This window comes from Streptomyces sp. AA4 (assembly GCF_000158875.1).
GTDB lineage: Bacteria > Actinomycetota > Actinomycetes > Mycobacteriales > Pseudonocardiaceae > Amycolatopsis.
This window is the reverse complement of sequence record NZ_GG657746.1, coordinates 7006695-7062291: the sequence shown is the minus strand read 5'-3', so window position 1 is coordinate 7062291 and position 55597 is coordinate 7006695. Positions and strand designations below refer to the sequence as shown.

Genomic DNA, 55597 nt, shown 5'->3' with positions numbered 1-55597 from the left:
GGTCACCCAGGTGAGGCAGGCGCGTCCGGGGGCGAGGCATTGGGTCGCGACGAGGTCCAGGACCGCCGCCGCGACCTGGCTGACCAGCAGCATGGTGAGCAGCACCGCGGCGATCCGCAGCAGGCCGCGGCACAGGCCGCCGAGCCAGCGGCCGCGGTGGACCGGCGGCAGCATCCAGAACGCGACGTTCGCCAGCGAGAACGGGAACAGCAGCGCCCAGGCGGCCTTCGCGACGCCGCCGGACGTCATGCCGCTCCACAGGTAGCCTTCGACGGTGCGCGGGATCGACCGGCCGAGCGCGGGCACCACCGGACCGGGAGCCGGACGCCGCAGCCGGTCGGCCGGGCGCACCACGCGGCCGAGTTCGTCGCCGGCGACGTCGACGGTCTGGACCGTGTCGAGGAGCGTCTCGCCGCTCGTGCCCACGAGTCCGGACACCCTCATTTCGACGATGCGGGTGTCAGGGCCGGGGAGCGGGGCGGGCACGGTGATTCTCTCCTCATCCGTCCGAGTCAGGGTCGAGCCGACAACGGTACTGTTCAGGTGCCATCAAACCTTGGAGGAACCGCACTATGACCCCCGAAAGCGTTGTCAAGCGGCACGACACCCGGGGCGGCATCGAATTCGCCGTCGCCGATCTCGACGCCGCCGAGTTCGGCCGGAAGGAGATCCGGCTCGCCGAGCACGAGATGCCCGGCCTGATGGCGCTGCGTCGCGAATACGCTGAGGTCTACCCGCTGCGCGGGGCGCGGATCGCCGGGTCGCTGCACATGACCGTGCAGACCGCGGTGCTGATCGAGACGCTGGTGGCGCTCGGCGCGGAGGTGCGCTGGGCCTCGTGCAACATTTTCTCCACGCAGGACCACGCCGCGGCCGCGGTCGTCGTCGGACCGCACGGCACGCCCGAGGAGCCCAAGGGCGTCCCGGTGTTCGCGTGGAAGGGCGAAACGCTCGAGGAATACTGGTGGTGCACTGAGCGGATGCTCACGTGGGAGGGCGAAGGCCCGAACATGATCCTCGACGACGGCGGCGACGCCACCATGCTGGTGCACAAGGGCACCGAGTACGAGAAGGCCGGCGTGGTTCCGCCGGCCGACGACGAGGACCCCGAGGAGTGGAAGGTCTTCCTGGAGCTGCTGCGCGCCTCCGTCGCGGCGGACAAGGGCAAGTGGACCGCCATCGGGCAGAGCGTGAAGGGCGTCACCGAGGAGACCACCACCGGCGTGCTGCGGCTGTACCAGCTGGCGGCCGCGGGCGAGCTGCTGTTCCCGGCGATCAACGTCAACGACTCGGTGACGAAGTCGAAGTTCGACAACCGCTACGGCATCCGCCACTCGCTGATCGACGGCATCAACCGCGGCACCGACGTCCTGATCGGCGGCAAGGTCGCGGTGGTCTGCGGCTACGGCGACGTCGGCAAGGGCGCGGCGGAATCGCTGCGCGGCCAGGGCGCCCGGGTGATCATCACCGAGATCGACCCGATCTGCGCGCTGCAGGCGATGATGGACGGCTACGAGGTCAAGCGCCTGGAGTCGGTGCTGGACGAGGGCGACATCTACGTCACCACCACGGGCAACAAGAACGTGGTGATGGTCGAGCACATGGCGCGGATGAAGCACCAGGCCATCGTCGGCAACATCGGCCACTTCGACAACGAACTCGACATGGCCGGCCTCGCCCGCTACCCCGGCGTGCGGCGCGTGAACATCAAGCCGCAGGTCGACGAGTGGGTGTTCCCGGACGGCAAGAGCATCCTCGTGCTGTCCGAGGGCCGCCTGCTGAACCTCGGCAACGCGACCGGGCACCCGAGCTTCGTGATGTCGAACAGCTTCGCGAACCAGGTCATCGCCCAGGTCGAACTCTTCACGAAGACCGAGGAGTACGACAAGGAGGTCTACCGGCTTCCGAAGAAACTGGACGAAAAGGTCGCCCGGATCCACCTCGAAGCCCTTGGCGGCGAGCTGACGAAGCTGTCGAAGGAACAGGCGGAATACATCGACGTGGACGTGGAGGGCCCGTTCAAGTCGGAGCACTACCGTTACTGATCGCTGACACTGAAGCCGCCCCGGAATGCGTTTCGGGGCGGCTTTTGTCTGCACTTGAAAACACGTGATAGCTCTAATGGGTGACGTGTTATCATGGTGGGGTGAAGCAATTGATCACTCGCGTCGACGACGAGCTGCATGCTCGGCTGAAGGCCAGGGCCGAGGCTGAGGGGCGCAGCATGAACGATCTGGTCACCGAGGCTCTGCGAGGGGTCGTCCAGCAGGGCGAGTCTCGAGCCGAGTGGAAACGCCGGTTGATCGCCGAGGGCAAGGTCGCCTATGTCGAACCTCCCGCCCGGGCGGCCTCGCTGGACGACATCGAGGAGTTCTCCAGTGGCTGGGGAGCCACTGTCGGAGAGTATCTCGACTGGACTCGGGGTGAATGGTGACTGATTGTTACTATGCCGATACAAGTGCGCTGGCTACTGCGTTCCTCAAGGATGAGCCGGGGCATCGCGAAATGCGCGAGCTATTGCTCGAGGGGCCGGATCTGGTGCTCAGCAGCGAACTCACCCGCCTCGAGTTCACCAGCGCGCTCACGGCGGCGAAGCGCGACGGCCGGATCCCTGACGCCCGGATCGTCCTCGAGCACTTCGACCTGCTCGCTTCCCCGGAAGGTTCCCTTGTGCTGATCCCTTTCCGCCCGGAGCGCGTTTTTCCGGCGGCGCAGCGACTGGTTGCCGAGAACTACCCGATTCGCACCCTGGATGCTCTTCATCTGGCCGTCGTAATGAGGGAAACTTCCGAGCTGACCGGTGGGCAACCGGTTACTGTCGTCACGCGTGACGCGCGTCAGGCGGATGCGGCAAAAGCCAACGGACTCCTCGTCCGCTAACGCGGATACCGCATCGTCAACACCGCAGTAGCCACCCCGCCGATTCCGCGATAAACATGCTCCGTTTCCGCGATAAACGTATGCGTCCCGGCCGCGGAAACCGTCACTGGCGCGGAAACCGGCCCCACCTCCGCCGTCCCGGTCAGCACCGTCAAAACCTCCCGCACCCCGGGGCTGTGCGGATGCGACACCTGAACCCGCTCGTGGATCGTCAGCCGGTACACCTCCGTCACGCCCTCCGGGTCCTCCCAGCGGCCCAGCAAGGTCGCCGTCACGCTGTCGCCGTGCGCTTCGGCTACGCCGTCGTCTCCGAAGAGCAAGTCGCTCAACGGGATCGACAGCGCGGTGGCGATGGCGAACAGCGTGTCCAGCGTCGGGTTGCGGCGGCCGTTCTCCAGTTCCGACAGCGTTCCCTTGCCGAGACCGCTGTCGGCGGCGAGCGTGGTCAGGCCGACGCCCGCGCGGGTGCGCAAGGTGCGGATGCGGGTACCGACCACCGCGGCGAGGGCGCGGCCGTCCGGGGCGGGTGACGTCGACACCCGGCCTAGTCTAGTGTTCTGTTTACAGAACGGCTGGAGGTGTGCCGATGTCGGCAGTGCAAAACGTGCAGGACGCGCTCGACGAGGCGGGCGTCGAAGGACGGGCGCGGACTCTCCCGCAGTCCACGCGGACGGCGGCCGAGGCGGCGGAAGCGCTCGGCTGCCCGGTCGGCGCGATCGCGAACAGCCTGGTCTTCATGGCCGACGACGCCCCGCTGCTGGTCTTGACCAGCGGCGCGCACCGGGTGGACGTCGAGGCGCTCGCCGCGCGGCTCGGGCGCGGCCGGATCCGCCGGGCCAAGCCGGACGAGGTGCGCGCGGCCACCGGGCAGGTGATCGGCGGCGTGTCGCCGGTCGGGCATCCGGCTCCGCTGGAGACGGTGGTCGACGAGGCGTTGCGGCAGTACGACCAGGTGTGGGCCGCGGCCGGGACGCCGAACGCCGTCTTCCCGACGACGTTCGACGAACTGGTCCGGATCACCAAGGGCGCGCCGCAGCGGGTGGACGGGTAAAGCTCAGTTCCATTCCACCGCGATGCCGGCCAGCCCCGGGCCGGTGTCGCGGAAATACCCGCTCGTCACGCCGCCGGTGTCGCACGGCAATTCCTCCGCCTCGACCGGCAGCGCGTCGTCGCGGGCGCGGACCTCGCGGGTGATCCGGGCGGGCATCGCGGTGGGCGCGAACTGCAATTGCAGCAGATAGCTCGCGCACTGGTCGCGCAGCATCCGGTAGTACCCGGGGAACGTCACGGCGGAATTGTCGTGGATTTCGAAGCAGAAAACGTGGATCTCGCCCTCGGCGAGCTTCCGGTCGAAAAGCAGTTCCGTCGCCATCGTCTCGCGCGCCGGATGCCTGCGGATGCGGCCGACGCGGCAGCCTTCCGCGGTGATCAGCTCGACGTCGTCGATCCGGCAGCCGGGGTCGCCGTTGTAGACCGCGACGTACCGGTCCGGTCCGTGCCGCCGCGCGCGGGTGACCAGCCGGGTCCGGAATTTCACCTGGTGTTTCTGCTCGTCGATGGTGATCTGGTCGTGCACCGACAGCATTTCCAGGTCGGAGTTCGACTGCCGGGACGCCGGCGCCGCGCCGAGGTCGCTCATCAGCTGTTCGACGATCGCGCCCATCTCGCCCGAGCGCAGGTCGTGGAACGACGCCGCGGCCTGGTGCCCGCGCGGACGCGCCGTGCGCGGGCCGATCAGCACCACGAGCGAGTCGGAGGGCAATTGCAGCACCGACTCCAGCGCGCGGACCGCCGGAAGCGCCTTGGGCACCTCCGGCTGGCGGAGCCCGCGCTGCCAGTAGCTGAGCGTCGACTGTCCGATGTGGACGCCGCGGAGCGCGAGGTGCGCCCGCAGCCGGGCGAGCGACAGGCCGCGATGCGCGATCGCGAGCCGCAGCGCCTGGTGGAATTCTCCGGATCGCAGTGCTTCGCCGAGCTCGGGCGGCAGTTCACCCGCGCCGCGCCGGCCAGGTTCCATGATCAGTGGGCCATCCCCGTCTCGTGCCACCGCTGTCCCTTCAACGCCGCCCGTGCGCTGGGCGTGAATGCCGCGGAACGTTCACGTTAGCAGCGCGCGGTTACGGGTCCGGCCCCCGTTTGGTGTGCTTGGCCACGGAAGGGTAACCGTTCCGTGTTCCACGGCGGACCCGGAACACCCTCCTTGCCGGACGGGCATCTTGCTCGGAGTGATCGGCCGGTTCACCGTTGTGACCACCACTGGCCACGTCTAGGCGGGAGGTGCGTCGTGGGTCTGGGGAAACCGAATCACGGGGAGAGCACTGCCGGGCGGGACCGGCGGTCCTCGACCAGTTGCCGAAGGCACGTCGGACGCCTGCTGCTCCTCGTGGCGTTCACGGGCCTGGCGTTGCCGGTGTCGGCTCCGGGCGCGGGCGCGGCGCAGCCTGCCGACACCGGCAACGCCCACCTCACGGCCGTGCCGCGCAGCGAGGTGGTGCCGCGCGACGGCCAGAGCACGCCCGCGGAGCCGCACGGCGACGACTGGATTCCGCTGCTCTGCCTCGCCGGCCTGCTGGTCGCGGTGCCGGTGGGCTACTTCGGCTACGTGCGCGCCCGCCGCGAGGCGGCCTGAGCACGCCGCCAAGTATCTTTGACGGCGTGGGGCGACTGGTCGTAATCGAAGGTCTGGACGGCGCGGGCAAGCGCACGCTGTCCGAGGGGCTGACTGCTGCGCTGGAAGACGCCGGCGCGAGCGTCGGCAGTCTCGCCTTCCCTCGTTACGGCCGCAGCGTGCACGCGGATCTGGTGCGGGAAGCGCTGCATCGCGGGCACGGCGACCTCGCCGATTCGGTGTACGGAATGGCGATGCTCTACGCCCTCGACCGCAGCGGTGCGGCCGACGAGATCCGCGCGCTGCTCGCGGCCAACGACGTGGTCCTGCTGGACCGCTACGTCGCCTCGAACGCCGCGTACGCCGCCGCGCGCCTGCGCGAGCACGCGGATGGCGCTGTGGTGCAGTGGGTTTGGGACCTCGAGGTGACGCGGTTCGGCCTGCCCCGTCCGGACGCGCATCTGCTGCTGCGGGTGAGCCCGGAGGTGGCTGCCGAGCGGGCGGTCCGCCGAGCGGAGTCGGACGCGGCACGCACGCGGGACGCTTTCGAATCGGACGATTCGCTGCAGCAGCGGTGTGCCGCGGTGTACGACGAGCTGGCCGCGGCTTCGTGGCTCGCGCCGTGGCATGTGCTGGACGGCGTGGCTGGGGTGGATCTGCCGACGCTGGCGAAGTCGCTGCTCGCTTAACCGAGGGCGGCGGTGGCGGTGCGCAGTTCGCCGAGCGCTTCGTCCGCGAGTGCGCCGAACTCGCGCTGGTTGCCTGCTTCGACCCAGCGGTGGAACGCCGTCCCGAAGGCGAGGCAGCCCAGTTCCGCGGCGACCCGCGCGGTCGGTTCGCTGACTCCGCGCGCGGCGAGGGCGTCGTGCATGGCCTGGACCATCGTGGTGCGCTTGAGCAATTCGCGTTCGAGCAGCTCGCTGTTCGCGGCCACGATCGGCTGTCGCACCCGGGCCTCAGCCAGCCGCTCGCCGGTGAAAACCTCCGCGGCGGCATCCAATGCCCTGCCGACCGCTTCGAACGGCGTCGCGCCCGCTGGCGCCCCGGCAATGCCCTCGGAGAGCCGCCGGGTCAGTTCCTCCTGCCCGCCGAACAGCACTTCCCGCTTGTCGGCGAAATAGCGGAAGAAGGTCCGTTTCGTGAGCCCGGCGCGTTCGGCGATTTCGGCGACCGTGGTCTCGTCGTAGCCGCGTTCGGTGAACAGGTCGAGCGCGGCCCGCGCCAAGCGGTGGCGTGCGTTCGGTTCCCAGCGGCCCATGCCGTCCAGTCTAGGTGATGACACTGGATGACATCGGGCGTACTGTGATGGCACCAGGTGTCATCAACTGTGGAAGGACACATCATGCGGGTTTTCGTCACCGGGGCCAGCGGCCACGTCGGCTCGGCCCTCGTTCCCGAACTGCTCTCCGCCGGACACGAGGTGGTCGGCCTCGCCCGGTCGGACGCCTCCGCCGCGGTGCTCGCCGAACGCGGTGCGCGCGTGCGGCGCGGCGACCTCGACGATCTCGACGGCCTGCGCGCGGCGGCGGCCGAGGCGGACGGCGTCGTGCACTTGGCGTTCAAGCACGACCTGATGGCCAGCGGCGAGTTCGCCGGCGCGGTCGAAGCGGACCTCGTCGCGCTGAAGGCGCTCGGCGAAGCTCTCGCCGGCACCGGCAAACCACTGGTCTCGACCTCCGGAACCCTGATGTTCGCCGGGCTCGGCCGGACCGCGACCGAGGACGACCGTCTTCCTGGCGGCTCGCGGGTCGATGCGGAGAACTACGTGCTCGGGCTCGCCGAAAACGGCGTCCGATCGTCAGTCGTGCGGCTGCCGCCGTCGGTGCACAGTTCGCTCGACAAGCACGGTTTCGTGCCGACTATGATCCGTTTCGCCCGGGCGGCCGGGGTCTCGCCGTACGTCGGCGACGGGGCCAACCGCTGGTCCGCCGGGCACACGCTCGACGCGGCCCGGCTCTACCGGCTGGCCTTGGAGAAGGCTCCGGGCGGAACCGTGCTGCACGCGGTCGGCGACGAAGCCGTCTCGCTCCGGCAGATCGCCGAGACGATCGGCGCGCGGCTCGGTGTCCCGGTGAAGTCCATCGCGCCGGAGGAGGCCGCGGCGCACTTCGCGTTCCTGGCCCCGATGGTCCAGGCAGACGCCCCGACGTCCGCCGCGCGCACGCGTGAACTCCTCGACTGGAAGCCGGAACACCCTGGCCTGCTTGAAGATCTGGCCGAAGAGCACTACTTCGCTACTGCGTGAACCTCGCCGGATCGAACAGCGAGATCGGGTGCCGCGTCGAACCGTCGACCACCAGGTCGGCGAGGATTTCCCCGACCACCGGCACGAACTTGAAGCCGTGCCCGGAAAATCCGCACGCCACCACCGCGCGCGGATGCTTCGGATGCGGCGCGATCACGAAATGTTCGTCCGGGGTGTTCGTGTAGAGGCAGGTCGCCGCGCGGCGGAAGGTCGCCGGGAGCGTCGGCAGCCGGGAGCCGACGACGGCCGCGACCGCGCGCACCTCGTCGTCGCGGACCTGCCGGTCGATCGTGTCGGCGGTGCACGAGACGCCGCCGAGGTGGGCGCCGACTTTGACACCTTGCGCTGAATGCGCGGGGAATCCGTAGAACTGGCCGCCTTCAGCGGTTTCCCAGATGAAGACCGGATGATCGGCGAACGGCCGCACGTCGGCCGGTTCGAACCAATACTGGACCTGGCGTCGCACGTCGAAATCGACGCCGAGGTCCGCGAGCAGCACCGGTGCCCACGCGCCGGGGCACAGCACGAGCCGCTCGGCGGTGTAGTAGCTCGAAGCGGTGCCGACGCGCACCCCGGTTTCCGAGGCGGTCCAGGTGAATACCTGTTCTTCGTGGTGCAGTTCGGCGCCGTGGCGCGCGGCGAGCTGCAGATGCGCGGCGACGCTTCCTTCCGGCGACACGAATCCGGCGCCCGGTTCCCACAACGCCACCTCGTTTTCGGCGGGGGCGATGGTGGGGAACCGGCGCCGGATCTCGGCCGCGTCCAGGATTTCGTGCGGGATGTCGAACTTCTCCGCGGAAAGCGTGCTGCCCGCTATCGTGCGCGACTCCGGCGGTCCGCCCATCACCGCGCCGCAGCGGGTGAACAGCGACCGGCCGGAATCGCGTTCGAGTTCGTCCCACATCTCGTGCGCGCGAAGCAGCAGCGGTACGTAATCCGGACCTTCGAGATACGCCTGCCGCGTGATCCGCGAACCGCCGTGGCTCGAACCGAGGTGGTGCACCGGCGCGAACTGGTCGATCCCGAGCACCTTCTGGCCCCGGCGTGCCAGCCGGCAGGCCGCCGCGCTGCCCATTCCGCCGAGACCGAGCACGATCACGTCGTAATGCGTCATTCGCTGCTCCTCAACGGCTCCGCGGCCACCTTCGCCGCCCACCGTTTCCCGAGGTGCTCGATTTCCACTGGGGTGCGCGGCCGGGCGTCCTCGACGGGAAGCCAGGCGTAGGCGAGGTTTTTGTCGATCGTGTAGCCGTACGCGCCGCTCGTGACGTAGCCCGCCGGACGGCCGTCGACGTACACCGGCTCCCGGCCTCGCAGCACGGAATCCGTGCTGTCGATCGTCAAGCACACCAGTTTCCGGCGCACCGTCGAAGGAGAACGGTGAAGAAGCGTGTCGCGGCCGAGGAAGTAGCCCTTGTCCATCCGCACCGCGAAGCCGAGACCGGCCTCGTACGGATCGTGCTCGGTGGTCACGTCAACGCCGCAGTTTCGGTGGCCTTCCTCCATCCGGAGGCTGCGCAGCGCGTCTTCCCCGGCCGCGACGATCCCGTGCGGCTGCCCGGCCGCCCAGAGGGTGTCCCACAGCGACCGGCCGAGGTCCGCGCCGGTGTGCAGCTCCCAGCCGGGTTCGCCCGCGTCCGACCCGCGCAGCACGGTCACCGGCACGTCGCCGACGTACGTCCGCCACACCCGGGAGTCCGATGTGGACAGTTCGGGCAGCACCCGCTCGGCGAGCGGTCCCCACAGGCCGAGACAACAGGTGCCGCCGGTGGTTTCGCGCAGCCGGACCGAGCCGTCGCCAGGCAGATGACGGCGCAGCCAGGCGACGTCCCGATGGTGGTGCGCGGAGACGTGGAACTGCTCGACGCCGAGCCGGGCGACGGTCAGTTCGCTGCGCACCCCGCCGTCCTCGCCGAGCAGCAACGTCGTGGTGACCGAGCCGGGCGGACGGTCGAGCTGGTTCGTGGTCATCGTCTGCAGGAACGGCAGCGCGCCGCGGCCGGTGATCTCCAGCCGGCGCCGAGGGGTCAGGTCGAACAACGCCACCCGGCTCCGGGCCGCGACTGCTTCCGCGCGTCCGCCCGAGGCGTACCGCTGCGGCCGCGCCCAGCCGTCTTCCTCGCGAAACTCCGCGCCCAGCGCGACTTCACGCTCGTAGCAGGGCGTGGTCCGCGGCGATTCCACGGCCGGTCGCCGATGCCCCGCCGCCGCCAGGCTCCGCTCCCGCACGCGGCCGGGCGCGAGCTGCAGCCGGTCGAACCGGGCGAGGTCGACGGAGTGCAGATCGAGATGCGCTTGCCCCTCGATGAGCCAGCGCGCCAGTTCCCGCGCGACCCCGGCGGACCACGCGCAGTCCACGGCTTCGGCGACCCAGAACCCGTCGAGATCCGGATGTTCGCCCAGCAGCGGCAAACCGTCCGGCGTACCCGGGACCAGCTGCCGGAAGCCTTCCTCGACCTTCGCGTCGGCGAGCGCGGGCACCAGCCCGAGCGCGGCCGTCCACGATTCCTCGAAGCCCGCCGGAGTGAACGCGGCGTCCGTTTCGACCGGGCCCAGCGCGCTGATGCCCAGCCGGTCGACGTGCTCGCGCAGCGAGAGCCCGGCACCGCGCAGGATCGGTTTGTCCGCTTCGGTGAAGGCGTCGTTGTCTCCGGCGAGCTGGGCCAACGGCGTGGTGCGGGCATGGTCGACGGCGATCGGCACCACCGGCACGGCGAGATCGACCAGCCGGCCGAACTGCGGTCCGCGGACTCCGGCGCACGAGATGACGACGTCGGCGCGGAAGCGGTCGGTCGCCGTCACCACCGCGGTCACCCGGCCCGCGGTGCGCACGATCTCGGCAATCTCTTGTCCGGCAAGGAATTTCGCGCCCCGTCCCTGCGCACGGCGAGCTTGGGCGAGCGCCGCGCGGACCGGTTTGACGAGCCCGTCGCCGGGAAGGTGCAGGCCGCCGGACACCTTCGCGGGGTCGAGCAGCGGATGCAGCTGGGCGCATTCGCCCGGTTCGCGCAGGTAGCCGCGCACACCGGACGACGTCGCCCAGCCAAGCCGTTGCCGCAGCCGGGAAAGCTGCTCCGGCGCGGTCGCGAGTTCCAGGCTCCCGACCGGCTGGAAACACCAGCCGCCGTCGACGGTCAGCCCGCTGTACTTCTCCGCGGTGTACTTGGCGAACTCCGACGCCGTGCGGTCCGCGTGCGTGCGGAAGAGCAGCCCGGGCCCGACCGGCGCGCCCGCCGGTTCCGGTTCCAGGACCGTGACGTCCGTCCAGCCTCGTTCGGTCAGCTCGTCCGCGACCGCGCAGCCGAGGAGCCCGCCGCCGAGCACAACCACCCGCGGTCGCACTGCCATCGCGAGGTACCTCCTGCCTGCCGGCCGTCGCGGACGGCCCGGCTCGGGACGAGACAGGCATGCCGGAACGCCCCCGCCGGGGTACGGACGCGTTGCGGATGGAGATCGATGTTCCGTCTGCTGCAACTCACAAATTGCGGGATCGCGGGCGCGCTGTCAAGAGAGCCGCCGCGACCGGGGAGTTCACGCGGAAAAGTAGCCGAGCTGAGCGGAAAGCTCCCGTGCCGCTTCGGACATCGGCGCGACGATCTGCCGGATCCGCTGTTTGGACAGCCGGTAGGACGGACCGGACGCGCTCATCGCCGCGACGACGTCGCCGCCGGGGCCGCGCACCGGCACCGCGACCGCGTGCATGCCCAGTTCCAGCTCTTCGAAGGAAGCCGCGTACCCGTCCTCGGCGACGCGCTCCAGTTCGGCCGCCAGCTCGTCCCGGTCGACCGTGGTGCGCGGCGTGTACTGCTCCAGCTCGTGCGCGAGCATCCGCTTGCGTTCGGCCTCGTCCATCGCGGCCAGCAGCACCTTGCCGCTGGACGTCGCGTGCAGCGGCGTGCGCTGCCCGGTCCAGTTCTGTGTGGTGATCGCCGCCGACCCGCGGGCCTGGCTGATGTTGATCGCGACTCCGTCGTCCGCGATCGCGATGTTGACCGTCTCGCCCAGCTCCTCGGCGAGCGCCTGGCAGGTCTGCCTGCCGAGCTTCGCCAGGTCCATCCGGCCGGTCGCGGCCCCGGCCAGCCGGACCACGCCGAAGCCGATCGCGTACTTGCCGCGTTCGCCCAGCTGCTCGACCAGCCCGTGCGCCTCCAGCACGCTCAGCAGCCGGGACGCGGTGGACTTGTGCACGCCCAGCTCGCCGGCGATCTCGGTGATGCCCGTTTCCCCGTTGCGGGCCAGCAGCTCCAGGACCGTGATCGCCCGGTCGACGGACTGCACCGCGCTTCCCGTTGCGTTTCCCGAGTCCTGGTTCCGCATAGCGCAACAGTAACCGTTCGGCTGCGATCTGTTCGGCTGAGCGGGCGAATCCGGCCGCCGCCGGACGCCGGATGGGTCCGGATGGCCCAACCGGGCCGGTGATCTTGATCTTTCCGGTGGTCAAACGCGCGGGTCGTGCGCACCGGTGCGGGCGTTAGTGCGAACATGTGGTCATGAAGGCACGTGTCTTGGTGGTCGACGACGACCCGGCGCTGGCGGAGATGCTCACCATCGTCCTCCGCGGCGAAGGGTTCGACACCGCGGTGGTCGCGGACGGTTCGCGGGCGCTTCCCGCGCTGCGGGAACTGAAACCGGACCTGGTCCTGCTCGACCTCATGCTGCCCGGCATGAACGGCATCGACGTGTGCAAGGCGATCCGCGCCGAGTCCGGCGTGCCGATCGTCATGCTCACCGCCAAGAGCGACACCGTGGACATCGTGCTCGGGCTCGAATCCGGGGCCGACGACTACGTGGTCAAGCCGTTCAAGCCGAAGGAACTCGTCGCCCGCGTGCGCGCCCGGATGCGCCGCACCGAGGCCGAGCCCGCCGAATCGCTGACCATCGGCGATCTCGCGATCGACGTTCCCGGGCACGAGGTCACCCGCGACGGCAAGGCGATCCCGCTGACGCCGCTCGAGTTCGACCTGCTCGTGGCGCTGGCCCGCAAGCCGCGCCAGGTGTTCACCCGCGAGGTGCTGCTCGAGCAGGTGTGGGGCTACCGGCACGCGGCCGACACCCGGTTGGTGAACGTGCACGTCCAGCGCCTTCGCTCGAAGGTGGAGAAGGACCCGGAGCACCCCGAGGTGGTGCTGACGGTGCGCGGAGTCGGGTACAAGGCCGGCCCGCCGTGATACGCCGATGACCGGTTTCGCGGGGCGGCTTCGCGCCGCCGCCCGCGCCACGGCTCGGCTCTCCGGCCGGGTCGTGGTTTTCGCGCGCCGCCGCGCGGTGGCGTTCAACGAGCTGTGGAAGCACTCGCTGCAGTTCCGCGTGACGATCTCGACGCTCGCGCTGTCCTCGGCCGTGGTGTTCGTGCTGGGCATGGTCCTGCAGAACCAGATCACCGAACGGCTGCTGGACACCAAGCGCCGCGCCGCGATCGAGCAGACCCAGGCGCTGGCCGACACCGCCGCGCGCGAACTGGTCGGGATCGGGGGCGAGTCCCCGGACGCGCTGCACACGCGCCTGCAGAACGCGCTCAAGAAGATCGCGACCACGTCCTCGTCGCGCGCGGGTTCCACCGCGGGCACCTTCGAACCGGTGCTGGCCAGCGTCGGGCGCGGCCAATCGGACGCGGACCCGGTGTTCGTCGGGCCGTTCAACTCGGTGCCGGAGCGGCTGCGCCAGTTCGTCGAGGCCGATCACCTCGCGCGGGTCGAGCACACGGTCGACGAGAACGGCGTGCGGACCACTTACCTGATCGTCGGCACCTCGCTGGCGACCGCGGCCAGTCCGCTGCAGCTGTATCTGCTGTTCCCGCTCACCAGTGAGCAGACCACCGTGTCGACGGTGCAGAACACGCTGTTCGTCGCCGGGATCGTGCTGCTGCTGTTGCTCGCCGGGATCACGAACCTCGTAGTCCGGCAGGTGGTGCGGCCGGTCCGGCAAGCCGTCGCGGCGGCCGAGCAGTTCGCCGGCGGAGACCTCGACCAGCGCCTCGCCGTCGTGGGCGAGGACGACCTCGCCAAACTCGCGGTGTCCTACAACAGCATGGCGGCCAGCATCCAGAACCAGATCCGCCAGCTCGAGGAATTCGGCGGCCTGCAGCGCCGCTTCACCTCCGACGTGTCGCACGAGCTGCGCACCCCGCTGACCACCGTGCGGATGGCCGCCGACGTGCTGCACGCGTCCCGCGAGCAGTTCCCGCCCGGCCTCGCCCGCTCGACCGAGCTGCTGGTCGACGAGCTGGACCGGTTCGAGGCGCTGCTCGGCGACCTGCTGGAGATCAGCAGGCTCGACGCGGGCGTCGAGGAGCTGTCGGCGGAGTACATCGACGTGCGGCCGATCGCGACGCGCGCGGTCGAGCAGGTGCGGGTGCTCGCCGGAACCGCGGGCAGCGCGGTCGAACTGGTGCTGCCGGACGAGGACACCTCCGCCGAGGTGGACGCGCGGCGGATCGAACGGATCCTGCGCAATCTGCTGGCCAACGCCGTCGACCACAGCGAGGGCAAACCGGTGGTGCTGACGGTCGCGGTGAACGAATCCGCGGTCGCGATCACCGTCCGGGACTACGGCGTCGGCCTGCGGGCGGGGGAGGCCGAGCTGGTGTTCAACCGGTTCTGGCGCGCCGACCCGTCGCGCAACCGCCGCACCGGCGGCACCGGCCTGGGCCTCGCGATCAGCCAGGAGGACGCGCGGCTGCACGGCGGCGTCCTCGACGCGTGGGGCGAGCCGGGCCACGGCGCGTGCTTCCGGCTCGTGGTGCCGCGGCGCCAAGGCGTGCCGATCGCGGAGAGCCCGCTAGTGCTGCCGCCGCCGGACGCGGTTTCGGAGATCACGCTGTCGCCGTCGTCGGTCGCCGAACTGCATCCCGCGCCGGAGGCGATCCTCGCCGATCCGGCCCCGGACCGGGAGGAGGTCGGTCAGTGAGGCGAGTGCTCGTCCTTCTCGCCTGCGCACTGGTGCTCGTGAGCTGCGCGAACGTTCCGCAGGAATCGCTGCCGGTCGTGGTGTCCGTGGAAAAGGCGCCACCGCAGGCCAACAACGCGCCGGAGCCGCCGGCCAACGCCGAACCGCTCGACATCGTGCGGCTGTTCATCAAGGCCAACGCCGATCCGCGGTCGGGCAACGCGGCCTCGCGGGCGTTCCTCGACGAAAAACAGCGCGGCGCGTGGCGGCCGAACCGCTCGTTCACGATCATCGACAAGACCTTCAGCACGGTCTACGACCCCACGGCCAGCACCGGAGCCACCACCACGCCCACGCCGTCGTCGGCCGCGCCGGACCCGAACGTCCGCACGGTCACCGTGCGCGGTTCGGTGCTCGGCACGCTGAGCGCGGACTCCGCGTTCATCCCCGGCAGCGGCCCGGCCGAGCAGACCTTCCAGGTGCGCAAGCAGGCCGACGGGCAGTGGCGGATCTCCAGCCCGCCCCCGCCGGTGCTGCTGGTGACCGACGACGAGTTCGACGGCAACTACAACCCGGTCTCGGTGAGCTTCTACTCGGCCGACTCCGGGTCCTTCGTGCCGGACCTGCGCTACGTCCCGGCGAAACCGCAGTCGGGCATGCCGGGACGGGTGATGGACCTGATCCTGCAGGGCCCTTCCGCCGGGCTCACCGGCGCGGTGAAAAACCTCTTCGGCGACGGGGTGTCGCTGGAAAACAACGTGAAGAACAACGACGACGGCTCGCTGACCGTGCAGCTGAGCGGGCTCAGCGGGGTCGGCCCGGACACGCGGTCGCTGATCGCCGCGCAGATCGTGCTCTCGATGCAGACCGTCACCTCCACCCGGATCCGGCTGCTCGCCGACGGCGCGCCGCTCGTGCAGAACCACGAATACTGGCGCGCCAGCGACGTGCCCTCGTACAACGTTTCCGCTTCGCCGAGCGGCCTGATGACGATCGGCGGCCGGGTCCGTTCGCTCAGCGACGGCGCGCCGATCGCGGGCGCGGTGGGCAACGGCGCGTACCAGGTGGTGAGCGCGGCCGAGTCCATCGACGGCAAACGCCTCGCGGTGGTCGAGCAGGACGGCGACCGTGTGCGGCTGCGCATCGGCGACCTCGGCCGCGACCTGCCGACGGTCGACCTCGGCGGCGGTTCGCTGAGCCGCCCGACCTGGCGTCCGGCGCAGACCGGGGCCGGGCCGTCGAACGAGGTGTGGACGGTCGTCGACCACTCGATCATCGCGCGGATGGTCCTCGACCCGAACGGCCACTGGCTGCGCCAGAGCGTGAACGCGAACGACCTGCTGGCGCTCGGCCCGATCGGGGTGCTGCGGCTTTCCCGGGACGGCGCCCGCGTGGCCGCGACGGTGAACGGCCAGCTGGTCGTGGCGTCGGTGGTGCGCAACGGCGACACGGTCACCTTGCGCGAGCCGCGGGTGCTGCAGCCCGGAGTGCTGACGGACGTCTTGGACGTGGACTGGGGCTCGACGCCGGACACCCTGGTGGCCGCGACGTCCTCGCCCTCGCAGCCGGTCCAGCGCCTGTCGATCGACGGACGGCGGATGGACGCCTACAACAGCTCGAACCTCACCGCCCCGGTGCGAGCGGTCGCGGCGGCTCCGAGCCAGCCGATCGTGGTCGCGGATGCCGGTGGGTTGTGGACGGCGACGGAGCTGGGCGAGGTGTGGCGGCCGCACGCGCACTCGATGCAGAACGCGGATCCGTTCTATCCGGGCTGATTTCTCGGTCGGTTGGGGTGGTCGGGGATGCCGGTGGGTCGCGGATCGCGACTGGGTTGGGCGAGGGGTCGCGGCCGGGCATTCGATGCAGAACGCGGATCCGTTTTACCCGGGGTGTTTTCTCGGTCGGTGAGGTGGTCGCGGATGCCGGTGGGTCGCGGATCGCGACTGAGCTGGGCGAGGTGCGGCGGCCGGGCTCACTCGATGCAGGATGCGGATCCGTTCTATCCGGGGTGTTTTCTTGGTCGGTCGGGTGGTCACGGATGCCCGGGGTCGTGGACGGCGACTGAGCTGGGCGCGGGATGTCCGTCCCATCCGGGTGATCTCCGAGGTTTCCCGGCACCGATTCCGGGCTTCGGCGCTCGCGCGGTCCAAAACTGTCGGTGGTCGAGTGCACACTCGGAGTCATGTTACTGAGACTGTTGCTGAACCTGCTCCTCCCGACCTACTGCGCAGGCTGTGAAACCCGCGGCGCGCCCGTGTGCGCCAGTTGCTCCACGAAGTGGGGGTCCCCCACTGCGGTACTCCGCGCGCCGCTGACTGCGTTGGCTCCGGCCTACGCCATGGCGCGCTACACGGGTGCCGCCAAGCGAACCTTGCTCGCCTACAAGGAGCGCCGCCGTCGCGACGTGGCCCCGTTTTTGGGCCGAGTCCTGGCCGCTGGGCTGTTGGCGTTGCCTTCCGGCGGTCCGCGCGCCAGCCCGTGGTGTCTCGTCCCGGCTCCGAGCCGACGGACCGCTTCCCGGGTGCGCGGAGGCCCGCACGTCCTGCGAATCGCCGCGGAAGCCGCTCGGTTGACGGGGGCGTACGTCGCGCCTGCCCTGGTGTTGAAGGGCGGACGGGACGCGGTCGGGCTGAGCCGGGCGGAACGCGTGGCCAATCTGGAGGGCCGGTTGCGGTTCGCTGCGGCCGGGCGTCCGCCGCCGGGTGCGCGGGTCGTGGTGGTGGACGACGTGATCACCACAGGCGCCACGTCCGCCGCATGCGTCACGGCGTTGAAAAACGCGGGGGTGCCGGTGGTGGCGGTGCTCGCCCTGCTGGCGACAGTCTGAAAGGGACCTGTCCCCGTCCGAAACCCGAACGCACGCTGGGCCGCCTCGCGAATCCGCCGCGGGCCGGGTCCGGCCGCCGCCGAAAACGGAATCCGGTTGTGCGGAAACCGATCGTCCGCTCCGTCCCCGTCCACAATGGAACGATTCCAAAACCGTCCGTCCGAAAACCGCGGACCGCATTCTCGCCAGGGAGGCCGCTCTCGTTCGCATGCCCACTAACGCCAGGTGTCACCTACACGAGTGATGTCAAGAGGGAACCTCCCGGCGTCGTCGCCCGTTGTCCGGGCATGAGGGTCAGGGCCGGAATCACCCCCGAGCCGGGGCAGTTCGCCGAGGTGGCGGCTGTGCTGACCGGGGCGGTCACCCTCGGCGTCCGAGGTGCCGCTGGGTTGAGCCGTCCGCGTGAAACTTGGGCGCACGCGCTCGGCCTTCCGAGCGGCGGTTCCGGGCTGCGCACGCATGATTCACTGCGCGCCGTGACGGGTTCCCGGATCGTGACATCCCCCGGCTCGGGGGCTGTTGCGGACGGCGTGATGAAGCTAACGTGCTCCGCTATCAGCAAAACCCGCAGGCAGGGAGGTGTGCAGCCCATGTCCCTGGCACCGGCGGCCCGCTGAGTCCGCGTTCGCGCTTCCGCCACGAGACGTCGTGATCCGGTCGCCGAATTCTTTTCAGCCCGCCAACCCGTGCAGCATCCGCTCGCAGTACCGGTGCCGTGAGAACACAACAGCTCGCAGTTTCCTCAGCGAGGGAGGTCGTGTATGGACATCGTCGTTAAGGGCCGCAACGTGGAGGTGCCCGAGCATTACCGGGCGCTTGTCAGCGAAAAGCTGGCCCGCCTTGAGCGCTACGACAAGAAGGTCATCCGCTACGACGTGGAGCTCTTCCACGAGCCCAACCGCAGGCAGGCCAAGAGCTGCCAGCGCGTCGAGATCACCGGGAAGGGCCGCGGTCCGGCTGTTCGCGCCGAAGCGAGCGCAGCCGACTTCTACGCAGCGCTCGACTCCGCCGTCACCAAGCTGGAAAACCGGCTCCGGCGGACACACGACCGCAGGCGCGTGCATTACGGGCGCAGCCGTCCGGAATCGGTCGCCGAGGCGACGTCGATGGCCGGCGGCTCCGACGCGGTCGCCGGGCCCGCCATGGGCACGGCCGTCCTGGACGCACCCGACGCGACCGAATCCATGGCGAACGGTTTCGCGGCGACGAGTGCGGGCGACATTCCCCGGCAGGGGCGATGGGAAGACGAGGACCTGGGCCATCAGCCCGGCCGCGTCGTCCGCGAGAAGCAGCACGCCGCGGATCCCATGACGGTGGACCAGGCTCTCTACGAGATGGAGCTGGTCGGCCACGACTTCTACCTGTTCAACGACTCCGAGGCCGGCCGGCCGAGTGTCGTCTACCGGCGAAAGGGCTTCGACTACGGCGTGATCCGGCTGGGCTGACCCCCACCCGGGACAACTTCGACCGGCGGCCCGCACGCGCACGCGTGCGGGCCGTCCGTGTGCCCGGAGGACGACCCGCGGCACGACCTTCGTCGGGACCTGTGGAAACCCGCCGTGACCTTCTGCGACGACGTGCGTGCGCGGACCAGCCCGCGTTCCCTACGATGGGGAGACGGCGGCGGCGCACACGGGCGCCAGCCGTGGCGATTTACTGCCCGGGAACGGCCTGGGCGCGATCATGATCAGCTAGTGAGGTCGACCGGATGGTGCTGAACCGCCTGCTCCGCGCGGGCGAGGGCAAGATGGTGAAGCGGCTGCGCAACATCGCCGATCACATCAACACCCTCGAAGACGACGTGAAGGACCTGTCGGACGCCGAACTGCGGGCCAAGACCGACGAGTTCCGCGAGCGGTACGGCAAGGGCGAGTCCCTGGACGAGCTGCTGCCGGAGGCGTTCGCCGTCGCCAGGGAAGCCGCGCACCGGGTGCTCGGCCAGCGGCCGTACGACGTCCAGCTCATGGGCGGGGCCGCGCTGCACCTCGGCCAGGTCGCCGAGATGAAGACCGGCGAGGGCAAGACGCTGACCTGTGTCCTCGCGGCCTACCTGAACGCCATCCCCGGGGACGGCGTGCACGTCGTCACCACCAACGACTACCTCGCCAAGCGCGACGCGGAGTGGATGGGCCGCATCCACCGCTTCCTCGGGCTCGAGGTCGGCGTCATCGTCGCCGAGCAGGACCCGCAGGAGCGCCGCAAGCACTACAACGCCGACGTCACCTACGGCACGAACAACGAGTTCGGCTTCGACTACCTGCGCGACAACATGACCTGGTCGCTCGACGAATGCGTGCAGCGCGGGCATAACTTCGCGATCGTCGACGAGGTCGACTCGATCCTCATCGACGAGGCGCGGACCCCGCTGATCATCTCCGGCCCGGCGGACCAGTCGTCGCGGTGGTACGTCGAGTTCGCCCGGCTCGCGCCGCTGATGCAGGGCATCGACACCACCACCATGGGCACGCGCGAGCGGGTCGAGAAGGCCAACCTGATCAACTCGAAGTACCACTACGAGGTCGACGTCCGCAAGCGCACCGTCGCGGTCACCGAGAAGGGCGTCCGGTTCGTCGAGGACCAGCTCGGCATCGAGAACCTCTACGAGGCGGCGAACACCCCGCTGGTCGGCTACTTGAACAACGCGCTGAAGGTCAAGGAGCTCTACCACAAGGACAAGGACTACATCGTCCGCGACGGCGAGGTCATGATCGTCGACGAGTTCACCGGCCGCATCCTGGTGGGCCGCCGCTACAACGAGGGCATGCACCAGGCGATCGAGGCCAAGGAAGGCGTCGAGATCAAGGCGGAGAACCAGACGCTCGCCACGATCACGCTGCAGAATTACTTCCGGCTCTACAAGAAGCTGTCCGGCATGACCGGTACCGCCGAGACCGAGGCGGCCGAGTTCCACCAGACCTACAAGCTCGGCGTCGTGCCGATCCCGACGAACCGGCCGATGGTCCGCGCGGACCGCGCCGACCTGATCTACAAGAACGAGCAGGCCAAGTTCGAGGCCGTCGCCGAGGACATCGCCGAGCGGCACGAAAAGGGCCAGCCGGTGCTGGTCGGCACCACGAGCGTGGAGAAGTCCGAGCACCTGTCGAAGCTGCTGCTCAAGCTGGGCGTGCCGCACGAGGTGCTGAACGCGAAGTACCACAACAAGGAAGCGCTGATCGTCGCGCGCGCCGGCCGGAAGGGCGCGGTCACCGTCGCCACGAACATGGCGGGCCGCGGCACCGACATCGTGCTCGGCGGCAACCCGGACATCATCGCCGACGAGGTGCTGCGCGAGCGCGGCCTCGACCCGGTCGAGAACTCCGAGGAGTACGAGGCCGCGTGGCCGAAGGTGCTCGAGGAGATCAAGGAAGAGGCGCGGGCCGAAGCCGACGAGGTCCGCGAAGCGGGCGGGCTGTACGTGCTCGGCACCGAGCGGCACGAGTCGCGGCGCATCGACAACCAGCTGCGCGGCCGGTCCGGGCGGCAGGGCGACCCCGGCGAATCGCGGTTCTACCTGTCGCTGGGCGACGACCTGATGCGCCGGTTCAACGCGGTGCTGGTCGAACGCATCATGACCACCATGCGGCTGCCGGACGACGTGCCGATCGAGCACAAGATGGTCTCCAAGGCGATCAAGAGCGCGCAGACCCAGGTCGAGCAGCTCAACATGGAGACCCGCAAGAACGTCCTCAAGTACGACGAGGTCATGAACGAGCAGCGCAAGGTGATCTACGCCGAGCGCCACCGCGTGCTCGAGGGCGAGGACCTGCGCGAGCAGATCGAGCACATGATCGTCGACGTGGTGAAGGCGTACGTCTCGGGCGCGACGTCCCAGGGCTACGCCGAGGACTGGGACCACGAGCAGCTGTGGACCGCGCTGAAGACGCTGTACCCGGTCAGCCTCGACTGGGACGACCTGATCGAGGACGGCGACCTCGACGCGGAATCGCTCAGCCAGGCGCTGGTCGACGACGCGCTCGCGGCCTACGCCAAGCGCGAGGCCGAGATCGACGAGCTGGTCGGCGAGGAAGGCTCGATGCGCCGCCTCGAGCGCCAGGTCATGCTCACCGTGCTGGACCGCAAGTGGCGCGAGCACCTCTACGAGATGGACTATCTCAAGGAGGGCATCGGCATGCGGGCGCTCGCGCAGCGCGACCCGCTGATCGAGTACCAGCGCGAGGGCTTCGACATGTTCCGCGCGATGCTCGACTCGCTGAAGGAGGAGGCCGTCGGCTTCCTGTTCAACCTGCAGGTCGAGCGTGCCGAGCCGGAAACCGTCCAGCAGCCGGAACCGTCGGCGCTCCCCGGCGGCGTCACGTCCGCCACCGCCGCGGCGGCCGGAGCGTTCGGGGCCAAGAGCGAGGACGAGGGCAAGCACGCCCGCCCGGCCCCGCCGCAGCCCCCGGCCACCGATTCCGATTCGGTCCCGTCCGCGTTGCGCGGCAAGGGACTCGGCGGCGGTGTCCAATCCGGACTGACCATGTCCGGCCCGTCCGAAGGCGGCGGCGTCGAGTCCCATTCGGACAGCGCGAACGACGCGGACGCCGGAGGCGCGGGCGGAACCCGCCGCGAACGGCGGGCCGCGGAACGGGCGCAGGCGAAGAAGGGCAAGAAGGGACCGCGTCGCTGACGCGCCCCTGATCCGTCCACTGTGGACGGCAGAATCGAGAACGGCAGCACGGCACTCGTGCTGCCGTTCTTCTTTGCGTCCACAGTGGACCAGATCCTGTGTCCTGAGGTTTAGGACAGCTGTCCCGATCAGGCTACCGAGGGTCGCCCGGCCTGCGCCCCCTCGACCCGCGGCGCGAGCACGTGAAACCGCGTGCACACCCACCCCGTCCGGGTGCGCTCGAACCGGGCCGCCAAGGCCAGCACGCGAGGCCCGGAATGAATGATCGTGCTGGTCTCCAACGCGGTTTCGGCCGGACGGCAGACCCGCAGGTCCCCGGCGACGTGGTGGCGAAGGCCCGGCATCAGCGACTGACTGCTGAGCCGGGAAAACAACGCGTCGTCCACGAGCGGCCGGATCTGCCCCGCCGCCCGCCGCCCGGCGAGGACTTCGAGGATGGCGTTGAGCCGCTGACTGAGCCGCTGCGCGGGAGGCGGATCGGTCAGCCGCAGCAGCCGATGCCCGGCGGGCGGCAGATCGTACGGTGAGGGCCACGTGCCGCGCCGATGCACGCGCCGCCCCCTGACCTCCGGAACAGCCGACAGCGGCCGGAGGCTGTGGTTCGTCATTGAGTTCCCTCCCCGAAACATGGACGTCCACCCGGGAGTTAGTGCGTGGTGCGGCGAGCTGATGGGACGCCGAGTGCCTGATCCGGCGAAAAGGGCAGAACGGAGCAGACGGGATCTTCCCGATGCGCTAAGGGACCGGGCCGGCCGAAGGAGCGGATAGGCTGGCGAAGTGCTAAAAGGCCTGCTCGTCGACTACGCCGGAGTGCTCACCGACCCGGATGCGGCGCTGCTCTACGACTACCTCCGCGAAGCCCGGGCGAACGGCAAGAGAACCGCTCTCGTCTCGAACGCCCCGGGTGCCGCCCCGGGGGTGAAAACCGAGCTGGCGCAATACTTTGACGCGCTCGTCTTCTCCGGCGAAGTCGGTGTCGCCAAGCCGAACCGCGAGATCTATCTAGTCGCGGCCGAGCGGATCGGGCTCGCCGCGACCAGGTGTGTGTTCGTGGACGACGCCGAGCGGAACGTGCGCGGAGCCGTCGCCGCGGGGATGGTCGGCGTGCATCACCGCACGATCGCCGAGACTCTCGACGAACTCGCGGCGTTGTTCAGCTGACCCCGCGCCGCACCAGTTCGAACGACAGCACTGCAGCCGCGGCGGAGACGTTCAGCGATTCGACGTCGCCCGGCATCGGGATCGACAGCCATTCCGTCACCAGCTCCGCCACCGCCTCGCCGACGCCTTCCGTTTCGCCGCCGAGCACGAACGCCGACCGTTGCGGCAGTTCCGCGTCGAAGATCGACGTCGTGGCCGAGGCGCCCAGTGCGAACAGGCTGTATCCGGCCTCCACCAGCAGTTCCGCCGCCTCGCGTGCCGATCCGCAGCGCAGAACCGGTGCCCGGAAGGCAACGCCCGCAGAGGATTTCACCACCATCGGGTCCAGCGCGGCGACGCCCCGGCGCGGCACGATGACCCCGGAGAGTCCTGCGGCCGTCGCGGTGCGCAGGATCATTCCGACGTTCGCCGGCGTGGTGATGCCGTCCAGGAGCAGCACGCGCGCGGGCGGGCGGCGGTCGTCCAGGGCCGCGGCGAGGGCGCGCATTCGCGGCGCGACGACGTCGGCCAGTACGCCCTGGTCCTGTTTTCCGTTGCCGGCCAGCACTTTCACCCGGTGTGCGCTCGCGCGCTGCACCGGCACGCCGGCGGCTTTCGCGGCGCGCTGGATCTCCGCGGCGGCGGGGCCGCGCGCGGTGTCGGCGAGGATCACCTTGTCCACGCGCAGGTCCGGATCGCCCAGTGCCTCCAGCACAGGCTTGCGCCCGTATACGGTCAGGAAGCGGTCTTTCGGCGAACCCGCCAGCTCATCACCCACACCGGCCAGTCTCGCATTGTGTAAGGATCGGCTCATGCCCGACCGCCTGTCCGCGCTGGACGCCTCGTTCCTGTACGTCGAGGACCAGACGACGCCGATGCACGTCGGGGGCGTGGCGATCTTCGAACGGCCGCCGTCCGGATTCACCTACGAGCAGATGCTCGACCTCGTCGGCGCGCGGCTGGCGTTCCTGCCTCGTTACCGCCAGCGCGTGCTCAACGTGCCCGGGCACCTCGCGCGCCCGGTGTGGGTGGACGACGTCGACTTCGACCTCAACTACCACGTCCGCCGCTCCGCGCTGCCGCAGCCGGGCAGCGACGACCAGCTGTTCGACCTGGTCGCCCGGCTCATGTCGCGGCGGCTCGCGCCGGAACGCCCGCTGTGGGAGGCGTATTTCGTCGAGGGACTGGCCGGCGACCGGGTCGCGATGGTGACGAAAACGCACCAGTCCGTTGTGGACGGTGTCGGCACCATCGATCTCGGCCAGCTGATCCTCGACGAGACGCCCGAACCGCCGGAGCCGTTCGAGGACCTGTGGGTGCCGCGGCGCGAGCCGAGCCGTGCGCAGCTGGTTCTCGACGCGATGAGCGAGACGGTGCAGCGGCCCGGCGAGCTGATCGAAAACGTGCGCTCGATCGCCGGGGACGCGGTGACCACGGTGAGCAAGGCCGTCGAGACCCTCGGTGGGGTCGCGGCGACGATCACGCGCCCCGCGCCGCCCGGGCCGTTGAACGTCCGGGTGTCCGGCGGCCGCGTGTTCTCGGTCGTGCGCACGCGGCTGGAGGATTTCCGCAAGATCCGCGCCGACCACGGCGGCACGGTCAACGACGTCATCCTCGCCGCGATCACCGGCGCGCTGCGGGAATGGCTGCTGTCGCGCGGCGAGAACCTCACGCCGACCGAGACCGTGCGCGCGCTCGTGCCGATGGCGGTCACCGACGCCGAAACCGCCGAGTTCGCCACGCCCGCGCTCGTCGGCAACCAGGTCGCGGCGTATCTGCTCGACCTGCCGGTCGGCGAGCCGAGCCCGGTCCTGCGGCTGCAGCACCTCGGCCACGCGATGGCCGAACACGTGAATTCGGGAAGATCGGTGGCCGCGCGCGGGTTGCTGAAGGTGAGCGGGTTCGCACCGGCGACGCTGCATTCGCTCGGCGCACGGGCGGGCGGATCGCTGTCCGGGCGGATTTTCAACCTGATGATCACGAATTCGCCGGGGCCGCAGGTGCCGGTGTACGCCGGAGAGGCGAGACTGGTGGAGATGTTCCCGGTGATGCCGCTGATGCGCACGCAGGCGCTGGCGATCGGGGTCACCTCCTACCACGGCGGTGTCTACTTCGGACTCAACGGCGACCGCAAGGCCGCGTTCGACGTCGGGCTGCTCGGCGGGATGATCGAAGAAGCGCTTGAAGAGCTGAAGGGTGCGCACTGGTGAGGGTTTATCTGCCCGCGACGATCGCGATGCTGCGAGACCTGGAGGCCAACGGCGAGTTCCGCGCTCGCAGCGGCACCGGGTTCGCGTTGACGCCCGCCCTCCGCGAGGCGTACGCGAGCGGTTCCGACGAGGAACTGGAATACGCGGCGTTGCTGGACGCGGCTCGGGCTTCGCTGCGCCTGATCGCCGCTGAGGAAAAGGCCGAACCGCGGCGAGCCGTGGTCTCGGTGGACGTCGACGACGCGACGCTGCGGCCGGACCTGGACGCGGCCGTCGTGCGCCTCGCCGGTCCGGTGCCGAAGTCGCAGATCGCGGCCATCCACGTGGACTCGGCCGAGGCCGAAGACGCGGTGGCCGCCGCGGCGGCGGTAATCGACGCGGCCGACCTGGGCGACGAGGACGCCGAGTTCGCCCTCGGCGACGCCGAAGACCACGAGCTGGCCTGGTACGCGCTGCAGGAGCTGCCTTTCCTGCTCGAACTGCTCTAGCGGTCCGTGAAGGGCTCCTTGAGGGAATCTGATTCCCTCAAGGAGCCCTTCACGGACCGTCAGCTGCGGGGAGACGCGGGGCCGGTGAGCGAACTCGCGTGCCGGTCAGCCGCCGGTGAGGGTGCCGACGTCGGCCGGGGCGGGGGCCTCGACCGTGACCGGCGTGTTCCAGTCCCGGTAGCGCGCCTTGACCGTGGCGACGCCGGTCTGGCCGGTCGCCTGCATGACCGGCGTCAGGTCCAGGACCAGCTGCATCGGCCGGTGCTGCGCGTCCAGCCAGAGGTCGAACGGGACCGTCTTGCCGCGGTCGCCGAGCCGGGTCAGCGCTTCGGCGGGCAGGCCGCCGGGCAGTTCGGAGCCGAGTTTCGCCAGGTCGACGGTCAGGTGATAGTGCTCGGCCGGGGCTCCGTCGAGGGTGGTGTCCTCGCTGGAGGCCACCGTTCCGGCCGTGCGGACCTGCGCCAGCGTGCGGGCCGGGTCGTTCTGCTCGGCCAGTTGCGCCAGGCTGCCGCCCAGCACCTGCGAGAGCGGATCGGTGCCGTCGGGGGAGACCTTCACCCACGCTTTGTGGTCGCTGACCTGGTCTCGCGCGCTTTCCGGGACCTTCGCGTACAGCGTCTTGTCGACTAGCCGCAGTTCGAGCGGCTCGCCGACGTAGTCCGTCGTCATCGAGAGCGACGTGCCGGCCGGCTCGAATTTCGCCAGGCCCTGTCCGTGGGAGACGAGAGTGCCGGTGGTGACGTCAGCGGTGAACTTCGCGGTGTGTCCGGCCAGGGTGGCGGCCGAAGCGGCGTCGGCGAGCGCGCGGGCGTCGGTGAAGCGCTGGGGTTCGGGAGCGCTGGAACAACCCGCCGAGACGATCGCCAGCAGCGCGGCGAAACCCGCCACGGCCGTCCTGCGCATCCGAAAACCCTCTCTGACCGGCCGTAAGTGCAGCCAAGCCAAGCACAACGGGCGTGGCCGACCCGTTCGGGGGAACGCGTGCTACCGGCAGTAGCGCACAAAAAACGGACCCCGAGCCGGAGTGGCTCGGGGTCCGCGAAGAGCAGCGGGGATCAGCGCCCCATCTTCTTCATGATCTCGCCGAAGTCGGTGACCTGGTCGGCGGCCGGGGCGGCCACGTCGACCGGCTTGCCCCAGTCGGTGTACTTGACGGTGAGCTTGCCGCCCGCGGCGCCCGCGGCCGAAGAGCCGGACGACGCGCCGAGCTGCTTCATCATCTCGGACTGGTCCATGGTGACCTGCAGCGGAAGCTGGTCCTTGTCGATCCAGATCTCGGCCGGGATCTTGATGTTCTTGCCCTCGAGCATCTTCTTCATCTGCTCCTGGACCTCGGCCGGCTGGCCCTTCGCGTAGGTCTCGATGGACTTGCTGACGTCCAGCTCCACCTTGTAGTGGTTGACCTTCTCGCCGTTCAGCTCGACCTGGTCGGCCCCGACGATCTGGCCGGTCTTGGAGACCTGGTCGAGGATCTGCGTCGGGTCGCTCTGCTGGGTCGACTGCGCCATCGCCTTGCTGAACGACTGCGACATCGGGTCAGTGGCGTCCGGCGAGATCTTCAGCCACGGCTTGTCGGTGCCGAACTGCTTGGACTGCGCGGCCGGGACCTTCATGTAGAGGGTCTTGTCGACGTAGCGCATCTCGGTGGCGCCCTGCGGGGTGCTCATCGTCATCGACATGGCGGAGTTCTCGCCGTCGAAGCGCATCGCGCCCTCGGCCTTGACGGACTGGCCGCCCATGGCCATGTCCATCGACATCTTCGCCGACTTGGCCTTCTCCGTACCCTGCTTGGCCGCGTCGGCCAGCTTCAGCGCGTCGCTGAACGGCGACGCCAGACCGGACCCGCCGTCCTTGGACTGGCCGGCCGGGGCCGCGGTGCCGTTCTCGGTGCTCGAGCCGCAGCCCGTCAGCACCAGCGCCAGCGCCGCACCGGCGGCGACAGCGAACGTCGTGGTCTTGCGCATGGTTCTCCCCCTAGGAAGGAATCGGTCTCTCACCTGCGTTGTCGCCGGGCGGCCACGGGGCCGCGTCCTTGCGGTCCGGCGCGCGGGCCACTGGCGGGGTGACTCCGCGAGGTTGTTTCTGTGACGCCGTCCGGCGGGAAAAGGTTCCCTCCGCCGGAGAGTTATCTTCCGGTTTATCCGCCCAGGTCGTCGACTTTATCCGCAGCCGGTGCCGCGACCTCGACCGGCGTGCCCCAGCGGCGGTACTGGACGGTCAGCACGGAGCCGGTCTCGCCGGGGTCGAACCGGGCCATCGGCCGTTCGTCGAGGACGACCTTGACCGGCCGCTGGTAGTCGTCGAGCCACAGGTCCAGCGGGATCCGGACCCCCTTCCCTGCCAATCGCGTCCGGATCCGGTCCTGCGATTCGTCCGCGACGAAGCCGATCAGATGGTCCGCGACGCGCTCGAAATCGAGCTGCACGCGGTAGTGCGTGAGCTTGCGGCCGTCGAGTTCGACCTGCTCGGACCCGGTCAGTTCGCCGGCTTGGACGAGCTGGTCGACGGTGCGCAGCGGGTCGGTCTGCTCGGCGGTTTGCTTCGCGAGCTTCCAGAACGCTTTGGAGTACACGTCGGAAGCGAGCGGGAAGACGTGGATCCACCGTCCCTCGCTGCCGAAGCGCTTGGCTTGTGCGTCGGGCGGTTTGACGAACAGCAGCTCGCCGGCCATGCGCAGTTCGGCCCCGCCGTCCATGCGCAGGTCGACGGCGGTGCGCGGGTCGTTGTAGAGAAGGCCGACCTCGACGTCGACCGAACCCTTGCCGCTCTCTTCGGACATCGTCAGCCGCACCGTGCCGGTCTTCCCGAGGCTTTGGCGGACGGCCGCGGCGAGCGACCCGAGATCGGTGAACGGGCCGGTCGGCGAGGCCGCGGGCGCGCCGCACCCAGCCAGCACGAGCGCGGCGCAAACGGCCACGGCGCCAACGCGGAGCCGCATGAAAATCCCCCTGGACTCGGAAGCTGTCGCACTCCGTATCGGCAGCGGCGGCCGTGGGTTACGCCGTTCAGGTCACGATTCGGTGCGCGCGTCGCCGCCGCCCGCGCGCGACACCAGGAGCCGGCGCAGCGACGCCAGCCGTTCCGCTCCGGCGTTGCCGTCGGCGACCACGTCGTCCAGCGCGCAGTCCGGGTCCTCGGGCGGGCCGAGGTGGCCGCAGTTCGGCGGGCATTCCTCGGCGGCCTCGGCGAATTCCTCGAAGGCGTTCACGATGTCGTCCGCGGTCACGTGCGCGAGCCCGAACGACCGGACGCCGGGGGTGTCGACCACCCAGCCGCCGCCCGCCAGCGGCAACGCCACCGCGGCGACCGAGGTGTGCCGTCCCTTGCCGACCGAGCTGACGTCGCCGGTCGCGAGTTCGGCGGCGGGCACCAGGCGGTTGACCAATGTCGACTTGCCGACTCCGGAGTGTCCGACGAGGGCGGTGATCCGGCCGGCGAGGCGTTCGCGCAGGCCCTCGGGTTCCTCGTCGTGCCGGGAGACGATGGCCGGAACGTCCAGGCCCGCGTAGCCGGATAACAGCGAATCCGGGCTGGCGAGGTCGGCTTTCGTCAGGCACAGCACGGGTTCCAAGCCGCCCGCGTAGCACGCGACGAGGCAGCGGTCGATGAATCCGGGCCGGGGCGGGGGATCGGCCAGCGAGGTGACGATCAGCAGCTGCGCGGCGTTGGCGACGACCACGCGTTCGTACGGGTCGGTGTCGTCGGCGGTGCGGCGCAGCACGCTGGTGCGCTCGTCGACGCGGACGATCCGGGCGAGCGTGTCCGGCCGCCCGGACACGTCGCCGACCAGCGCGACCAGGTCCCCGACGACCACCGAGACGCGGCCCATTTCGCGGGCCCGCATGGCCATCACGACGCGGTCCGGGTCGGCGTCGATCGCACACGTCCAGCGGCCGCGGTCCTTGCCGATCACCATCGCGGTGACCGCGTCGGCGTGCTCGGGCCTGCGCTTGCTGCGTGGCCTGGTGCCCTTGCCGGGACGCACCCGCACGTCGGATTCGTCCAGCCGCCTCCAGTCGCCTCGCCCCAAAGCCGCCCACGTCCTCCCGGTCGCCCTTTGCCTGGTCGAATGATCCCATGCCGGTCGCGCCGGGCCCGGTTTGCGTGCGACGATGGCGCCTGAGGCACCCCGAGGAGGTTGGCATGTGCGGCCGTTACGCCGCGACGAAAGACCCGGCGAAGCTGGTCGAGGAGTTCGCCGCGGTCGACCTGACCGAGGGCCGGGCGCGGGCGGACCACAACGTCGCGCCGACCAAGAACGTCGTGACCGTGGTGCAGCGGCATCCCCGCGACGCGGACGGGCTCGTTCTCGAGGACGAACCCGCGGAGCGCTCGCTGCGGATCATGCGGTGGGGCCTGGTTCCGTTCTGGGCCAAGGATCCTTCGGCCGGGTCGCGGATGATCAACACCCGCGCGGAAACCGCGAAGGAGAAGCCCGCGTTCAAGCGCGCGCTGGCGTCGCGGCGCTGCCTCGTTCCCGCCGACGGCTGGTTCGAATGGCGGCGCACCGGCAAGGAGAAGGAGCCGTTCTACATGACGGATCCCTCCGGGAAATCGCTCGCGTTCGGCGGAATCTGGGAAAGCTGGCGGCCGAAGGACGACGCCGACGCCGAGCCGCTGATCACCTTCTCGATCCTGACGACGGACGCCGCGGGCCAGCTCACCGACGTCCACCACCGGATGCCGCTGATCGTGCCGCGCGACCACTGGGCGGGCTGGCTCGACCCGGACCGGTCCGAAGTGGACGAACTGATGACGCCGACTCCGCCCGCGATCGTCGAATCGCTCGAGCTGCGGCCGGTGTCGAGCCTGGTGAACAACGTCCGCAACAACGGCCCCGAGCTCTTGCGGCGGGTCGAAACCGAGCAGTCCGTCGACTCGCTGTTCGACCTGTCATGACCACGCTCGAGATCGACACCGAACACGGGCCCGCGCGGGTCGAGCTGCATTGCGCGCCGGACGGCGACGCGGTGCTGCTGCTCGGCCACGGCGCGGGCGGCGGCATCGGGGCGAAGGATCTCGTGGCGGTAGCCCAGGCGGCGAAGGCGGCCGGGATGCATGTGGCGCTGGTGGAGCAGCCGTACCGGGTGGCGGGTCGGCGGGCGCCGGCTCCGGCGAAACAGCTGGACACGGCTTGGCTGACGGTGGCGGACGAGATTTCCGCCCGGTTCGACGATTTGCCGCTGGTGTTCGGCGGTCGGTCTTCGGGGGCGCGGGTGGCCTGCCGGACGGCGTCGGCCGGGCAGGCGGTCGCGGTGCTGTGCTTGGCTTTTCCGGAACATCCGCCGGGGAAGCCGGAGAAGTCGCGGCAGGCGGAACTGGACGCGGTCGAGGTGCCCGCGCTGGTGATCCAGGGGGAGCGGGATCCGTTCGGCCGGCCGTCGGCTGCGCCGCACCACGAGGTCGTCGTGGTGGCGGGGGACCATACGTTGTCGGCGGATTTGGACGCGGTGGCGCGGGCCGCTGCGGAGTGGTTGAGGCGGGTCGTCCGGCCGCATCTGTGACGGTGCTCGGCTGTGGATAGTTTTGCTTGTAGTTTTCCCTGGTCAGGGCTCTTTCGGCGGAGTTGTCCACAACTTGGTTTGCCTGTGGGCAACTGGCGCGAAGCCCGGTCTCGGGCCGCTCGTTCCGGGTAGGCTGGGCAGCGGAATCAGGATTTGAGGTACCACTTTTCGGCGATGTGCATGATCGCGGGCGCCTCGGGGCGGTAGGCGGGCCAGCCCGGGTCGCCGTTCGTGACGAAGGAGACCCAGGCCGCGTGAGTGCGGGCGGCCAGCGCGGGGTCCGGTCGTCCCGTGCCGAGCAGGCCCGGCTGGCCGTAGAGGTCCGGCAGCTCGGCGTGGTCGAACACGAACGGCAGCTCGACGCAGTGGCACGCCCCCAGCGGGTGGTCCGGGCCGGGTGCGGGCCAGGCGAACTCGTAGACGTGGGTGGGGTTTCCGGCCCGGCTGTGTGCGTCCGCGAGGAGCCGGTTGCTCGCTTCGTAGGCCTCGGTCATCAAGCGCGCGGCCAGCTCGGCGGGGGACGCGCCGGGGTGCCGCTCGCGGGTGCGGGCGATGGCCGCGGCGGGGTCCGGGAACCGGCGGGCTGCAGCGGCGTGCAGACCGGTGTCGTCCAGGTTCGCGGTGTAGAGGTTCGCCTCGTCGGCGTTCGTGCCGATCAGGAGGCTGACCGGGGCCGTGTTCCCGGACGCGGGCTGGGCAGGCAGGGTCGCCTCGTCCAGGACGGGTTTGTACGCGCTGTTGCCCAGCGACGTATCGCGGAATCCGGCGATCGCCGCTGACGGCATCGCGGCCGGTGCGGCCACCAGCCGCTCGTCGGGCAGCTCGCTCAGCGCGGCCGCGGTCGGTGCTACCCCGAGCGCTTCGACGGTCGCGCGCGTGATCAGGTCTGCCTTCTCGGCGGGGAACGCGCATTCGCCGCTGCCGCTCTGGCTGATCGCCCGGCGGAACAAGCCCTTGGCACCCGGGGTGACGAGCAGAGCGGCGACCAGCATGGCCCCGGCGGACTGTCCGGCGACCGTGACGTTGCCGGGGTCGCCGCCGAACGCCGCGATGTTCCCGGCGACCCAGCGCAGAGCCGCGAGCGCGTCGAGCAGCCCGCGGTTGGCCGGGGCGTCCGGAAGCCGCAACCACCCGGCGACCCCGAGGCGGTACTGCACCGTCACCAGGACGACGCCGTCTCGGGCGAAACTGTCGCCGTCGTACAGCTCGGTCTGGCCGGTGCCCGCGGTGAAGCCGCCGCCGTGGAAGAAGACCAGCACGGGCAGGCCGCTGGTCCCCGGGTCGGGCGTGCTGACCGTGACCGACAGGTAGTCCGCGCCGGGAACCCAGCCGGACCCGAGCACCGGCCGAAGGTCGACCCCGCCGAACTCCCGCCGCGCGGCCGGAGCGGTCGGACCTGGTCGAGTAGCGTCGCGCACACCGTCCCAGCGCGCTGCTGGTGCGGGCGCCTGAAACCGCGCGGGGCCGGACATCGGTGCGGCGTAAGGAATCGCGCGAAAGGTGTGCACCCCGTTCGCCGCGATGCCCCGGACTCGTCCGGCGGCGGTGGAAACGACAGTCATGCTTCGGTCCCCCATCGGGTCACAGTGAATTCCAATCCGCCGGGGATGTGTTCGGCGGTTTGGCTGAGCGGCTTGGGCGGGGTAGCGGCGGCGCGCGGTGGGTCTTCGCTGGAGCGGCTGGGTTTGACGAAGGGAAGCGGGTTGTCGAGGGGCAGGATCAGGGCGGTGCGGGAAGTGGCGGTCATGCGTCGGTTCCCCATGGGGTCACGGTGAATTTCGTTCGCGGAAGCAGCTGCGGGAGGCTTGGTTCGGGGAGCGGCAGGGTCGGGGCGGTGCGGGAGGTGGCGGTCATGTGTCGGTTCCCCGTCGGATCGCGGTGGATTTCGCTCCGTCCACGACGATCTCGGTGGTTTGGCGGGGCAACTCGGGCCGGGTCGTGGCGGCGCGGAATCGGCTGTGAAGGCTGGGTTCGGCGAGGGGCGGTGCTGGAAACGGCGGTCATCCGTCGATCCCCCACCGGGTCACGGTGAACTTCGCTCCATCCCGCACGATCTCGACCGCCGGTGCGGAGCCGATATGCGCCGGGAAGACGAGCGCGCGCTCATCGGCGGCCTGGCCGAGCAGCTTGTGCCGGGTGGCGGCGGCCAGCGTCGGGTCCTCGCAGAAGCAGCTGTTCAGGTCAGGTTCGGCGAATTGCAGCGGGTGGTGCAGCAGGTCGCCGACGAATAGCGCTCGGTCCGTGCCCGAGCGGACGGTCAGCACGCTCGACCCTGGGGTGTGGCCGGGGGCCGGTTCGAGGCGGAGGGCCTCGTCGATGTCGTAGTGGTCCTCCCAGAGCCGCGCCTGTCCACTGTGGACTACCGGGGCGATGCTGTCGGCGAACACATTTTCGTTCGCCCGCGCGTGTTTCGGCCGGTGTGGGCCTGCCGGGTTCCAGAAGTCGTGGTCGGCGCGCGGCAGGAGGTAGGTCGCGTTCGGGAACGTCGGGCGCCATTCGCCGTTGTCGAGGCGGGTGTTCCAGCCGACGTGGTCGGAGTGCAGGTGTGTGTTCACCACGAAATCGACGTCTTCGGGGGCGACGCCCGCCGCGGCCAGCCGGTCTAGGAAGCCGGTGCGGAGCTGGTGGAACGCGGGGGTTCCGGGGCGGTCCTTGCCGTCGCCGGCTCCGGTGTCGACCAGGATCGTGGCGCCCCCGCTGCGCAGCACCCACGTCTGCACGCAGGTGCGCAGCAGCCCGGACTCGCGGTCCCAGGAATCCGCGGGCAGCCGGGATTCGTGCTCCTGCCACGTTCCTTCGGCGAGGCCGGGAAACATGGCTTCGGGCGGGCGGGTGGTTCCTTCGTACTCCAGGACGCGGGTCGCGGTCACTGAGCCCAAGGTGATCGTGGCGGTCAAGCGGGTTCTCCCTCGGCTGACTGGTTCATGCGAAAGAATTGCACAAGGTGCCGTATTCATTCAATCAGGAGCATAATACGCCTGATTCAGTCACGATAGAGCTTGGGTAGGCTGCGCCTGCGAACCTGAAGGGAGGCGCCAGTGGCCGACGACGGCGTGCTGGACGACATCGACCTCGACCTGGTCGCCGCGCTGCAGCACGCGCCCCGCGCGCCCTTCGACGTGCTGGCTCGCGTCCTGGACAGCTCGGCGCGCACGGTCGGGCGGCGCTACAGCCGGATGCTCGACGAGGGGCTGCTCCGGGTCATCTGCGAGGTCGACTGGTCATTGCTCGCCGAGGGGCCGCCCGCGCACGTGTGGCTCGGCACCGAACCCGGCCGGGCTCGTGAGGTGGCCGAGGCGCTGGTCCGGCGCGACGACACCACGCACGTCGCGCTCGCCTCGGGGCGCGGCGAGGTTTACGCCGTGGTCCACGGGATGACCCGCGCTGCCACGGCCCGCGCGCTGGTCGACGAGATTCCCGCCGTGCCCGGAATCCGCTCGGTGCGTACGGAGTCGGCGTTGCGGCGGCTCACCAGTTCCTCGGCGTGGCGGTTGCGCAGGCTGACCCGTGAGCAAGAGGAGGCGCTGGCCTCGCACTCCGGAGCCGGGGCGGAGGAATCCGGCACCGAACTGGGTCCGCTGGAGCGCGAAGTCGCGGCGGTGCTGCGCGACGACGCGCGGACGCCGTACTCGGACCTCGCCCGCGTGCTCGACCTCTCCGAGTCCCGCGCTCGCCGGGTCGCGACGGCGATGTTCGGTTCCGGCCTGTTGCGGCCTCGCGTCGAGATCGAGCCGGGCAAGCTCGGCTACCGGGTCGAAGCCGTCATCGGCATTTCCTGTCCGCCGTCCGCGACGGCCCGCCTCGGCGCCGCCATCGCCGCGCATCCGACCACTCGGTACCTGGCCCTCGCCGCCGCGTCGTCCACCTTCGTCTGCGACGGCGTCTTCCGCGGTGAAGAGGACCTGGCCGATTTCGTCAGCGGCGGTTTCCCCGGCAGCGAAGACGTCACCGCCATCGAGTGCACCCTCCAATTGGAGGTCCGGAAACGCTATTGGCGCGCGGCGGCCGCCTGACCGCAGGTCGTGCCAGGGTGGATTCCATGACTGCCAACGACTACGACACGTTCGGCGAGGCCTACGCGATCGAAACCGAGCACAGTCTCATCAACGCCTACTACACCCGCCCGGCGATTCTCGACCTCGCCGGAGACGTAGCGGGCAGACGGATTCTCGACGCGGGCTGCGGTTCCGGGCCGTTGTCCGAATCGCTGCGGGACCGCGGCGCGCAGGTGAGCGGGTTCGATTTCAGCACCACCATGGTCGAGCTGGCCCGGAAAAGACTCGGCGAGGACGCGGACCTCCGAGTCGCCGACCTCAGCCGGCCCCTGCCCTACGCCGACCAGGAATTCGACGACGTCATCGTGGCGCTGGTGCTGCACTACCTGGAGGACTGGACCTCCCCGCTCGCCGAACTGCGGCGGATCATCCGGCCCGGCGGACGGCTGATCCTGGCCGTCAACCACCCGATCCTCTACAAATTCGTCCACCCCGAGGGCAACTACTTCGCCGTCGAACAATGGTCCGAGGAATACACCTTCAACGGCCAGAAGGGCGTGCTCGCGTACTGGCACCGCCCGCTGCACGCGATGACCGACGAGTTCACCAAGGCCGGGTTCCGGATCTCGGTGGTCAGCGAGCCCTGTCCGGCCGAAGGGGCGAAGGAGAAGTTCCCCGACGAAATGCAGGGCAAGGACGCCTTCCTCTGCTTCCTGTTCTTCGTGCTCGAAGCAGCCGAGACCGCTTAGCCCGCCGCGATCCCGGCCACGACCGCGCCGGTCAGCCGGACCAGTTCGGCCGGGTCCAGTTCCACCTCGAGCCCGCGCCGGCCGCCGGAGCAGAACATCGTCGGGTAGTCCAGCGCCGAACCGTCCAGCACGACCGGCAGGCGGCTCCGGTGGCCGAGCGGCGAGATCCCGCCGAGCACGTATCCGGTCGCCCGCTGGGCCGCGGCCGGATCGGCCATTTTCGCCTTCTTGCCCCCGGCCGCCGCGGCGAGCGCCTTCAGGTCGAGCTGGCCGGTGACCGGCACCACGCCGACGACCAGTTTCCCGTCCACGTCCGCGACCAGCGTTTTGAACACCCGGCCGGGCTCCAGGCCCAGCGCTTCCACCGCCTCCAGGCCGAACGACTCCGCCCGGGGGTCGTGGTCGTAGGTGTGCACGGTGTGCGCCACTTTCTGCTTCTGCAGCAGCGCCGTAGCCGGTGTGCCCTTGCCCGCCATGGGGGCGAGTCTACGAATCGGCCGGGAATGCCCGGTCGGCACGCTCTGTTGTAGACAGCGTGACCACGACGCTCGCCCTTCCCCGCCCCGGCAGGAGCCGTCCCGGGACCGGCTTCCCGAACCCCCGCGTAAACTCGGTGCTGCCGTATGCGCAGACGCGCATCGACGCCGAACGGGAAGGGAACGGTTTGCCGAGCACCCCCAACTCCGCGCCGGAGACGGCGGCCGACGAACTGGAGCTCGCGGAGCGCTTCGAGCGCGACGCGATGCCCCTGCTCGACCAGCTATACGCGGCCGCGATGCGGATGACCCGCAACCCGTCCGACGCCGAGGACCTGGTCCAGGAAACCTACCTGAAGGCGTACGCGGCGTTCGCGTCCTTCAAGGCGGGCACGAACCTCAAGGCGTGGATGTACCGCATCCTCACCAACACCTACATCAACGGCTACCGCAAGCGTCAGCGGCAGCCGGTGCAGCAGCCCACGGACGAGATCAGCGACTGGCAGATCGCCCGGGCGGAAAGCCACACCTCGAGCGGCCTTCGCTCGGCCGAGGTCGAGGCGATGGACAATCTCCCGGACACCGACGTCAAGGCCGCTCTGCAGAAGCTGCCCGAGGAGTTCCGGCTCGCGGTCTACCTCGCCGACGTCGAGGGCTTCGCCTACAAGGAGATCGCCGAGATCATGGACACTCCGATCGGCACCGTGATGTCCAGGCTCCACCGCGGCCGCGCCCAGCTGCGCGACCTGCTGGCCGACGTCGCGCGCGAGCGCGGCTTCATCCGGGGGAACCGCGAGGAGGTGGCGAAACGATGAGCTCGGAAGACGTGCCCGCGGAGAAGATGCCCTGCGAGGACGCGCTCGCGGAGATCTACCTGCTGCTGGACCGCGAATGCAGTCCGGAGCGGGACGCGGAACTGCGCAGGCACATCGAGGACTGCCCGCCGTGCCTCGAGGAATACGGCATCGACGAGCAGATCAAGCACCTGCTGGCCCGCAAGTGCGGCGGCGACCTCGCCCCGGCGGAGCTGAAGAGCAGGCTGCGCGCCTCCATCCGGCAGACCGTCGCCACCCAGGGCGGCGTCACCGTGGAGCGCACCGAGATCACCGTGGAACAGCGCACCACCCGCGACTGACCACCGCGCGACGACAACGGCCCCCGTACCGATCCGGTGCGGGGGCCGCGTCAGGTCCGGGCGCGGACTCAGGCGTTGGGCTTCTTGCCGTGGTTGGCGCCGTTCTTCTTGCGGTCGCGACGCTTGCGGGCGCGCTTCGACATGTTCTCTCCTCGGGTGTCCGCTGAATGTCCCGGGGCGGGGTTCGACACACCGACCGGGAACGGGTCAACCGTTCCAGTGTGTCATGCGGCCCCCGCGCTCCTCGGCGGCACCCGCGCCTACGCTCTGGTTGGATGGACCCAGGAGGTGCGCAGGCATGAACGAACCCACCGCATTCGAGGGCGGCCGGTAGCCGTGTCGACCCTTTCCGACCTGCTCGCCGAGAACACCGGCCTCCCCGGCGAAGCGGCCGACCACCTGCAGACCGTCGTCGCGGAGTGGCAGCTGCTGGCCGACCTGTCGTTCGCCGACTTCCTGCTCTGGGTCCCGGTTTCCGCCGAGCACCAGCCCGACGGCGGCGATTTCGTGTGCGTCGCGCACGCCCGGCCGACCACCGCGCCCACCGCGCATCCCGAGGACGTGGTCGGCACCCGGTTCACCGTGGACGAGCACCCGCAGCTGGCCAAGGCCATGCGCGAGGTCAAGATCTGCCGCGAGGAAGACCCGCACTGGTACCGCGACCTGCCGATGCGCCGCGAAGCGGTGCCGGTGAGCTTCGGCGGCGAGGTGATCGCCGTGCTGAGCCGCGAGACCAACCTCGCCGCGCCGCGCGTGCCGAGCCCGCTGGAGATCGCGTACCTCGGCAGCGCGGGCGACCTGTGCCAGATGATCGTGGACGGCACCTTCCCGCCCGCCGGCGGCAACCAGACCGACACGCACACTAGCCCGCGCGTCGGCGACGGTCTCGTCCGGCTCGACCAGGCCGGCACCGTCGTGTTCGCCAGCCCCAACGGCCTGTCCGCCTACCACCGGATGGGGCACGAATCCGACCTCGTCGGACAGCGGCTGGCCCCGCTCACCCGGTCGCTGATCCGCGACCCGTTCGACGCCACCGAGGTGTCGCACCGGATCATCGAGGCCCTCGACGGCAAACCGTCCACGCGTACCGAGGCCGACTCGAAGCGCGGCGCGGTCGTGCTCTTCCGTGCGCTGCCGCTGCGTCCGGCCGGACAGCCCGCGGGCGCGCTGGTGCTGGTCCGCGACGTCACCGAGGTCAAGCGCCGCGACCGCGCGCTGATGTCGAAGGACGCCACGATCCGCGAGATCCACCACCGCGTGAAGAACAACCTGCAGACCGTCGCCGCGCTGCTGCGGCTGCAATCGCGGCGCACGACGAGCGAAGAGGCCCGGCTGGCGCTGGGCGAATCGGTGCGGCGGGTGTCATCGATCGCGATGGTGCACGAGGCGCTGTCGATCTCCGTCGACGAGCGCGTGGACCTCGACAAACTGCTCGACAACGTGCTCCCGATGGTCGGCGAGGTCGCCACCGCGGAATCGAAGGTCGGGATGACCCGCAAGGGCTCGTTCGGCGTGGTCGTGGCCGAGATCGCGACGCCGCTGGTGATGGTGCTCGCCGAACTGGTGCAGAACGCGATCGAGCACGCGTTCCCGCAGGGACGGCCGGGCAAGGTCGAGCTGATCGTGGAACGGTCGGCGCGCTGGCTGGACATCCTGATCCGCGACAACGGCCGGGGCCTGCCGTCCGGGTTCTCACTGGAGCGCAGCGACGGGCTGGGGCTGCAGATCGTGCGGACGCTGGTGGAATCGGAGCTGCGCGGGTCGCTTTCGCTGCGCCAGGTCCGGACCGACGAGGCGGGCAATCGCGTGCCGGGCACCGAGGCGGCGCTGCGGATTCCGTTGTCGCGGCGGCTCTAGAAAATTCGGCGACAGGCTGTTCGCGCCGGATTACCGTCCGGCGCATGCCATCGCCGGGACGAAAGAACTCTTTGCCGCGCAAGGATTTTCGCCCGCCCGTTGCTTCCGGCGCATGGAGTATCCGCTCGGGACGTTCGGCGAAGCGTCCATCTCGGACGGATTTGAGCCGGAACAGCGGAGCTGGCTAGGAGTTCCGGCTCGTCCGCAGCGAGTCCTTTCCGGACCGCTGGGCCGCGCCGCCGGTGGTCCTGACCGCGTGACAGAACAAGTTCACCGACCGCGATGTTCAGCCCGAGATCAGTTTTCTGCTGTGGGACAAGGCAACCGGTATTCCCGTGCGGCTCGTGTTGACGGAACCGCGGACTCGCCAGCGCAGCAATCGCACCCGAGCGCGTCCGGGGCTCCCGGAATTTTCGCGCGCGCCGGATTCACGGCGAAGATGCGATACGTGCGCTGGGCATTGGAGGCCTGAGGAGTCCACATCGGACCCCAGACGCGTTGAAGGGCCGGTACCAGTGAAGCTGGCGGTACCGGCCCGTTCAACGTTCCGCGGGAGGACTTGGATAGTCCTGGGCGAGGCGGCACCCGGATGCGGGGTGGCCGACCTCGGTTGTTACGCTCGAACCGGGTATGTGTCGCCATGTGCGGCACGGGCACGCGAATGCCCGCCGGGCGAAAGTCCGGTCCGAGGTGGTGCGGGTGGTTCTGGGTGCTGCAGCTGAGTCGGAAAAGACTCAGGCGGTGGTACGCGTGCCGATGTGCGTACGGCGGCGCTTGAGCGCGCGTCGCTCGTCTTCGCTCATTCCGCCCCAGACGCCGGCGTCCTGGCCGCTGGCCAGAGCCCAGGCCAGGCAGTCGGAAGCCGCGGGGCAGCGGTGGCACACGGCCTTCGCCTCGGAGACCTGCAGCAGAGCGGGACCGCTGGTTCCCACCGGGAAGAACAGCTCGGGGTCCTCGTCTCGGCAGGCCGCGTCGTGGCGCCAGTCCATGTTCGTGAGCTCCTTCACAGTGACGCGGGAGGGCCGCGCCACAGTAGTGGCGGTCGTGTTTTTGGGTGCTTGTGAATGCTTTCACGAAGCACCGCGTTCGACAAGGGTTTCGACAAGATCGGTGAGTCAGCTCACCCGGCCGAGCTATGCCTCTGACCTGCGGTTTCGTTCTGAAAAGCTCCGCTCGCCGGAAGGGGCGTGCGGTGAACGGAGGGTTTGCGTCGCCGAGCGGCAGAACGCACTTTGCCGCGGGCGATCAGCGGCCGCCGGGCTATCCGACTACGGTGAGTGCATCCGGAACGCTCTGGAACTCGACCCGGGTGCGTTGTCCGACGAGGTCCCCGTCGACCTGGAAGTTGACCGGTTCAGCTGCGTCGATGCGGATCAGAGGCACATCGTCGCGGCGGAGCAGACGGCGGCCGTGCTGATCGCTCTCCGTGAGCAGAGCTTGCCGTACATGCGTGAACACGGTGGGCAATCGCAGACCGCTCAACGCGAACAGGCCCAATCCGGCCTCGAACGAGCAGCCGGGGTTGAGGTGGACCGGACGTTCCCCGAGGTAAGTCCACGGATCGGTGTTCGACACGAACGCCGTCACCGCCTCGGCCGGTTCCTCGCCGGGGATCCGGACGGTCAGCGTCGGGCGACCGAGCGGCGGGCGGAAGTAGGAGCGCACCGCGGCCCTCAGGTAGAGGCTCGCGCTGGTTTGCTTGCCGCGCCGTTTCGCGACGCGGCCGACGACGTCGGCGTCCCACCCGAGTCCCGCGTTGAACGTGAACCAGTGCCCGTCGGCCAGCCCGAGGCCGATCCGCCGGGTCCGCTCGGTTTCCAGCGCGGTGAGCAGTTGGTGGGTCGCCTCGACCGGATCGGCGGGGAGGCCGACCGCGCGGGCGAACACGTTGGCCGAGCCGCCCGGCACGACGCCGAGCATCGGTACGGACCCGGAGCGGCCGGGAGCGCCCGCGGAATCGGCGAGGAGACCGTTGACGACCTCGTTGACCGTGCCGTCGCCGCCGTGCGCCACCACCAGGTCGTAGCCGTCGCGAGCCGCCGAACGGGCCACCGCGAGCGCGTGCCCGCGGTAGTCGGTCTCGACGACGTCGAGCTTGACCTGGCTGGCCAGCGCGTGCGCCAGCACGTCCCGGCCACCCGCGGTGGTCGAGGTGGCCTGGGGGTTCACGACGAGGATGGCGCGCACTACCGCAGGGTAAGTGCTTTTCGCCCGGCGGACGTACCTTCAGCGCCACATGGTGACGCGAAGCTCAGCCGCTCGCGCGCGCCGTCCCGGCTCGGTGACCTGTGGCAACCCTGTGGCGGGCGGTCCTCCTTCGCAGACGGCGAAAACTCCGCGCGTCGTGACAAGTGCACCCGGGCCGACCGCCCGCTCATCGACGACTGTCCCGATTTTCCCGTCGGCCGCCGCCGCGGGAAAACGGCCGACCGGGTGGCATACGATCAGTAGTGCTCACGCACGGTGACTCGCGCTGGTCGGGTGGCTGTGCCCGGGCATTTTCCCGCCCCGCAGCTAGCTGAAAGGGCCGCGCCCGTGTCGCATCCCGAGAACCCGCCGCCCACCCCGCTCGAGGTCCGCCTCGCCGGCGTCCTGACCGGACTGCCCGGGCTGGGCCTGCTGGTCCTCGGCGTGGTGCTGCTGGTGCACGGGCTGACGACCCCGCCGATCCCGGGCAACAACGTGTGGGCCGAGTTCGGCACCTACGCGGTGCTGGCGCTGATCTTCCTGGCCGCCTCGGTCGGGCTGCTGCTCGGCCAGACGTGGGCGCGCTCGCCCGGCGTCGTCGTGGCGCTGATGCTGATCGGCGTCGGCTGGTACCTGCTCGGGCCGTCCGGACAGCCGCTGTGGGGAGTGCCGGTCGGGCTGTGCGGGCTGGCGGCCCTGGTGCTGCTGTTCCGCCGTCCGTCGCGGGCGTGGGCGCTCGGAATGCACGACGACGAGACCGAGGAAGAAGCCGCCGAGCGCGGCGGCCTCGCGGGACGGCGTGCCGAGCGGGAGCGTCGCGAGCAAGACTGAACGACAGTGACGTCACGTCATCGCGGACAGTGACGCGGCGGCACTGGTAGCGAAACCCCTCGGCCGATGGAATCGGGACTGCGCAACCGAATTCATCCGAATTCCGAAGAGGGGAACCCATGAGGAGACTGCGTCTCGTCGTGACCACTGCCGCGGTGGTGTGCGGCCTGCTCGCCGGAGCATTACCCGCCGCGGCGGACACCGCCCGAATCCCGGCCCGCTACTCCGGCCAGACGCTGGACTGGCACGTCTGCGCGCCGAACGAGCTGGCCGAACTGCCACCGGGCACCGACATCACGGGGCTCGAATGCGCCGCCTATCGCACGCCCCGGGACTGGGACCGGCCCGGCGACGGGCAGGACCTGACCATCGCGATCAGCCGGCTCAAGTCCACCGGCGCGACGACCGCGTCGGTGCTCACCAACCCCGGCGGGCCCGGCGCCGCGGGCCGCTGGTTCCCGGTCGAGCTGCGCGGTCAGCGCAAACTGCGCGAGCACCAGGAGATCATCGGCATCGACACCCGCGGCGCCGGCCGCAGCACCAACGTCACTTGCGGCGGCGCGGCCAGCACCGGAGCCGACCTCGACCCGCGCGACCGCGATCCGCGCAATCTGAACCAGATCGTCGACGCGACCCGGTACGTCGCCACCGCCTGCCACCGGGCGTCCGGCGAACTGGGGTCGCTGATCAGCACCTTCCAGAACGTCCGGGACCTGGACCTGCTGCGCACCCTGCTGGGCCGCGACCGGATCAACTGGATCGGGTACTCGGCGGGCACCTGGCTCGGCGCGCATTACGCCCAGCAGTTCCCGCAGCACACCGGCCGGTTCGTGCTCGATTCTTCGACTCAGTTCACCGGCAGCTGGCAGCAGTCGTTCGACTACCAGCTGCTGGGCTACGAACGCCGCTGGCGGCAGGACTTCCTGCCGTGGCTGGCCCGCTACGACGCCAAGTACCACTTCGGCACTCGCGGCGAGGCGGCCCGGCAGACCTACGAGAGCGTCCGGTACGCGCTGACCCGCGAGCCGGTCGAGGTGAACGGCACGAAGATCGGCGCGGTCAAGCTGGACTCCTTCCTCGTCGGCGCGCTCAAGGCCAAGAGCCAGTTCCCGGCGATCGCCGCCGTGCTGGTCCAGGTCAAAACGCTGACCGACGCGCGGGCTTCGGCCGAGGCCAAGCAGGACGCCCGGGCGACGCTCGGCATGACGTTGTCGGAGGCGAAGAAATCCGGTCCGATGGACGTGGCGGTGCAGTCCGGTGCGGACGACGCGATGGTGTCGACGTTGATCACCACCCTGTGCAACGACGGGCCGTGGAAAGGCGATCGGCAATCGCTGATCCGCCGGTCGCAGGAGTATCTCGACCGGGGCGTGACCCTGCACAGCTCGGTGTGGATGTCGACGCAGGTTTGCGCGTTCTGGCCGGGTCAGCCGCGGCCGATGCCGGTGCTGAACGGCAAGGGGGTGCCGCCAGTGGTGCTCGTCCAGTCCGAGCACGACCCGGCCACGCCGATCGAGGGCGCGCGGAAGGCGCATGCGGCGTTCGAGAATTCGCGGATGCTGACCGTCACCGGGGAAGGCGACCACGGGCTCTACGGGATTGGCGGGAACACGGCGGTGGACCAGGTGGTCGACAGCTATCTGGTCGACGGGGTCGTGCCGGAGGATCAGAGCTTGCCGGGATTGCCGTTGCCGTAAAGGCTGGGGAGTGCCTAGGCCGGTTCCGGCCTAGGCACTCCCGATCACGCCTCTTTGGCCAGCACCTTCAACGGCTCGTCGGTCAGCCGGTACACCGACCATTCGTCCTGCGGCAGCGCGCCCAGCGCCCGGTAGAAGCCGACCGCCGGGTTCCAGTTCAGCACCGACCACTCCAGCCGGTGGTAGCCCTTGTCGACGCATTCCGCGGCCAGCGTCGCCAGCAGCACCTTGCCGAGGCCCGAACCGCGCTGTTCCTCGCGGACGTACAGGTCTTCCAGGTAGATCCCGTGCGTGCCGCGCCAGGTGGAGAAGTTCAAGAACCACAAGGTGAATCCGGCGATCTCGCCGTCCACTTCGGCCACGTGGCCGAACAGCGCCGGGGCCTCGCCGAACAGCGCGCCGTGCAGCTGTTCGGAGGTCAGATGGCATTCCTGCGGGGCGCGTTCGTACTCGGCCAGCGCGTAGACGAGCTCCACGACGGCGTCGACGTCTTCCGGCCGGATCCGCCGTACGCGGGGGTCGGTCACTTCATCCCTCCAAGGCGGGCAGCAGGTTCAGGTGTTCGATCTGCGGTTCGCCGCGCTCGTCGCCGAGCACCGCGAGACCGGCCGGGTCCAGTCCGAAGTGGACACCCGAGGTGCCGGGAAGGCCGAGCCAGCGCGCGACGAGCACGCGGCTGAAATGCCCGTGCCCGACCAGGACGACGTCGCCGTTCTCGATCTCGCGACGGGCCCGGTCGAGCACCTTGTCCGCGCGGGCCTGCACGTCTTCGGCGCTTTCGCCGCCGGGGACCGGGTGCGTCCACACCGTCCAGTCCGGAACGGTCTCGCGGATTTCCGGCGTGGTGACGCCTTCGTAGTCGCCGTAGTCCCATTCGGCCAGATCCTCGGTGACCTCGTCCACGCGCAGGCCGGCGAGTTCCGCCGTGCGCAGCGCGCGGCCGCGCGGGCTGGACAGCACCAGCCCGGGTCCGCCGAGCAGGGTCCGCAGGGTGCCGCCCGCCGCGCGCGCCTGTTCCTCGCCCGCGGGGGTCAGCGGGATGTCGGTGCGCCCGGTGTGCTTGCCGTTCGACGACCATTCGGTCTGGCCGTGCCGGAGAAGAAAGAGCCGATGTGCCACGCGGCCGAATATAGCCGGGGCGGGTTTGCCCGGCAGGCTCGTCGTGTGCTTCGCTACTGGAGAGTAACTTCACTTGGGAGGTGCCGATGGGTACGCCGTCGACGTACGGGCTGTGGCGCAAGCTGGCCGCCAAACCGGGCGGCAAGCAGCTGTTTTCCGCCGCGATGTGCCTGCGCGTGCCCTACTTCGGCACCGTGCTGCCCAGCATCCGGGAGATCCGTCCCGGCCACTGCTCGGTGACCGCGCCGAAGTGGTGGGGTGTGCACAACCACATCCGCACGTTCCACGCGATCGCCGCCTGCAACCTCGCCGAGATCGCGATGGGCATGCTGGCCGAGGCCACTGTCCCGGCGACCCACCGGTGGCTGCCCAAGGGCATGGAAGTGAGTTACGTCGCGAAGGCCGAAACGGGCCTGCGGGCGATCGCCGAATTGCCGGAGCTCCCCGAGTTCGGCGACCAGGGATTCGATCTTCCGGTCCCGGTGCGGATCGTGGACAAGCGCGGGACCGAGGTGGTCACCGCGACGATCACGGTGTGGGTCACTCCCCGGAAAGCCGCCTGACCGGCGAAACCTGGCCGTCCCGTTACCCCGGCCGAGTGAAACTTAACACCGTTTACTGGGCAAATGCGAATAGCGTTCGTTTTAGCCTTGCCAGGGTGCTCCGCGCCACGTCAGCATGCCGGGCATGGCCTCCCTCAACCGTCGCCGATTTCTCGGCCTCGCCGCGCTGAACTCCGCCGCGGCCCTCGGACTGACCAGCATTTCGGCGACGACCGCGCGTGCCGCGACCGTTGCGCCGCTGCCGGACTATTCGCCCGCGGTGGTGATCGGCACCGGGTACGGCGCGGCGGTCACCGCGCTGCGGCTCGGCGAGGCGGGTGTGCCCACGGTGATGCTCGAAATGGGCCAGCTGTGGAACGAAGCGGGCCCGGACGGCAAGGTCTTCTGCGACATGCTGAAGCCGGACCGGCGGTCGATGTGGTTCAAGAAGCGCACTGAGGCTCCGCTCGCGTCGTTCCTGTGGCTGGACGTCGCGAACCACGACATCGATCCGTACGCCGGGGTCCTGGACCGGGTGAACTACGGCGGGATGTCGGTGTACGTCGGGCGCGGCGTCGGCGGCGGATCGCTGGTGAACGGCGCGATGGCGGTGCAGCCGAAGCGTTCGTACTTCGAGGAAATCCTGCCGAGGGTGGACGCCGACGAGATGTACGGCAAATACTACCCGCGCGCGAACGCGGGACTCGGCGTGAACCACATCGACCCGGACTGGTTCGAGACCTGCAAGTCGTATCAGTTCGCGCGCGTTTCCCGGAAAGCCGCGCAGAAAACCGGGCTGAAGACGACGTTCGTGCCGAGCGTCTACGACTTCGAGTACATGAAGAAGGAGGAGGCCGGTACAGTCGAACGCTCGGCGCTCGCGTCCGAGGTCATCTACGGCAACAACCACGGCAAACGCTCGCTGGACAAGACCTATCTCGCCGCCGCGCTCGGCACCGGGCACGTGACGATCCAGACGCTGCACGAGGTCCGCGAGATCATCCAGCAGCAGGACGGCACGTACACGCTCGTCGTGCGCGAATCCGACGCGCTCGGGAATGTGCTCGCCACCAAGCACCTGTCGACGAAGTACCTGTTCCTCGGCGCGGGCAGCCTCGGCTCGACCGAACTGCTGGTCCGCGCCCGCGACACCGGACGGCTGCCGCGGCTGTCCGAGGCCGTCGGCCAGGGCTGGGGGACCAACGGCAACGTGATGCTCGGCCGCGCCAACCACGTGTGGGACACGACCGGCAGCCTCGAATCGGGCATGCCCGCGCTCGGCATCGACGACTGGGACAACCCGGCGCATCCGGTGTTCGCCGAGATCGCGCCGGTGCCCGCCGGGCTCGAAACGTGGGCGAGCCTGTACCTGGCGATCACCAAGAACCCCGAACGCGGCCACTTCACCTACGACGCCGCGAGCGATTCGGCGAAACTGCAGTGGTCGCCGGATCAGGGGCAGCCGTCGATCGACGCGGCGAAATCGCTGTTCGACCGGATCAACAAGGCGAACTCCACGATCTACCGCTACGACCTTTTCGGCGACACGCGGGCGTTCGAAAACCGGTTCACCTACCACCCGCTCGGCGGATTGGTGCTCGGCGAGGCGACCGACGACTACGGGCGCGTGAAGGGGTACCGGAACCTGTACGTGACGGACGGGTCGCTGATTCCGGGCAGCACCGGCGTGAACCCGTTCGTGACGATCACCGCGCTGGCCGAGCGCAATATCGAACGGGTCCTCGCCGAGGACGGCGTGCGCGCCTAGCGGTTCGCCGACCGCAGCTTTTCGTAATACGCCGCGCAATCGGCGTAGGAGGGCAGCAGGCCCTGGTCGAGCGCTTCGGCCAGGGTCGGCGCCGCTTTGTCCTTTTCGGACACAATGGGGGCCAGATCGGCGGGCCACGGCAGGTCCAGTGCCGGGTCGAGCGGGTTGATGCCGTGCTCGCCCGCCGGGTTGTACGGCTCCGAGCAGAGATACGCCATCACGGTGTCGTCTTCCAGCGCGACGAAGGCGTGCCCGAGGCCTTCGGCCACGTAGACCGCGCGGAACTCGGCCGAGTCGAGCCGTACCGCGTCCCATTCGCCGAACGTCGGCGACCCGGCCCGCAGGTCCACCACGACGTCCAGCAGCGCCCCGCTCGGGCAGTACACGTACTTCGCCTGGCCCGGCGGGGTGTCGGCGAAATGCACGCCGCGGATCGTGCCCGCGCGGGAAACGCTGTGGTTCGTCTGCGCGACGCGCAGCGGATGCCCGGCCGCGCGGACGATCGCCTCCTCCTGGAACGGAGCCACGAAAAGCCCGCGTGCGTCGGGGAAGACGCGCGGGACGAACTCGAATGCGCCGGAGACCTTGAGCGGGCGGAAGTCCATGGCGGCCACCCTATCGAGTGCGTTCTCCGGTCCCGGAACGGAACTGCTTCCGAAACCGGACGGACGTCTTGGGAATCGCGAATCTGTGACATGAGCCGCACCGAGGGGTCGGGGCCGGCCGGGGGCCTGTCATGATTGACGGACCGCAGCGTCGGCGGCCATCGCCACACCCCACGGATCGGATGGCCGCGCAGACGCCTCGCCGACAGGCCGGCGCTACCGCGCTGGGCTGCCGTCCGGAGGACGAGTTCCCACACGCGACGGGCGTGTTCGCCCGTCGACCAGGTGGTCCCCCGCTCGCAGTCCCAGGAGTACGTTCGATGACCCAGACCCATCCGCCCGCTACCGTCATTCCTACGACAGGAACCCCGATGACCGACCAGGCCAGCACCGTCGCGGCCGTGACCGACGCCGAGATCTTCACCGGGCACGAGGGCGGCAAGCTCTCCGTGGCGGCGACCCGGCCGATCTCCGACCCGCGCGACCTCTCGATCGCCTACACGCCCGGCGTGGCGAAGGTGAGCCGCGCGATCGCCGAGGACGCGGCCAAGGCGAAGCGGTACACCTGGGCGGACCGGCTCGTGGCGGTGGTCAGCGACGGCACCGCGGTGCTCGGCCTCGGGGACATCGGCGCGAGCGCGTCGCTGCCGGTCATGGAGGGCAAGTCGGTCCTCTTCAAGACCTTCGGCGGACTGGACTCGATCCCGCTGGTGCTCGACACCACCGACGTCGACGAGATCGTCGAGACCCTGGTGCGGCTGCGCCCGTCGTTCGGCGCGGTCAACCTCGAGGACATCTCCGCGCCGCGCTGCTTCGAGCTGGAGGACAAGCTCAAGGAAGCGCTGGACTGCCCGGTCATGCACGACGACCAGCACGGCACCGCGATCGTCACCCTCGCCGCCCTGCGCGGCGCGAACCTGGTCCTCGACCGCGACATCGCCGGCGAGCGGGTCGTGGTCTCCGGGGCCGGTGCGGCCGGGGTGGCCTGCGCGAAGATCCTGCTCGCGGCCGGCGTCGCGGACGTGACGGTGCTCGACTCGCGCGGCATCGTCCACGCTGGCCGGGAGGATTTGAACCCGATCAAGCGGCAGCTGGTGGAGACGACGAACAAGGCTGGGCTGACCGGTGGGTTGGCCGAGGCGTTGCGTGGGGCTGATGTGTTCCTCGGGCTGTCCGGGGCCACCATCGATCCTTCGCTGTTGTCGACGATGGCGGATGATTCGATCGTGTTCGCGTTGTCCAATCCGGATCCTGAGGTGCATCCGGCGGTTGCTGCTCAGCACGCGGCGATTGTGGCTACTGGGCGTAGTGATTTTCCGAACCAGATTAATAATGTGCTGGCGTTTCCCGGGGTGTTCCGGGGGGCGTTGGATGCCGGGGCTCGGGCTATTACGGAGAATATGAAGCTGGCTGCCGCGGAGGCGATTGTGGCGGTGGCTTCGGATGACCTCGGGCCGGATCGGATTGTGCCCAGTCCGTTGGATCCTCGGGTCGCGCCTGAGGTGGCGGCTGCGGTGGCCAAGGCGGCGCAGTTGGATGGGGTTGTTGGCTGAGGGTGGTTTTTTAGGAGGGCTCCCTGGGGTTGTGCTGGGGAGCTTTTCTTTTTTGGCGGCTCGTCGCCCTGGCGGGCGACATTGCTGCGCCTTGGTTGCGTGGGGCACCCCGATTTTTGATTGTGCTGACGGTTCGGGGGTGCTTGTCAAGGCGGGAAAGATGCCTTGACAAGCACCCCCGAACCGCAGGGCGGCTTTGTATCGGGGTTGGGGGAGGGGTGGGTGCCCCCGGTGTTTGGGTGCAGCGGCGGCGGTTTTTTCGCGGCTTGGGTGCGTGGGGGCTTGGGGTTCGCGGCGTGCTGTTAGCGCCCCAATGTGGCATTGGGTGCGTGTGATGCACCCAATGTGGCCTTCGGTGCGTGTGACGCACCCAATGTGGCTTTGGGGGATCTCGGCGGGGTCGGCGGGGAGCGGTCCGTGAAGGGCTCCTTGAGGGAATCTAATTCCCTCAAGGAGCCCTTCACGTCCGGCGGGAGGGTCGTGAGGGGAACCTGAGGGACTCTGAGTACGTAAAGGTGGCCCTCACGGACTGTGCGCGAGCTGTCCGAGCGGGTGCTCGGTCGCGTGTCTGGCGGGTTGCGGCAGCGGCCTCGTACGCGATGCGAAGCGGGTTTCTCCCCGGAGTGGCTTCACCGGCCTCGGCATCCCGTCGCCGGGGTTGGCGCGAAGTCTGCAATTGGCTGCCCAGGGGATCAGCCGGGGAGGAGTTCCGCCAGGCGGTGGCGGGGTACGTCCACCAGGCGCAGGTCCGCGAGATCCTCCGGGACGTTCAGTGCTGCGTTCGCTAGGCGGGCGTGGGCGCGGGTCAGTAGCTCGGAAGGGTGATCCACCAGGTCGGCGGCGACGATCGCGTGGCGGTTGTCTGGGGTGCTGCGGAGCAGGCGGAGGCGGTATTTGTCCGCTACCAGTGCGGTGAGCGAAGCTTGCGCGGCCGCGTCCGCTAGGTCGGGGTGGTTGTTCGGCAGCAGCAGCGCCAGGCGGCGGGCGTTCGTGCCCAGCAGGGTGCGTAGCAGCCACGGGCCGGGGTCGGCGGTGAGGTCCATGGCGACCGCGTCGCCTTCTGGGCCGGACGTGGCCCAGCCGACTGGGCGGGTTTCCAGCGCCAGGCCGCCTTCCGAGGCGATTTCCCGTGCGGCGGCCAGGAGGCCTGGTTTCGTGGCCGCCGATTCGACGGATTGCGGGCCGTGGGTGTAGATGGCGGAGCTTCCCTTGCGGGCGAACGACTTCTTCGCCTTCGCGGTGGGCTGGCAGACGTACAAGTCCGCGGCGCTGCCGATTGCTTGCGCGCCGGTATAGCGGTTGAAGTCCGGGAGGATCGCTTCGAAGGTCAGGCCCAGGGTCGCCAGCGAACGCTGCACTTGTGCGCCTAGGGCGGGGTGGCGCGGGCTGTAGCCGTAGGCCAGGAGGATGCGGCCTTCGGTGGGTTCGCGCAAAGCTTGCACCGCACGAGCAGCGAAGAGGCCCATGCCTTCCGGTGTGTAGGGCGGGTCGCTGAAGACCAGGTCTGCTTTGCCGGTTAGTGCGGGAGGCAATCCGACGCGCAGGTCGGCGTGGGCGGTGAAGATGGTGCGTTCTCCGGTGGTGTCCAGGTAGGACAGGACGCGTTCGTCGAGGTCCACTACGGACAGTTCGGCTTCCGGGCATACCGCGCGCACGGCGAGCGAGGTCAGGTCGTGGTCGCCCAGAAACAGCAGCTTGCTGCGGCGGAGGTCGTAGCGAGAGTTCAGCCACAACGCGCGGCGCAGCACGGTCTCCGGGGTCGCTTGCACGTGGTCCAGAGCGGCGAGCGGGGGCGGGACGGCGGCGATTCGTTCGGCCAGCATGGTGAGCAAGGCGGGCTGGGCGGCGACTGCTGCGTCGAGCGGGTCGGCCAGGGGCGGCAGGGAGTACGACGCGTAGGTGTCGCGGGCGTTAGGGGCGATGCGGAGGCCGGCGGGGGAACGTTCGAGGTCCGGTTCCAGGGCCGCCAGGAGGTCTTCGACGCTTCGGCGCGGGGCGGCGGTGAGCCGCACCAGGTCGGCCAGCTCGTACGAGCCGCTGCGCAGCAGGGTGAGCACTTCGTAGAGCGGGCGGACGGCGGCACCGTGTGCGGCGAGGACGTCGTCTAGGGCGGTCACGGGGTCCGAGGGTAGTCGGCCACCCTGCGGGACAGGCTGCCAAGGCCGCGCGAGTCGGCTACCGTCGGACTCTGCACCGGACGTGGGGAGAAGTCTGTGACCATCGAATTCCGAGACGTCGTCAAACGCTATCCGGACGGCACGGTCGCGGTCGACGGCCTTTCGCTCACCGTGGAAGACGGCACGATCACGGTGTTCGTCGGACCGTCCGGATGCGGCAAGACGACCTCGCTGCGGATGATCAACCGGATGGTCGAGCCGACCTCGGGCACGGTGCTGCTGGACGGCAAGGACGTCAGCGACGGCGACCCGGCGGTGCTGCGCCGCGGCATCGGCTATGTGATCCAGCACGCGGGGCTCTTTCCACACCGGACAGTGCTCGACAACATCGCTACCGTGCCGCTGCTGTCCGGATGGGACAAACGCAAAGCACGCGCCCGCGCGGCCGAACTGCTCGAGACGGTCGGCCTGCCGACGGAACTCGGGAAGCGGTACCCGGCGCAGCTGTCCGGCGGGCAGCAGCAGCGCGTCGGCGTGGCTCGCGCGCTCGCCGCCGATTCGCCGGTGCTGCTGATGGACGAGCCGTTCTCCGCGGTCGACCCGGTGGTCCGCGAAGGACTGCAGGACGAGCTGCTGCGGCTGCAATCCCAGCTGGGCAAGACAATCGTGTTCGTCACGCACGACATCGACGAGGCGGTGCGGCTGGGGGACAAGGTCGCGGTGATGCGCGTCGGCGGGAAGCTCGCGCAGTACGGCACTCCGGCCGACGTGCTCCGGCATCCGGTGGACGACTTCGTCGCGTCCTTCGTCGGCCGCGATCGCGGTTATCGCGGGCTTTCCTTCCTTCCGGGCCGCGGCGTCGAGGTGTCGCCCGCCCGCACCGTCGAGCTGGGCAGCAAGATCGACGGTCCGTCGGACGGCTGGCTGCTCGCGGTGAACGACGAGAAGCAGCCGCGCGGCTGGCTGCCGCCGGGCTCCACTGTGGACGGTCCGCTGGCCGAAACCGACCTCGTGGCAGGCGGATCGCTGTACGTGCAGGGCACGCCGATCCGCGGGGCGCTCGACGCGGCGCTGTCGTCGCCGGCCAGCCTCGGCGTCGTGGTGGACGACGAGAACCGCGTGCTCGGGACGGTGGTCGCGCACCAGGTCTTGGATGTAATCGAGGCCTCCCCGCAGGCGTCCTGATGGGCGGCTTCTTCGACGAACTCGGCCGGTACCTGTCGAGCGCCAACAACCGCGGCGAGATCCTCGCCAATCTCCTCGAGAACATCTATCTCGCGCTGGTGCCGCTGGTCGCGGGCATTGTGCTGGCGATCCTGTTCGGCTGGCTCGGACATCGCTGGCGGCCCGCGCGCAGTGTGCTGCTGGTGGTGGGGAATCTGCTGTACACGATCCCGTCGCTGGCGCTTTTCGTGGTGATTCCCGGCATTATCGGCACGAAGATTCTCGACAGCATCAACGTGATCGTCGCGCTGACCATCTATACCACCGCGCTGCTGGTGCGTCCGGTGCTCGACGCGCTGGAAGCCGTGCCGCCGCACATCGTCGCGGCCGCCACGGCGATCGGGTATCGCGAGCCGCGCCGGTTCTTCAGCGTCGAACTGCCGCTCGCGGTGCCGGTGCTCGCGGCGGGGGTCCGGGTGGCGTCGGTGAGCAACATCAGCCTGGTCAGCGTCGGCGCGCTGATCGGGACCGGGGCGCTCGGCGTGCTGTTCACCGACGGGTTCCAGCGGGAGTACTTCTCGCCGATCGTGGTCGGGATCGTGCTGACGATGCTGCTCGCGCTGATCGTCGACCTGCTGCTGGTCTTGCTCCGGAATCTGCTGACGCCTTGGGAGAGAGCGGGTCGCGCGCCGGCCGCGGAGGTGGCGGGATGATCGGCGACGTCTTCACCTGGTTCACCACCGCCGCGAACTGGCAGGGCCCGGCCGGCATCCTCGCCCGGCTCGTCGAACACGTCGGCTACGTCGTGCTGGCGCTCGTCATCGCGCTGGTGATCGCGATCCCGATCGGACTGTTCGTCGGCCACACCGGCCGCGGCGGCGTGGTGCTGGTCGGCGTCGGCAACGCGATCCGCGCCCTGCCGACGCTCGGGCTCGTCACGTTCCTGTTCCTGCTCTTCACCGAAAGCACCACGGCGACGATCATCGGCTTGGTGGTGCTGGCGATCCCGCCGGTGCTGGCGGGCACATACGCCGGTCTGCAAGCCGCCGAACACGATGTCGTGGATGCCGCGCAGGGCATCGGAATGACCGGCTGGCAACGGCTGTGGCAGGTCGAGGTGCCGATCGCGCTTCCGTTGGTACTGGGCGGAATCCGCAACGCGGTGCTGCAGCTGATCGCGACCGCCGCGGTCGCCGCGTACGTCGGTCTCGGCGGCCTCGGCCGGTTCCTGCTCGACGGACTGGCCATTTTGGACTACACCGAGGTCGTCGCGGGCGCGATTCTCACCGCGCTGCTGGCGATCGTGGTCGACCTGCTGCTCGCCGCGGCGCAGCGGGCGTTGGTGCCCAAGGGAGTCCGGCTGGCCGCGCAGGCGGCGTCCGGCCGGGCAGTGGCTGCGGGAGGAGCGGCGTGAAACGGTGGGGGATCCTGGTGGCCGGGCTCGCGCTGCTGGCGTCGGCGTGCGGAAACCCGCTGTCCGGCGGCGGTGAGGGCGGTACGAGCGGCGATATCATCATCGGTGCGTCGGATGTCGGGGAAAGCTCTTTGCTGGCCCAGATTTACGCCGGGGCGCTGCGGAATGTCGGCGCGCACAACGTAACGGTGCGGCCGCCGGTCGGCAGTCGCGAAGTCGTGGTGAAAGCGCTGCAGGACAAATCTTTGTCCGTGGTGCCGGATTACTCCGGGAACCTGCTGCGGTACTTCGACAAGAGTACCCCCGCGACGACATCGGAAGACGTTTACGCGCAGCTCAAGCAGAAAATCCCGCGCGGCTTCGAGGTGCTCGACCAGTCACCCGCGCAGGACAAGGATTTGCTCGTGGTGGGCAAGGAACTCGCGGCCACCGGGGTGAAGACGTTCTCGGACCTGGGACCGCGCTGCAAAGACCTGGTGATGGGCGGGCCCGGGCAGTGGAGCAGCCGGTGGAAAGACCGGATCAAGCAGCTGTACGGCTGCGAATTCAAGGAAATCCGCACGACGGACACCGGCGGCCCGGTCACGGTGGCGGCGCTGAAATCGGGTGAGGTGCAGGTGGCGGACCTGTTCAGCACCTCGGCGACGATCGCGTCCAACGGGTTCGTGCCGCTGGAAGACGACAAACACATGTTCCCGGCGCAGAACATCGTGCCGCTGGTGGCGCGCGGCACGTTGAACGCCGCCGAGACGGCCGCGTTGAACCGGGTTTCGGCGGCGCTGACTACTGAGCAGCTGACTGAGCTGAACGTGCAGTACACGGACGAGAAGCGGAATGCGAAGGATGTCGCGGAGGAGTTCTTGCGGCGGAACGGACTGAAGTCCTCGTGATGCGAACGGCTCAGAGCCGGTCGAAAGCCGCGGCGTAGCGGAATGCTCCGTGGTTTTCCGGGGTGTATGCCGCTAGCGGGAGGG

The 55597-nt window shown here is 69.7% G+C and carries 56 protein-coding genes (2 of these 56 only partly in view); 32 read left to right on the top strand and 24 right to left on the bottom strand.

Going from position 1 to position 55597, the window contains the following annotated elements:
• On the bottom strand, positions 1 to 486 hold the start of the coding sequence (locus tag SSMG_RS32140; RefSeq protein WP_100266945.1) for a hypothetical protein. Its footprint begins 1794 nt before the window's first position; the window shows 486 of its 2280 coding nt (coding positions 1-486); it begins with the start codon at positions 484 to 486; its stop codon lies off the left edge, out of view.
• Between the two features lie 86 nt (positions 487 to 572).
• Here SSMG_RS32140 and ahcY point away from each other — a divergent pair, with 86 nt between their 5' ends.
• The 3 genes from ahcY to SSMG_RS32125 all read left to right on the top strand — a co-directional run bounded on the left by ahcY (position 573) and on the right by SSMG_RS32125 (position 2880).
• Positions 573 to 2045 carry an adenosylhomocysteinase gene (gene ahcY / locus SSMG_RS32135; protein ID WP_009083024.1) on the top strand — a complete coding sequence of 491 codons (1473 nt, stop codon included), beginning with the start codon at positions 573 to 575 and terminating at the stop codon, positions 2043 to 2045.
• Positions 2046 to 2146: 101 nt separating this feature from the next.
• The gene (locus SSMG_RS32130; protein ID WP_037715550.1) at positions 2147 to 2434 is read left to right on the top strand and encodes a toxin-antitoxin system HicB family antitoxin; all 288 of its coding nucleotides are present in this window, start codon (positions 2147 to 2149) and stop codon (positions 2432 to 2434) included.
• Positions 2431 to 2880, top strand: a complete 450-nt coding sequence (locus SSMG_RS32125; protein ID WP_199786039.1) for a type II toxin-antitoxin system VapC family toxin — start codon at positions 2431 to 2433, stop codon at positions 2878 to 2880. The genes SSMG_RS32130 and SSMG_RS32125 overlap by 4 nt, the downstream gene beginning before the upstream one ends.
• On the opposite strand, the gene SSMG_RS32120 is transcribed toward SSMG_RS32125, so the two are convergent.
• A complete protein-coding gene (locus SSMG_RS32120; RefSeq protein WP_009083021.1) occupies positions 2877 to 3419 on the bottom strand; it encodes a helix-turn-helix domain-containing protein in 543 nt (180 codons plus the stop codon). The genes SSMG_RS32125 and SSMG_RS32120 overlap by 4 nt on opposite strands.
• Positions 3420 to 3466: 47 nt before the next feature.
• Here SSMG_RS32120 and SSMG_RS32115 point away from each other — a divergent pair, with 47 nt between their 5' ends.
• The gene (locus SSMG_RS32115; protein WP_037715548.1) at positions 3467 to 3931 is read left to right on the top strand and encodes a YbaK/EbsC family protein; all 465 of its coding nucleotides are present in this window, start codon (positions 3467 to 3469) and stop codon (positions 3929 to 3931) included.
• Positions 3932 to 3934: 3 nt separating this feature from the next.
• On the opposite strand, the gene SSMG_RS32110 is transcribed toward SSMG_RS32115, so the two are convergent.
• Positions 3935 to 4897: a hypothetical protein gene (locus tag SSMG_RS32110; RefSeq protein ID WP_199786038.1), complete on the bottom strand. Its 963-nt coding sequence runs from the start codon at positions 4895 to 4897 to the stop codon at positions 3935 to 3937.
• Positions 4898 to 5263: 366 nt separating this feature from the next.
• On the opposite strand from SSMG_RS32110, the gene SSMG_RS32105 reads away from it, so the two are divergent.
• Complete coding sequence (locus SSMG_RS32105) at positions 5264 to 5509, top strand: hypothetical protein (protein WP_199786037.1); 246 nt, start codon at positions 5264 to 5266, stop codon at positions 5507 to 5509.
• A 26-nt stretch (positions 5510 to 5535) separates the two neighbouring features.
• Positions 5536 to 6177: a dTMP kinase gene (locus SSMG_RS32100; protein WP_037715546.1), complete on the top strand. Its 642-nt coding sequence runs from the start codon at positions 5536 to 5538 to the stop codon at positions 6175 to 6177.
• Here SSMG_RS32100 and SSMG_RS32095 read toward each other — a convergent pair.
• The gene (locus tag SSMG_RS32095) at positions 6174 to 6746 is read right to left on the bottom strand and encodes a TetR family transcriptional regulator (RefSeq protein WP_009083015.1); all 573 of its coding nucleotides are present in this window, start codon (positions 6744 to 6746) and stop codon (positions 6174 to 6176) included. The genes SSMG_RS32100 and SSMG_RS32095 overlap by 4 nt on opposite strands.
• A gap of 84 nt (positions 6747 to 6830) precedes the next feature.
• On the opposite strand from SSMG_RS32095, the gene SSMG_RS32090 reads away from it, so the two are divergent.
• Complete coding sequence (locus SSMG_RS32090; protein ID WP_037715543.1) at positions 6831 to 7733, top strand: SDR family oxidoreductase; 903 nt, start codon at positions 6831 to 6833, stop codon at positions 7731 to 7733.
• Here SSMG_RS32090 and solA read toward each other — a convergent pair.
• From solA to SSMG_RS32075, 3 genes are all read right to left on the bottom strand, one after another.
• Entirely contained in the window at positions 7723 to 8847 is a 1125-nt protein-coding gene (solA, locus tag SSMG_RS32085; protein WP_009083011.1) for an N-methyl-L-tryptophan oxidase, read from the bottom strand. The genes SSMG_RS32090 and solA overlap by 11 nt on opposite strands.
• Positions 8844 to 11081 carry an FAD-dependent oxidoreductase gene (locus SSMG_RS32080; protein ID WP_009083010.1) on the bottom strand — a complete coding sequence of 746 codons (2238 nt, stop codon included), beginning with the start codon at positions 11079 to 11081 and terminating at the stop codon, positions 8844 to 8846. The genes solA and SSMG_RS32080 overlap by 4 nt, the downstream gene beginning before the upstream one ends.
• A 183-nt stretch (positions 11082 to 11264) precedes the next feature.
• Positions 11265 to 12050: an IclR family transcriptional regulator gene (locus tag SSMG_RS32075; protein ID WP_009083008.1), complete on the bottom strand. Its 786-nt coding sequence runs from the start codon at positions 12048 to 12050 to the stop codon at positions 11265 to 11267.
• Between the two features lie 173 nt (positions 12051 to 12223).
• On the opposite strand from SSMG_RS32075, the gene mtrA reads away from it, so the two are divergent.
• From mtrA to secA, 6 genes are all read left to right on the top strand, one after another.
• The gene (gene mtrA / locus SSMG_RS32070; RefSeq protein ID WP_037355684.1) at positions 12224 to 12901 is read left to right on the top strand and encodes an MtrAB system response regulator MtrA; all 678 of its coding nucleotides are present in this window, start codon (positions 12224 to 12226) and stop codon (positions 12899 to 12901) included.
• A gap of 7 nt (positions 12902 to 12908) precedes the next feature.
• Positions 12909 to 14639 (top strand): MtrAB system histidine kinase MtrB, encoded by a 1731-nt coding sequence (gene mtrB, locus SSMG_RS32065; RefSeq protein WP_009083004.1) that lies wholly within the window; start codon positions 12909 to 12911, stop codon positions 14637 to 14639.
• On the top strand, positions 14636 to 16393 hold the full coding sequence (locus tag SSMG_RS32060; protein ID WP_009083001.1) for an LpqB family beta-propeller domain-containing protein: 1758 nt from the start codon (positions 14636 to 14638) through the stop codon (positions 16391 to 16393). The genes mtrB and SSMG_RS32060 overlap by 4 nt, the downstream gene beginning before the upstream one ends.
• A gap of 407 nt (positions 16394 to 16800) precedes the next feature.
• Complete coding sequence (locus SSMG_RS32055; RefSeq protein WP_009082997.1) at positions 16801 to 17445, top strand: ComF family protein; 645 nt, start codon at positions 16801 to 16803, stop codon at positions 17443 to 17445.
• A 761-nt stretch (positions 17446 to 18206) separates the two neighbouring features.
• Positions 18207 to 18890, top strand: a complete 684-nt coding sequence (gene raiA / locus SSMG_RS32050) for a ribosome-associated translation inhibitor RaiA (RefSeq protein ID WP_009082993.1) — start codon at positions 18207 to 18209, stop codon at positions 18888 to 18890.
• A gap of 263 nt (positions 18891 to 19153) precedes the next feature.
• Complete coding sequence (gene secA / locus SSMG_RS32045) at positions 19154 to 22072, top strand: preprotein translocase subunit SecA (RefSeq protein ID WP_009082991.1); 2919 nt, start codon at positions 19154 to 19156, stop codon at positions 22070 to 22072.
• Between the two features lie 128 nt (positions 22073 to 22200).
• On the opposite strand, the gene SSMG_RS42725 is transcribed toward secA, so the two are convergent.
• Complete coding sequence (locus SSMG_RS42725; RefSeq protein ID WP_100266943.1) at positions 22201 to 22680, bottom strand: Rv3235 family protein; 480 nt, start codon at positions 22678 to 22680, stop codon at positions 22201 to 22203.
• Between the two features lie 169 nt (positions 22681 to 22849).
• On the opposite strand from SSMG_RS42725, the gene SSMG_RS32035 reads away from it, so the two are divergent.
• Positions 22850 to 23233: an HAD-IA family hydrolase gene (locus SSMG_RS32035; protein WP_009082988.1), complete on the top strand. Its 384-nt coding sequence runs from the start codon at positions 22850 to 22852 to the stop codon at positions 23231 to 23233.
• On the opposite strand, the gene SSMG_RS32030 is transcribed toward SSMG_RS32035, so the two are convergent.
• Complete coding sequence (locus SSMG_RS32030) at positions 23226 to 23990, bottom strand: RNA methyltransferase (RefSeq protein WP_037715538.1); 765 nt, start codon at positions 23988 to 23990, stop codon at positions 23226 to 23228. The genes SSMG_RS32035 and SSMG_RS32030 overlap by 8 nt on opposite strands.
• 34 nt (positions 23991 to 24024) lie before the next feature.
• On the opposite strand from SSMG_RS32030, the gene SSMG_RS32025 reads away from it, so the two are divergent.
• Entirely contained in the window at positions 24025 to 25422 is a 1398-nt protein-coding gene (locus SSMG_RS32025; RefSeq protein WP_037715536.1) for a wax ester/triacylglycerol synthase family O-acyltransferase, read from the top strand.
• On the top strand, positions 25419 to 25910 hold the full coding sequence (locus SSMG_RS32020) for a hypothetical protein (protein ID WP_086024917.1): 492 nt from the start codon (positions 25419 to 25421) through the stop codon (positions 25908 to 25910). The genes SSMG_RS32025 and SSMG_RS32020 overlap by 4 nt, the downstream gene beginning before the upstream one ends.
• 105 nt (positions 25911 to 26015) lie before the next feature.
• Here the strand turns inward: SSMG_RS32020 and SSMG_RS32015 are convergent, their stop codons facing one another.
• From SSMG_RS32015 to rsgA, 4 genes are all read right to left on the bottom strand, one after another.
• Entirely contained in the window at positions 26016 to 26813 is a 798-nt protein-coding gene (locus SSMG_RS32015; protein WP_009082980.1) for a hypothetical protein, read from the bottom strand.
• Between the two features lie 152 nt (positions 26814 to 26965).
• Positions 26966 to 27874 carry a hypothetical protein gene (locus tag SSMG_RS32010; protein ID WP_037715534.1) on the bottom strand — a complete coding sequence of 303 codons (909 nt, stop codon included), beginning with the start codon at positions 27872 to 27874 and terminating at the stop codon, positions 26966 to 26968.
• 173 nt (positions 27875 to 28047) lie between these two features.
• Positions 28048 to 28848 carry a hypothetical protein gene (locus SSMG_RS32005; RefSeq protein WP_009082976.1) on the bottom strand — a complete coding sequence of 267 codons (801 nt, stop codon included), beginning with the start codon at positions 28846 to 28848 and terminating at the stop codon, positions 28048 to 28050.
• A gap of 72 nt (positions 28849 to 28920) precedes the next feature.
• On the bottom strand, positions 28921 to 29916 hold the full coding sequence (rsgA, locus tag SSMG_RS32000) for a ribosome small subunit-dependent GTPase A (protein WP_286157085.1): 996 nt from the start codon (positions 29914 to 29916) through the stop codon (positions 28921 to 28923).
• A gap of 137 nt (positions 29917 to 30053) precedes the next feature.
• Between rsgA and SSMG_RS31995 the strand changes: the two genes are divergently transcribed.
• Together SSMG_RS31995 and SSMG_RS31990 are read left to right on the top strand one after the other, a co-directional pair.
• Positions 30054 to 30809, top strand: coding sequence for an SOS response-associated peptidase (locus SSMG_RS31995; RefSeq protein WP_009082972.1), 756 nt, complete (start codon positions 30054 to 30056; stop codon positions 30807 to 30809).
• Positions 30806 to 31414 (top strand): alpha/beta family hydrolase, encoded by a 609-nt coding sequence (locus SSMG_RS31990; protein ID WP_009082971.1) that lies wholly within the window; start codon positions 30806 to 30808, stop codon positions 31412 to 31414. Before SSMG_RS31995 ends, SSMG_RS31990 begins: the two co-directional genes overlap by 4 nt.
• Positions 31415 to 31560: 146 nt before the next feature.
• On the opposite strand, the gene SSMG_RS31985 is transcribed toward SSMG_RS31990, so the two are convergent.
• The 3 genes from SSMG_RS31985 to SSMG_RS31975 form a co-directional block, all read right to left on the bottom strand.
• Positions 31561 to 32976 (bottom strand): carboxylesterase/lipase family protein, encoded by a 1416-nt coding sequence (locus SSMG_RS31985; RefSeq protein WP_199841103.1) that lies wholly within the window; start codon positions 32974 to 32976, stop codon positions 31561 to 31563.
• Positions 32973 to 33161: a hypothetical protein gene (locus tag SSMG_RS31980; RefSeq protein ID WP_037715530.1), complete on the bottom strand. Its 189-nt coding sequence runs from the start codon at positions 33159 to 33161 to the stop codon at positions 32973 to 32975. The genes SSMG_RS31985 and SSMG_RS31980 overlap by 4 nt, the downstream gene beginning before the upstream one ends.
• Positions 33162 to 33414: 253 nt before the next feature.
• Positions 33415 to 34311: an MBL fold metallo-hydrolase gene (locus SSMG_RS31975; RefSeq protein ID WP_009082965.1), complete on the bottom strand. Its 897-nt coding sequence runs from the start codon at positions 34309 to 34311 to the stop codon at positions 33415 to 33417.
• A 141-nt stretch (positions 34312 to 34452) separates the two neighbouring features.
• Between SSMG_RS31975 and SSMG_RS31970 the strand changes: the two genes are divergently transcribed.
• A complete protein-coding gene (locus SSMG_RS31970) occupies positions 34453 to 35427 on the top strand; it encodes an Lrp/AsnC family transcriptional regulator (RefSeq protein ID WP_009082963.1) in 975 nt (324 codons plus the stop codon).
• Positions 35428 to 35453: 26 nt separating this feature from the next.
• Positions 35454 to 36158: a class I SAM-dependent methyltransferase gene (locus SSMG_RS31965; protein ID WP_037718317.1), complete on the top strand. Its 705-nt coding sequence runs from the start codon at positions 35454 to 35456 to the stop codon at positions 36156 to 36158.
• Here the strand turns inward: SSMG_RS31965 and ybaK are convergent.
• The gene (gene ybaK, locus SSMG_RS31960) at positions 36155 to 36634 is read right to left on the bottom strand and encodes a Cys-tRNA(Pro) deacylase (protein ID WP_009082959.1); all 480 of its coding nucleotides are present in this window, start codon (positions 36632 to 36634) and stop codon (positions 36155 to 36157) included. The genes SSMG_RS31965 and ybaK overlap by 4 nt on opposite strands.
• Positions 36635 to 36822: 188 nt before the next feature.
• Here ybaK and SSMG_RS31955 point away from each other — a divergent pair, with 188 nt between their 5' ends.
• From SSMG_RS31955 to SSMG_RS31945, 3 genes are all read left to right on the top strand, one after another.
• Complete coding sequence (locus SSMG_RS31955; protein ID WP_037355674.1) at positions 36823 to 37449, top strand: sigma-70 family RNA polymerase sigma factor; 627 nt, start codon at positions 36823 to 36825, stop codon at positions 37447 to 37449.
• Positions 37446 to 37769, top strand: a complete 324-nt coding sequence (rsrA, locus tag SSMG_RS31950) for a mycothiol system anti-sigma-R factor (protein ID WP_009082954.1) — start codon at positions 37446 to 37448, stop codon at positions 37767 to 37769. The genes SSMG_RS31955 and rsrA overlap by 4 nt, the downstream gene beginning before the upstream one ends.
• A 336-nt stretch (positions 37770 to 38105) precedes the next feature.
• Positions 38106 to 39626, top strand: coding sequence for a sensor histidine kinase (locus tag SSMG_RS31945; protein ID WP_009082952.1), 1521 nt, complete (start codon positions 38106 to 38108; stop codon positions 39624 to 39626).
• A 734-nt stretch (positions 39627 to 40360) separates the two neighbouring features.
• On the opposite strand, the gene SSMG_RS31940 is transcribed toward SSMG_RS31945, so the two are convergent.
• Positions 40361 to 40615: a WhiB family transcriptional regulator gene (locus SSMG_RS31940; protein WP_009082948.1), complete on the bottom strand. Its 255-nt coding sequence runs from the start codon at positions 40613 to 40615 to the stop codon at positions 40361 to 40363.
• Positions 40616 to 40886: 271 nt separating this feature from the next.
• Entirely contained in the window at positions 40887 to 41813 is a 927-nt protein-coding gene (locus tag SSMG_RS31935; protein WP_009082945.1) for a diacylglycerol kinase family protein, read from the bottom strand.
• Between the two features lie 348 nt (positions 41814 to 42161).
• Between SSMG_RS31935 and SSMG_RS31930 the strand changes: the two genes are divergently transcribed.
• A complete protein-coding gene (locus SSMG_RS31930) occupies positions 42162 to 42644 on the top strand; it encodes a hypothetical protein (protein ID WP_037715528.1) in 483 nt (160 codons plus the stop codon).
• 119 nt (positions 42645 to 42763) lie between these two features.
• The gene (locus SSMG_RS31925) at positions 42764 to 44341 is read left to right on the top strand and encodes an alpha/beta hydrolase (protein WP_009082940.1); all 1578 of its coding nucleotides are present in this window, start codon (positions 42764 to 42766) and stop codon (positions 44339 to 44341) included.
• 44 nt (positions 44342 to 44385) lie between these two features.
• Here SSMG_RS31925 and SSMG_RS31920 read toward each other — a convergent pair whose 3' ends face one another.
• Positions 44386 to 44868 carry a GNAT family N-acetyltransferase gene (locus SSMG_RS31920; RefSeq protein WP_009082938.1) on the bottom strand — a complete coding sequence of 161 codons (483 nt, stop codon included), beginning with the start codon at positions 44866 to 44868 and terminating at the stop codon, positions 44386 to 44388.
• Between the two features lies 1 nt (position 44869).
• Positions 44870 to 45460 (bottom strand): acid phosphatase, encoded by a 591-nt coding sequence (locus tag SSMG_RS31915; protein WP_009082936.1) that lies wholly within the window; start codon positions 45458 to 45460, stop codon positions 44870 to 44872.
• A gap of 86 nt (positions 45461 to 45546) precedes the next feature.
• On the opposite strand from SSMG_RS31915, the gene SSMG_RS31910 reads away from it, so the two are divergent.
• Positions 45547 to 46023 carry a hotdog fold domain-containing protein gene (locus SSMG_RS31910; RefSeq protein WP_009082934.1) on the top strand — a complete coding sequence of 159 codons (477 nt, stop codon included), beginning with the start codon at positions 45547 to 45549 and terminating at the stop codon, positions 46021 to 46023.
• 124 nt (positions 46024 to 46147) lie between these two features.
• Positions 46148 to 47770 (top strand): GMC oxidoreductase, encoded by a 1623-nt coding sequence (locus SSMG_RS31905; RefSeq protein ID WP_037715525.1) that lies wholly within the window; start codon positions 46148 to 46150, stop codon positions 47768 to 47770.
• Here SSMG_RS31905 and SSMG_RS31900 read toward each other — a convergent pair.
• On the bottom strand, positions 47767 to 48375 hold the full coding sequence (locus SSMG_RS31900; protein WP_037715523.1) for a dTDP-4-dehydrorhamnose 3,5-epimerase family protein: 609 nt from the start codon (positions 48373 to 48375) through the stop codon (positions 47767 to 47769). The genes SSMG_RS31905 and SSMG_RS31900 overlap by 4 nt on opposite strands.
• Before the next feature lie 371 nt (positions 48376 to 48746).
• Between SSMG_RS31900 and SSMG_RS31895 the strand changes: the two genes are divergently transcribed.
• Positions 48747 to 49928, top strand: a complete 1182-nt coding sequence (locus SSMG_RS31895) for an NADP-dependent malic enzyme (RefSeq protein ID WP_009082928.1) — start codon at positions 48747 to 48749, stop codon at positions 49926 to 49928.
• Between the two features lie 692 nt (positions 49929 to 50620).
• On the opposite strand, the gene SSMG_RS31890 is transcribed toward SSMG_RS31895, so the two are convergent.
• Positions 50621 to 52045, bottom strand: coding sequence for a bis-aminopropyl spermidine synthase family protein (locus SSMG_RS31890; RefSeq protein ID WP_009082926.1), 1425 nt, complete (start codon positions 52043 to 52045; stop codon positions 50621 to 50623).
• Positions 52046 to 52141: 96 nt separating this feature from the next.
• On the opposite strand from SSMG_RS31890, the gene SSMG_RS31885 reads away from it, so the two are divergent.
• From SSMG_RS31885 to SSMG_RS31870, 4 genes are read left to right on the top strand one after another with little or no spacing between them, the layout of a single operon-like run.
• Positions 52142 to 53230: an ABC transporter ATP-binding protein gene (locus tag SSMG_RS31885; RefSeq protein WP_009082925.1), complete on the top strand. Its 1089-nt coding sequence runs from the start codon at positions 52142 to 52144 to the stop codon at positions 53228 to 53230.
• Positions 53230 to 53922, top strand: a complete 693-nt coding sequence (locus SSMG_RS31880; protein ID WP_009082923.1) for an ABC transporter permease — start codon at positions 53230 to 53232, stop codon at positions 53920 to 53922. Before SSMG_RS31885 ends, SSMG_RS31880 begins: the two co-directional genes overlap by 1 nt.
• Positions 53919 to 54623 (top strand): ABC transporter permease, encoded by a 705-nt coding sequence (locus SSMG_RS31875; protein WP_009082922.1) that lies wholly within the window; start codon positions 53919 to 53921, stop codon positions 54621 to 54623. The genes SSMG_RS31880 and SSMG_RS31875 overlap by 4 nt, the downstream gene beginning before the upstream one ends.
• Positions 54620 to 55513, top strand: coding sequence for an ABC transporter substrate-binding protein (locus SSMG_RS31870; protein WP_009082920.1), 894 nt, complete (start codon positions 54620 to 54622; stop codon positions 55511 to 55513). Before SSMG_RS31875 ends, SSMG_RS31870 begins: the two co-directional genes overlap by 4 nt.
• A 10-nt stretch (positions 55514 to 55523) precedes the next feature.
• Here the strand turns inward: SSMG_RS31870 and SSMG_RS31865 are convergent, their stop codons facing one another.
• Positions 55524 to 55597, bottom strand: the 3' end of a protein-coding gene (locus SSMG_RS31865; RefSeq protein WP_037715521.1) for a GNAT family N-acetyltransferase. Its footprint extends 454 nt past the window's final position; only the last 74 of its 528 coding nucleotides appear in the window; the start codon falls outside the window, past its right edge — the gene reads right to left on this strand; the stop codon is at positions 55524 to 55526.

Coding starts and splice junctions, on each gene's coding strand:
- ahcY (WP_009083024.1), top strand. CDS start 573: ATGACCCCCGAAAGCGTTGTCAAGCGGCACGACACCCGGGGCGGCATC.
- SSMG_RS32115 (WP_037715548.1), top strand. CDS start 3,467: ATGTCGGCAGTGCAAAACGTGCAGGACGCGCTCGACGAGGCGGGCGTC.
- SSMG_RS32110 (WP_199786038.1), bottom strand. CDS start 4,897: ATGGAACCTGGCCGGCGCGGCGCGGGTGAACTGCCGCCCGAGCTCGGC.
- SSMG_RS32095 (WP_009083015.1), bottom strand. CDS start 6,746: ATGGGCCGCTGGGAACCGAACGCACGCCACCGCTTGGCGCGGGCCGCG.
- SSMG_RS32090 (WP_037715543.1), top strand. CDS start 6,831: ATGCGGGTTTTCGTCACCGGGGCCAGCGGCCACGTCGGCTCGGCCCTC.
- solA (WP_009083011.1), bottom strand. CDS start 8,847: ATGACGCATTACGACGTGATCGTGCTCGGTCTCGGCGGAATGGGCAGC.
- SSMG_RS32080 (WP_009083010.1), bottom strand. CDS start 11,081: ATGGCAGTGCGACCGCGGGTGGTTGTGCTCGGCGGCGGGCTCCTCGGC.
- SSMG_RS32075 (WP_009083008.1), bottom strand. CDS start 12,050: ATGCGGAACCAGGACTCGGGAAACGCAACGGGAAGCGCGGTGCAGTCC.
- mtrA (WP_037355684.1), top strand. CDS start 12,224: ATGAAGGCACGTGTCTTGGTGGTCGACGACGACCCGGCGCTGGCGGAG.
- mtrB (WP_009083004.1), top strand. CDS start 12,909: ATGACCGGTTTCGCGGGGCGGCTTCGCGCCGCCGCCCGCGCCACGGCT.
- SSMG_RS32055 (WP_009082997.1), top strand. CDS start 16,801: ATGTTACTGAGACTGTTGCTGAACCTGCTCCTCCCGACCTACTGCGCA.
- raiA (WP_009082993.1), top strand. CDS start 18,207: ATGGACATCGTCGTTAAGGGCCGCAACGTGGAGGTGCCCGAGCATTAC.
- secA (WP_009082991.1), top strand. CDS start 19,154: ATGGTGCTGAACCGCCTGCTCCGCGCGGGCGAGGGCAAGATGGTGAAG.
- SSMG_RS42725 (WP_100266943.1), bottom strand. CDS start 22,680: ATGACGAACCACAGCCTCCGGCCGCTGTCGGCTGTTCCGGAGGTCAGG.
- SSMG_RS32025 (WP_037715536.1), top strand. CDS start 24,025: ATGCCCGACCGCCTGTCCGCGCTGGACGCCTCGTTCCTGTACGTCGAG.
- SSMG_RS32015 (WP_009082980.1), bottom strand. CDS start 26,813: ATGCGCAGGACGGCCGTGGCGGGTTTCGCCGCGCTGCTGGCGATCGTC.
- SSMG_RS32010 (WP_037715534.1), bottom strand. CDS start 27,874: ATGCGCAAGACCACGACGTTCGCTGTCGCCGCCGGTGCGGCGCTGGCG.
- SSMG_RS32005 (WP_009082976.1), bottom strand. CDS start 28,848: ATGCGGCTCCGCGTTGGCGCCGTGGCCGTTTGCGCCGCGCTCGTGCTG.
- SSMG_RS31995 (WP_009082972.1), top strand. CDS start 30,054: ATGTGCGGCCGTTACGCCGCGACGAAAGACCCGGCGAAGCTGGTCGAG.
- SSMG_RS31990 (WP_009082971.1), top strand. CDS start 30,806: ATGACCACGCTCGAGATCGACACCGAACACGGGCCCGCGCGGGTCGAG.
- SSMG_RS31985 (WP_199841103.1), bottom strand. CDS start 32,976: ATGACTGTCGTTTCCACCGCCGCCGGACGAGTCCGGGGCATCGCGGCG.
- SSMG_RS31980 (WP_037715530.1), bottom strand. CDS start 33,161: ATGACCGCCACTTCCCGCACCGCCCTGATCCTGCCCCTCGACAACCCG.
- SSMG_RS31965 (WP_037718317.1), top strand. CDS start 35,454: ATGACTGCCAACGACTACGACACGTTCGGCGAGGCCTACGCGATCGAA.
- ybaK (WP_009082959.1), bottom strand. CDS start 36,634: ATGGCGGGCAAGGGCACACCGGCTACGGCGCTGCTGCAGAAGCAGAAA.
- rsrA (WP_009082954.1), top strand. CDS start 37,446: ATGAGCTCGGAAGACGTGCCCGCGGAGAAGATGCCCTGCGAGGACGCG.
- SSMG_RS31940 (WP_009082948.1), bottom strand. CDS start 40,615: ATGGACTGGCGCCACGACGCGGCCTGCCGAGACGAGGACCCCGAGCTG.
- SSMG_RS31925 (WP_009082940.1), top strand. CDS start 42,764: ATGAGGAGACTGCGTCTCGTCGTGACCACTGCCGCGGTGGTGTGCGGC.
- SSMG_RS31910 (WP_009082934.1), top strand. CDS start 45,547: ATGGGTACGCCGTCGACGTACGGGCTGTGGCGCAAGCTGGCCGCCAAA.
- SSMG_RS31905 (WP_037715525.1), top strand. CDS start 46,148: ATGGCCTCCCTCAACCGTCGCCGATTTCTCGGCCTCGCCGCGCTGAAC.
- SSMG_RS31900 (WP_037715523.1), bottom strand. CDS start 48,375: ATGGACTTCCGCCCGCTCAAGGTCTCCGGCGCATTCGAGTTCGTCCCG.
- SSMG_RS31895 (WP_009082928.1), top strand. CDS start 48,747: ATGACCGACCAGGCCAGCACCGTCGCGGCCGTGACCGACGCCGAGATC.
- SSMG_RS31880 (WP_009082923.1), top strand. CDS start 53,230: ATGGGCGGCTTCTTCGACGAACTCGGCCGGTACCTGTCGAGCGCCAAC.
- SSMG_RS31875 (WP_009082922.1), top strand. CDS start 53,919: ATGATCGGCGACGTCTTCACCTGGTTCACCACCGCCGCGAACTGGCAG.